The organism is Thiothrix sp. UBA5583 (assembly GCA_002425225.1).
Taxonomy (GTDB): domain Bacteria; phylum Pseudomonadota; class Gammaproteobacteria; order Thiotrichales; family Thiotrichaceae; genus Thiothrix; species Thiothrix moscowensis.
The window spans coordinates 1-57,231 of sequence record DILV01000007.1 but is presented as its reverse complement, the minus strand read 5'-3'; the positions used below and the strand labels follow the sequence as shown (position 1 = coordinate 57,231).

The 57,231-nt window shown below is 53.3% G+C and carries 54 protein-coding genes; 28 read left to right on the top strand and 26 right to left on the bottom strand.

Annotated elements, in window-relative coordinates; translation table 11 throughout:
* Nucleotides 1–64: 64 nt before the first annotated feature.
* From B2U47_RS01555 to B2U47_RS01520, 8 genes are all read left to right on the top strand, one after another.
* Nucleotides 65–751 (top strand): RDD family protein, encoded by a 687-nt coding sequence (locus tag B2U47_RS01555; protein ID WP_296677400.1) that lies wholly within the window; start codon nucleotides 65–67, stop codon nucleotides 749–751.
* Nucleotides 748–1,731: a stage II sporulation protein M gene (locus B2U47_RS01550; protein ID WP_296677403.1), complete on the top strand. Its 984-nt coding sequence runs from the start codon at nucleotides 748–750 to the stop codon at nucleotides 1,729–1,731. The genes B2U47_RS01555 and B2U47_RS01550 overlap by 4 nt, the downstream gene beginning before the upstream one ends.
* Complete coding sequence (locus B2U47_RS01545; RefSeq protein WP_296677406.1) at nucleotides 1,728–3,272, top strand: DUF4129 domain-containing protein; 1,545 nt, start codon at nucleotides 1,728–1,730, stop codon at nucleotides 3,270–3,272. The genes B2U47_RS01550 and B2U47_RS01545 overlap by 4 nt, the downstream gene beginning before the upstream one ends.
* A complete protein-coding gene (locus tag B2U47_RS01540; RefSeq protein WP_296677410.1) occupies nucleotides 3,269–4,294 on the top strand; it encodes a DUF4350 domain-containing protein in 1,026 nt (341 codons plus the stop codon). Before B2U47_RS01545 ends, B2U47_RS01540 begins: the two co-directional genes overlap by 4 nt.
* Nucleotides 4,281–5,255, top strand: coding sequence for an AAA family ATPase (locus B2U47_RS01535; protein WP_296677412.1), 975 nt, complete (start codon nucleotides 4,281–4,283; stop codon nucleotides 5,253–5,255). Before B2U47_RS01540 ends, B2U47_RS01535 begins: the two co-directional genes overlap by 14 nt.
* Complete coding sequence (locus tag B2U47_RS01530) at nucleotides 5,252–6,559, top strand: DUF58 domain-containing protein (protein ID WP_296677415.1); 1,308 nt, start codon at nucleotides 5,252–5,254, stop codon at nucleotides 6,557–6,559. The genes B2U47_RS01535 and B2U47_RS01530 overlap by 4 nt, the downstream gene beginning before the upstream one ends.
* A 184-nt stretch (nucleotides 6,560–6,743) precedes the next feature.
* Complete coding sequence (mscL, locus tag B2U47_RS01525; protein ID WP_296677418.1) at nucleotides 6,744–7,157, top strand: large-conductance mechanosensitive channel protein MscL; 414 nt, start codon at nucleotides 6,744–6,746, stop codon at nucleotides 7,155–7,157.
* A gap of 79 nt (nucleotides 7,158–7,236) precedes the next feature.
* The gene (locus B2U47_RS01520; RefSeq protein ID WP_296677420.1) at nucleotides 7,237–8,676 is read left to right on the top strand and encodes an FAD-binding oxidoreductase; all 1,440 of its coding nucleotides are present in this window, start codon (nucleotides 7,237–7,239) and stop codon (nucleotides 8,674–8,676) included.
* Here the strand turns inward: B2U47_RS01520 and radC are convergent.
* The gene (gene radC / locus B2U47_RS01515) at nucleotides 8,671–9,342 is read right to left on the bottom strand and encodes a RadC family protein (RefSeq protein WP_296677423.1); all 672 of its coding nucleotides are present in this window, start codon (nucleotides 9,340–9,342) and stop codon (nucleotides 8,671–8,673) included. The genes B2U47_RS01520 and radC overlap by 6 nt on opposite strands.
* A 42-nt stretch (nucleotides 9,343–9,384) precedes the next feature.
* Here radC and coaBC point away from each other — a divergent pair, with 42 nt between their 5' ends.
* From coaBC to argB, 4 genes are read left to right on the top strand one after another with little or no spacing between them, the layout of a single operon-like run.
* Nucleotides 9,385–10,599: a bifunctional phosphopantothenoylcysteine decarboxylase/phosphopantothenate--cysteine ligase CoaBC gene (gene coaBC / locus B2U47_RS01510; RefSeq protein WP_296677424.1), complete on the top strand. Its 1,215-nt coding sequence runs from the start codon at nucleotides 9,385–9,387 to the stop codon at nucleotides 10,597–10,599.
* Entirely contained in the window at nucleotides 10,596–11,051 is a 456-nt protein-coding gene (dut, locus tag B2U47_RS01505) for a dUTP diphosphatase (RefSeq protein WP_349675732.1), read from the top strand. Before coaBC ends, dut begins: the two co-directional genes overlap by 4 nt.
* Nucleotides 10,993–11,379, top strand: a complete 387-nt coding sequence (locus tag B2U47_RS01500) for a DUF3144 domain-containing protein (RefSeq protein ID WP_296688211.1) — start codon at nucleotides 10,993–10,995, stop codon at nucleotides 11,377–11,379. Before dut ends, B2U47_RS01500 begins: the two co-directional genes overlap by 59 nt.
* A complete protein-coding gene (argB, locus tag B2U47_RS01495) occupies nucleotides 11,357–12,244 on the top strand; it encodes an acetylglutamate kinase (protein WP_296677430.1) in 888 nt (295 codons plus the stop codon). The genes B2U47_RS01500 and argB overlap by 23 nt, the downstream gene beginning before the upstream one ends.
* Here argB and B2U47_RS01490 read toward each other — a convergent pair.
* From B2U47_RS01490 to B2U47_RS01425, 14 genes are all read right to left on the bottom strand, one after another.
* Nucleotides 12,165–12,818 (bottom strand): DUF4124 domain-containing protein, encoded by a 654-nt coding sequence (locus B2U47_RS01490; protein WP_296677432.1) that lies wholly within the window; start codon nucleotides 12,816–12,818, stop codon nucleotides 12,165–12,167. The genes argB and B2U47_RS01490 overlap by 80 nt on opposite strands.
* A 182-nt stretch (nucleotides 12,819–13,000) precedes the next feature.
* Nucleotides 13,001–13,576 carry an SPOR domain-containing protein gene (locus B2U47_RS01485; protein WP_296677437.1) on the bottom strand — a complete coding sequence of 192 codons (576 nt, stop codon included), beginning with the start codon at nucleotides 13,574–13,576 and terminating at the stop codon, nucleotides 13,001–13,003.
* A gap of 71 nt (nucleotides 13,577–13,647) precedes the next feature.
* Nucleotides 13,648–14,598, bottom strand: a complete 951-nt coding sequence (gene thiL / locus B2U47_RS01480; protein WP_296677439.1) for a thiamine-phosphate kinase — start codon at nucleotides 14,596–14,598, stop codon at nucleotides 13,648–13,650.
* A 9-nt stretch (nucleotides 14,599–14,607) separates the two neighbouring features.
* Nucleotides 14,608–14,766 (bottom strand): hypothetical protein, encoded by a 159-nt coding sequence (locus B2U47_RS01475; protein WP_296677442.1) that lies wholly within the window; start codon nucleotides 14,764–14,766, stop codon nucleotides 14,608–14,610.
* 113 nt (nucleotides 14,767–14,879) lie between these two features.
* Nucleotides 14,880–15,359, bottom strand: coding sequence for a transcription antitermination factor NusB (gene nusB / locus B2U47_RS01470; protein WP_296677445.1), 480 nt, complete (start codon nucleotides 15,357–15,359; stop codon nucleotides 14,880–14,882).
* On the bottom strand, nucleotides 15,359–15,838 hold the full coding sequence (gene ribE / locus B2U47_RS01465) for a 6,7-dimethyl-8-ribityllumazine synthase (RefSeq protein ID WP_296677447.1): 480 nt from the start codon (nucleotides 15,836–15,838) through the stop codon (nucleotides 15,359–15,361). Before ribE ends, nusB begins: the two co-directional genes overlap by 1 nt.
* A gap of 12 nt (nucleotides 15,839–15,850) precedes the next feature.
* Nucleotides 15,851–16,957 (bottom strand): bifunctional 3,4-dihydroxy-2-butanone-4-phosphate synthase/GTP cyclohydrolase II, encoded by a 1,107-nt coding sequence (ribBA, locus tag B2U47_RS01460; RefSeq protein WP_296677450.1) that lies wholly within the window; start codon nucleotides 16,955–16,957, stop codon nucleotides 15,851–15,853.
* A gap of 5 nt (nucleotides 16,958–16,962) precedes the next feature.
* Complete coding sequence (locus tag B2U47_RS01455) at nucleotides 16,963–17,625, bottom strand: riboflavin synthase (RefSeq protein WP_296677453.1); 663 nt, start codon at nucleotides 17,623–17,625, stop codon at nucleotides 16,963–16,965.
* Nucleotides 17,626–17,639: 14 nt separating this feature from the next.
* Nucleotides 17,640–18,746, bottom strand: a complete 1,107-nt coding sequence (gene ribD, locus B2U47_RS01450) for a bifunctional diaminohydroxyphosphoribosylaminopyrimidine deaminase/5-amino-6-(5-phosphoribosylamino)uracil reductase RibD (RefSeq protein WP_296677456.1) — start codon at nucleotides 18,744–18,746, stop codon at nucleotides 17,640–17,642.
* Nucleotides 18,743–19,255, bottom strand: a complete 513-nt coding sequence (nrdR, locus tag B2U47_RS01445; protein ID WP_296677459.1) for a transcriptional regulator NrdR — start codon at nucleotides 19,253–19,255, stop codon at nucleotides 18,743–18,745. Before nrdR ends, ribD begins: the two co-directional genes overlap by 4 nt.
* A 3-nt stretch (nucleotides 19,256–19,258) precedes the next feature.
* Complete coding sequence (gene glyA, locus B2U47_RS01440; RefSeq protein ID WP_296677462.1) at nucleotides 19,259–20,536, bottom strand: serine hydroxymethyltransferase; 1,278 nt, start codon at nucleotides 20,534–20,536, stop codon at nucleotides 19,259–19,261.
* 83 nt (nucleotides 20,537–20,619) lie between these two features.
* Nucleotides 20,620–21,300: an META domain-containing protein gene (locus B2U47_RS01435; RefSeq protein ID WP_296677465.1), complete on the bottom strand. Its 681-nt coding sequence runs from the start codon at nucleotides 21,298–21,300 to the stop codon at nucleotides 20,620–20,622.
* Nucleotides 21,301–21,481: 181 nt separating this feature from the next.
* Nucleotides 21,482–22,063 (bottom strand): 1,6-anhydro-N-acetylmuramyl-L-alanine amidase AmpD, encoded by a 582-nt coding sequence (gene ampD, locus B2U47_RS01430; protein ID WP_296677468.1) that lies wholly within the window; start codon nucleotides 22,061–22,063, stop codon nucleotides 21,482–21,484.
* Entirely contained in the window at nucleotides 22,060–22,413 is a 354-nt protein-coding gene (locus tag B2U47_RS01425) for a thioredoxin family protein (protein WP_296677471.1), read from the bottom strand. Before B2U47_RS01425 ends, ampD begins: the two co-directional genes overlap by 4 nt.
* A 73-nt stretch (nucleotides 22,414–22,486) precedes the next feature.
* Between B2U47_RS01425 and B2U47_RS01420 the strand changes: the two genes are divergently transcribed.
* From B2U47_RS01420 to rep, 3 genes are read left to right on the top strand one after another with little or no spacing between them, the layout of a single operon-like run.
* The gene (locus B2U47_RS01420) at nucleotides 22,487–23,434 is read left to right on the top strand and encodes an AAA family ATPase (protein WP_296677480.1); all 948 of its coding nucleotides are present in this window, start codon (nucleotides 22,487–22,489) and stop codon (nucleotides 23,432–23,434) included.
* Nucleotides 23,434–24,114, top strand: a complete 681-nt coding sequence (locus B2U47_RS01415) for a DUF3226 domain-containing protein (protein WP_296677482.1) — start codon at nucleotides 23,434–23,436, stop codon at nucleotides 24,112–24,114. Before B2U47_RS01420 ends, B2U47_RS01415 begins: the two co-directional genes overlap by 1 nt.
* 1 nt (nucleotide 24,115) lies before the next feature.
* Nucleotides 24,116–26,113, top strand: a complete 1,998-nt coding sequence (gene rep / locus B2U47_RS01410) for a DNA helicase Rep (RefSeq protein ID WP_296677581.1) — start codon at nucleotides 24,116–24,118, stop codon at nucleotides 26,111–26,113.
* Nucleotides 26,114–26,120: 7 nt separating this feature from the next.
* Here the strand turns inward: rep and lptE are convergent, their stop codons facing one another.
* The 3 genes from lptE to B2U47_RS01395 all read right to left on the bottom strand — a co-directional run bounded on the left by lptE (nucleotide 26,121) and on the right by B2U47_RS01395 (nucleotide 31,714).
* The gene (gene lptE / locus B2U47_RS01405; RefSeq protein ID WP_296677485.1) at nucleotides 26,121–26,615 is read right to left on the bottom strand and encodes an LPS assembly lipoprotein LptE; all 495 of its coding nucleotides are present in this window, start codon (nucleotides 26,613–26,615) and stop codon (nucleotides 26,121–26,123) included.
* On the bottom strand, nucleotides 26,615–29,218 hold the full coding sequence (gene leuS / locus B2U47_RS01400) for a leucine--tRNA ligase (RefSeq protein WP_296677488.1): 2,604 nt from the start codon (nucleotides 29,216–29,218) through the stop codon (nucleotides 26,615–26,617). Before leuS ends, lptE begins: the two co-directional genes overlap by 1 nt.
* A 144-nt stretch (nucleotides 29,219–29,362) precedes the next feature.
* Nucleotides 29,363–31,714, bottom strand: a complete 2,352-nt coding sequence (locus tag B2U47_RS01395; protein WP_296677492.1) for a Tex family protein — start codon at nucleotides 31,712–31,714, stop codon at nucleotides 29,363–29,365.
* A gap of 174 nt (nucleotides 31,715–31,888) precedes the next feature.
* On the opposite strand from B2U47_RS01395, the gene B2U47_RS01390 reads away from it, so the two are divergent.
* From B2U47_RS01390 to B2U47_RS01380, 3 genes are all read left to right on the top strand, one after another.
* Nucleotides 31,889–32,356, top strand: a complete 468-nt coding sequence (locus B2U47_RS01390) for a hypothetical protein (RefSeq protein WP_296677496.1) — start codon at nucleotides 31,889–31,891, stop codon at nucleotides 32,354–32,356.
* A 155-nt stretch (nucleotides 32,357–32,511) separates the two neighbouring features.
* The gene (locus tag B2U47_RS01385; RefSeq protein ID WP_296683328.1) at nucleotides 32,512–33,078 is read left to right on the top strand and encodes a DUF1877 family protein; all 567 of its coding nucleotides are present in this window, start codon (nucleotides 32,512–32,514) and stop codon (nucleotides 33,076–33,078) included.
* A 169-nt stretch (nucleotides 33,079–33,247) separates the two neighbouring features.
* Nucleotides 33,248–33,559, top strand: coding sequence for a TraR/DksA family transcriptional regulator (locus B2U47_RS01380; protein WP_296677502.1), 312 nt, complete (start codon nucleotides 33,248–33,250; stop codon nucleotides 33,557–33,559).
* Between the two features lie 12 nt (nucleotides 33,560–33,571).
* On the opposite strand, the gene B2U47_RS01375 is transcribed toward B2U47_RS01380, so the two are convergent.
* On the bottom strand, nucleotides 33,572–35,191 hold the full coding sequence (locus B2U47_RS01375; RefSeq protein ID WP_296677506.1) for a hypothetical protein: 1,620 nt from the start codon (nucleotides 35,189–35,191) through the stop codon (nucleotides 33,572–33,574).
* A 203-nt stretch (nucleotides 35,192–35,394) separates the two neighbouring features.
* Between B2U47_RS01375 and B2U47_RS01370 the strand changes: the two genes are divergently transcribed.
* The gene (locus tag B2U47_RS01370; RefSeq protein WP_296677510.1) at nucleotides 35,395–35,697 is read left to right on the top strand and encodes a DUF333 domain-containing protein; all 303 of its coding nucleotides are present in this window, start codon (nucleotides 35,395–35,397) and stop codon (nucleotides 35,695–35,697) included.
* Here B2U47_RS01370 and B2U47_RS01365 read toward each other — a convergent pair.
* Genes B2U47_RS01365 through B2U47_RS01355 form a run of 3 tightly spaced genes read right to left on the bottom strand, consistent with a single transcriptional unit; the run spans nucleotide 35,694 to nucleotide 40,450 of the window.
* Nucleotides 35,694–37,226 carry a SpoVR family protein gene (locus tag B2U47_RS01365; RefSeq protein WP_296677514.1) on the bottom strand — a complete coding sequence of 511 codons (1,533 nt, stop codon included), beginning with the start codon at nucleotides 37,224–37,226 and terminating at the stop codon, nucleotides 35,694–35,696. The two genes, B2U47_RS01370 and B2U47_RS01365, sit on opposite strands and share 4 nt — an antisense overlap.
* Complete coding sequence (locus B2U47_RS01360) at nucleotides 37,223–38,512, bottom strand: YeaH/YhbH family protein (RefSeq protein WP_296677520.1); 1,290 nt, start codon at nucleotides 38,510–38,512, stop codon at nucleotides 37,223–37,225. Before B2U47_RS01360 ends, B2U47_RS01365 begins: the two co-directional genes overlap by 4 nt.
* A 12-nt stretch (nucleotides 38,513–38,524) precedes the next feature.
* On the bottom strand, nucleotides 38,525–40,450 hold the full coding sequence (locus B2U47_RS01355; protein WP_296677524.1) for a PrkA family serine protein kinase: 1,926 nt from the start codon (nucleotides 40,448–40,450) through the stop codon (nucleotides 38,525–38,527).
* Nucleotides 40,451–40,615: 165 nt separating this feature from the next.
* Between B2U47_RS01355 and B2U47_RS01350 the strand changes: the two genes are divergently transcribed.
* Entirely contained in the window at nucleotides 40,616–42,427 is a 1,812-nt protein-coding gene (locus tag B2U47_RS01350; RefSeq protein WP_296677529.1) for an endonuclease, read from the top strand.
* Here B2U47_RS01350 and B2U47_RS01345 read toward each other — a convergent pair whose 3' ends face one another.
* Both B2U47_RS01345 and B2U47_RS01340 read right to left on the bottom strand, forming a co-directional pair.
* On the bottom strand, nucleotides 42,428–43,831 hold the full coding sequence (locus B2U47_RS01345) for a C1 family peptidase (protein ID WP_296677532.1): 1,404 nt from the start codon (nucleotides 43,829–43,831) through the stop codon (nucleotides 42,428–42,430).
* Between the two features lie 88 nt (nucleotides 43,832–43,919).
* Complete coding sequence (locus B2U47_RS01340; protein WP_296677538.1) at nucleotides 43,920–44,885, bottom strand: YbgA family protein; 966 nt, start codon at nucleotides 44,883–44,885, stop codon at nucleotides 43,920–43,922.
* A gap of 165 nt (nucleotides 44,886–45,050) precedes the next feature.
* Between B2U47_RS01340 and B2U47_RS01335 the strand changes: the two genes are divergently transcribed.
* The 7 genes from B2U47_RS01335 to B2U47_RS01305 all read left to right on the top strand — a co-directional run bounded on the left by B2U47_RS01335 (nucleotide 45,051) and on the right by B2U47_RS01305 (nucleotide 51,808).
* Nucleotides 45,051–46,229 (top strand): multidrug effflux MFS transporter, encoded by a 1,179-nt coding sequence (locus tag B2U47_RS01335; RefSeq protein WP_296683333.1) that lies wholly within the window; start codon nucleotides 45,051–45,053, stop codon nucleotides 46,227–46,229.
* Nucleotides 46,230–46,291: 62 nt separating this feature from the next.
* Nucleotides 46,292–46,630 (top strand): zinc ribbon domain-containing protein YjdM, encoded by a 339-nt coding sequence (locus tag B2U47_RS01330; protein ID WP_296677545.1) that lies wholly within the window; start codon nucleotides 46,292–46,294, stop codon nucleotides 46,628–46,630.
* A 67-nt stretch (nucleotides 46,631–46,697) separates the two neighbouring features.
* Nucleotides 46,698–47,453: a hypothetical protein gene (locus B2U47_RS01325; RefSeq protein ID WP_296677548.1), complete on the top strand. Its 756-nt coding sequence runs from the start codon at nucleotides 46,698–46,700 to the stop codon at nucleotides 47,451–47,453.
* Between the two features lie 54 nt (nucleotides 47,454–47,507).
* Nucleotides 47,508–47,657 carry a hypothetical protein gene (locus tag B2U47_RS01320; RefSeq protein ID WP_296677550.1) on the top strand — a complete coding sequence of 50 codons (150 nt, stop codon included), beginning with the start codon at nucleotides 47,508–47,510 and terminating at the stop codon, nucleotides 47,655–47,657.
* A gap of 40 nt (nucleotides 47,658–47,697) precedes the next feature.
* Nucleotides 47,698–49,593 carry a DNA topoisomerase IV subunit B gene (gene parE, locus B2U47_RS01315; RefSeq protein ID WP_296677554.1) on the top strand — a complete coding sequence of 632 codons (1,896 nt, stop codon included), beginning with the start codon at nucleotides 47,698–47,700 and terminating at the stop codon, nucleotides 49,591–49,593.
* Complete coding sequence (locus B2U47_RS01310) at nucleotides 49,590–50,045, top strand: MEKHLA domain-containing protein (protein ID WP_296677556.1); 456 nt, start codon at nucleotides 49,590–49,592, stop codon at nucleotides 50,043–50,045. The genes parE and B2U47_RS01310 overlap by 4 nt, the downstream gene beginning before the upstream one ends.
* 113 nt (nucleotides 50,046–50,158) lie before the next feature.
* Nucleotides 50,159–51,808, top strand: a complete 1,650-nt coding sequence (locus tag B2U47_RS01305) for a hypothetical protein (RefSeq protein WP_296677558.1) — start codon at nucleotides 50,159–50,161, stop codon at nucleotides 51,806–51,808.
* Here the strand turns inward: B2U47_RS01305 and tadA are convergent.
* Together tadA and B2U47_RS01295 are read right to left on the bottom strand one after the other, a co-directional pair.
* A complete protein-coding gene (tadA, locus tag B2U47_RS01300) occupies nucleotides 51,785–52,267 on the bottom strand; it encodes a tRNA adenosine(34) deaminase TadA (RefSeq protein WP_296677561.1) in 483 nt (160 codons plus the stop codon). The two genes, B2U47_RS01305 and tadA, sit on opposite strands and share 24 nt — an antisense overlap.
* Nucleotides 52,264–56,469, bottom strand: a complete 4,206-nt coding sequence (locus B2U47_RS01295; protein WP_296677563.1) for a hypothetical protein — start codon at nucleotides 56,467–56,469, stop codon at nucleotides 52,264–52,266. The genes tadA and B2U47_RS01295 overlap by 4 nt, the downstream gene beginning before the upstream one ends.
* Nucleotides 56,470–56,620: 151 nt before the next feature.
* On the opposite strand from B2U47_RS01295, the gene B2U47_RS01290 reads away from it, so the two are divergent.
* Nucleotides 56,621–57,208, top strand: a complete 588-nt coding sequence (locus B2U47_RS01290) for a hypothetical protein (RefSeq protein ID WP_296677566.1) — start codon at nucleotides 56,621–56,623, stop codon at nucleotides 57,206–57,208.
* The last annotated feature ends 23 nt before the right edge of the window (nucleotides 57,209–57,231 follow it).

The following is a 57,231-nucleotide window of genomic DNA, read 5'->3' as shown; positions in this document are numbered from 1 at the left end:
TCTGAATTGCATTCTGCATGGAAATAATGCGCAGATTATACATGCAAAAGGATACCCCGCGCGGATGCGACTGGATACCACCTACACTGTTAACACCCCTGAAGGCATTGCCTTGCAACTCTCCCCAGCAGGCCCCTTGCCACGTTTACTGGCATGGCTGGTTGATCTTGCCTTGCGTTCGCTGATCAGTCTTGCCCTGATCATTACCTTGTCTTTCATGGGCAAAATGGGCGTGGGTGTGGCAATGATCCTGATTTTCCTGCTGGAGTGGTTTTACCCGGTTTATTTTGAATTGCGCCAGCAAGGGCAAACACCCGGCAAGAAAATGCTGGATTTGTATGTAGCGCAAACCGATGCCAGCCCTGTCACGCCATCCGCCTCCATCGTGCGCAACCTGTTGCGGGTGGTGGATTTCCTGCCCTTTTTGTACGGTTTCGGGCTTGCCAGCATGATGCTAAACCGGCGTTTCCAACGGTTGGGCGACCTTGCCGCCAACACGGTTGTCCTGCACAAGAACAACCACAAACGCCGCCATACCCATGTGGAAGCCGAGCCAGTGCGCCCCCCCATGTCGCTGACCTTGCCGGAACAACAGGCCATCCTGTTGTTTGCCCAGCGCAGCCAAACCCTGACCTCTTCCCGTCAGGAGGAACTCGCCTGTATGACCGGCCCGCTGATTGAGGCGCAGGCACAACCCGCCCGCTGGTTGCACGGCATTGCCAACTGGCTGGGAGGAGGCCGCACCGCATGAAACAGGAGCAGTTCATCGAGCGTTACCAGCCGCTATGGAACGTATTCGAGGCATGGCTGGATTATCAGCAAACCGCCAAAAAAGAACGTGAACGGCAGGGCTTGCAGGAGCCGCAACTTGATTTTCCGGCGGCTTACCGCCAGCTTTGCCACCATCTGGCACTGGCACAATCACGCATGTACAGCCCTTTGCTGATTGAACAGCTCAACCAGTTGGTCATTCGCGGGCATAACCACCTGTATACCTCGCGCCTGCATTTCCTGCACCGGATTGCCGAATTCTACCTGCGTGACCTACCTCGGCTAGTCCGGCGGGAAATCAAACCCTTGTTATTGTCCTGCCTGCTGTTTTTTGGCAGTTTCTTTGCTGTCCTGATAGCCATTCAGCTTGAACCGGAGCTGGTGTATTCAGTGATTGATGGTGAGCAAGTAGCGGGCATGGAAGCCATGTATGATCCTGTAAACCGTGAGTCACGCCTGGGGCGCGAGCGGGAAGCGGACAGTGATGTGTTCATGTTTGGCTTTTACATCCGCAACAATACCGGCATCGGTTTTCAGGTCTTCGCCGGTGGCTTGCTATACGGCATAGGCAGCCTGTTTTTCCTGCTGTACAACGGGCTGGTGATTGGTGCAGTGGCTGGGCATCTGACCCAAATTGGTTATATCGAAACCTTCTGGGGATTCGTCGCCGGACACAGTGCGTTTGAGCTGACCGCCATTGTATTGTCCGGGGCTGCTGGTTTCAAACTGGCGCAGGCACTGGTGATGCCTGGGCGCAAAGCCCGTCTGCTGGCCTTGCTGGACAATAGCCAGGATGCCATCAAGATCGTTTACGGGGCGGCTACCCTGTTCATCATGGCGGCATTCGTTGAAGCCTTCTGGTCTTCGCAGACCTGGATTCCAGTCATGATCAAATACGCGGTGGGTATCAGCCTGTGGCTGGTCGTGCTTGCCTATTTCACGCTGGCGGGGCGCAAATGAAACTGGACAGCATTACCGCCCATATCCGTTTGCGTACCCCGTGGGAAGCTGCCGATCTGGGGTTTGCGCTAGTGCAGCACAATGCCCGCTGGATTTTTCCGGCATGGACTTTGTTGCTGTTCAGTCTGGTGTTGATCCTGTGGCTGCTGATACCTGCCGATTACCGCATGTATATCCCTTGGCTGGTCTGGTGGCTGAAACCCTTGTTTGACCGGGTACTGCTGCACATCCTCAGCCATCAGATGTTCGACCAGCGCCTATCCACCGCCGACATTTTCAGCGCCATACCGCGCCTGTTCCATACCACCGGCCTGCTGGGGGGCTTGATCTGGCGGCGCTTGTCGTTTTCGCGCGGTTTCAACCTTTCTATCTGGCAACTGGAACAATTGCGCGGCAAAGCCCGCAGTGACCGCCAACACCTGTTGCACGTGCAGGCACATTCCCATGCCGTATGGATCACACTGGGCTGTATCCTGCTGGAACTGGTGGTGCTATTCAGCCTGTATGCACTCATCCTACTACTTGACCCCACCGATGGCTCATGGGATTACATCAGCAGCGCCTTTGATGACATGGCTGAAACGGAAGAACGCCTGTGGGGAACCCTCATTTACGTTTGCCTGTATACGCTCAGCGTCTGGCTGATTGAACCCCTGTATGTTGCCGCCAGTTTCAGCCTGTACCTGAATCGCCGCACCCAACTGGAAGCGTGGGACATCGAACTGGCGTTCCGCAATCTGGGCGACCGTTTGCGCACACTGGCACAAACGCCGCTGGCAATGGTACTGGCAATCCTGTTGATCATCACGGCAAGCAGCCTGTCTACGCCCCCCGCATTGGCAGAAGACACCAGTGAATCCCTGGCAGAAACACGCCTACCCCCGGAAGAAGCGCAGACACAAATCGACGCCATCATGCAGCGAGAAGAATTCGCCCAAATGCGTACTGTAACCCGCTGGGAACGCATCAACAAGGAAGACGAGCTGGAGAAAAACAAGTCTTACAGCATCCCGGAAGCCTTGCAGGTGTTGTTTGCCAACCTGCTGAAAATCATGTTGTGGGTTGCCGTCATCGTGATGGTGGTATTGGCTTTTGTTTATCGCAGGCAATTGCTTGCCCTGCTCAAGCCTTTGCAGCGCAAGCCCGAGCAGAAACCAGCCCCCGACATCCTGTTTGGCATGGACATCCGCCCGGAATCCCTACCGGATGATATTGCAGCCGCCAGCCGCCGTTTATGGGAAGCAGGCCAGCAACGCGAAGCCCTGAGCCTGTTGTACCGGGGAGCATTGATGCGTCTGACCCGGCATGACCGGCTTCCAGTGCAGGACAGCCATACGGAAGGTGACATCTTACAACTGGCAGCAATGCATATTACCCCGCATCGGGCAACATGGTTGCGGGCTGTCACCCGTGCCTGGCAGGAAATTGCCTATGCACACCGCTCCCCGGCAACTGCACTGGTTGAACCCCTGTTCGATGGCTGGGCAGGTTTCATCCATGTCCCGCCCGCTGAATCAGTAACAGGAGGCAACCCGGCATGAACAAGTCACAACTTGTTCCCATCCTGCTGGCAATCGTGGTTGTCATCGTCAGTATTGGCTGGTTTGTACAGAATTTTGAGCTGCGCGAAGTGGATGAATACACCGGCTTCCGGGGAGAGGCTAAAACCAACCCGCTGTTCGCATCGCGCCTGCTACTCAAACGCATGGGCATACCGGCAGAAACCCCTGACACCCTCAGTACCCTGCCAGATACCAATACCGTGCTGGTGATTAATACCCCCCGCTATACCCTGTCTGCACAAAAGGTGGAAGAAATCCTTGCCTGGATCAAACGTGGCGGTCATCTCATCACCCGCGCCCGCACCAGTAACGCCATAACGCAGTACATGGATGATGACGAGGAAGAAGAAAGCGATTCTGCCATTGAACGCGATCCCTTGCAGACAGCGCTGGGTATCCGTATTGGCGAACACGTTATGCCCGAAGACGAGGATTTGCCGCTGGCAGCGGAACTTTCCGGCATGGAAGAAGCACTGGAGCTTGACCCTGGATTCTTTTATAGCCTGCACAGCGAAAATACCGATGCCAACACGCTGAGCTACAAGGAACATACCTGGCTGCTGGAACAACCCTGGGGCAACGGGCTTGTCACCGTGGTAGCCAATCTGGATTTCATTGAAAACGGCAGCATCCACCAGTACGAACATGCCACCTTTTTCTGGCACATGCTGCACAGCCTGCACACGGAGCCTGCCAATATCTGGCTGATCCATACTGATGACATGCCGCCCTTATCGCAACTCATCTGGGAACACGCTTGGGCACTGGTATTATCACTGGCAATGCTGATTCCACTGACCATCCTCGCGCATAGCCCGCGTTTTGGCCCATTGATTCCCAAGCCCCAACCGGAACGCCGCCGGATTCTGGAACACATCCATGCCAGCGGCCTGTTCATGTGGAAGCGGTACAGCAAGCACACTGATGCGCGTTACCAGGATTTTGCCCAAACCGTCGAACAACTTTACCCAAGCACAAGGAAACCCCATGACAACAAATAGCCTGACGCTTGAACAGGCCAGCGAACTGGCTGGACGTATCCGCCACGAAATCGGCAAGGCACTGATTGGCCAGAAACAGGTCGTGCGCGAAACCCTCATCGCCCTGCTGGCTGGCGGACATGTGCTGATCGAAGGTGTACCCGGCCTTGGCAAAACCCTGCTGGTACGGGTGCTGGCACATACCATTGCCGGGCAGTTTGCCCGCATTCAGTTCACGCCCGACCTGATGCCAGCCGACATCAGCGGGCACGTGCTGTTTGACATGCAGAATCAGCGTTTCAACGTGCGCAAGGGGCCGGTTTTCACCCACCTGTTGCTGGCAGATGAAATCAACCGTGCCCCCGCCAAAACCCAGTCCGCCCTGTTGGAAGTCATGCAGGAACAGCAAGTGACCATCGAAGGCAAAGCCTATCCCGTGCCGCTGCCTTTCATGACCCTGGCAACCCAGAATCCGTTGGAACAGGAAGGCACGTATCCATTGCCGGAAGCCCAGCTTGACCGTTTCCTGCTGAAAATCTTTATCGAATACCCGACTCTGGAAGAGGAAGCCGAGATGGTGACAGTCGTCACCGACCAGCAAATTGGCGACCGATTCAACCTTGCCAGCCTGCAAGCCGTGGTGACACCCGAACAGGTGCTCGCCATGCAAACCGTTGCTGCGAATATTGCGGTGGATACTGCGGTACTGGATTACGCCGTGCGTATTACCCGTGCGACCCGCCAGTGGCAAGGCTTGCGCTTCGGGGCTGGTCCGCGTGGCAGCATTGCACTGGTACGTGCCGCCCGCGCCAATGCCATGCTGGAAGGGCGTGATTTCGTCCACCCGGATGACATTAAGCAGATCTGCCTGCCGGTCTTGCGCCACCGCGTGTCACTTGCCCCGGAAATGGAGCTGGAAGGCTACAACAGCGACCACCTGCTGAAAGCTGTTCTGGAAAAAACCGAAGCACCCCGCAAATGATCCTGCCAGCCCGCCATACCTTTCTGCTGGTGGGGGGCAATGCTGCGGTTGCCCTGCTGGTCAGCATCGTGCCAAACCTGTTGCCGATGTGGTACGCCACGGTTGGCATCAGCCTGCTGGCATTACTGGTTGACTTGTTGCTGGCAGTGACAGAAGCGCCCCCGCAAGCCGAGCGCTTCGTTCCCCATTCCCTGCCACTCGGGGTCAAACGTAGCGTTCGCCTGCGTTTGCACAATGCAGGCAAACGCCCACTCAGCCTGCAAGTGTTTGATCATTTTCCGCTGGAAGTCAGCACGACTGGCTTTCCCATGAGCCTGCAACTGACGGTTGGGGCATTTGCCGAACCCCTCTACGAAGTTACTGCCAACGAACGTGGCAAACTGGTGTTTCCGTGTGTGCAGGTGCGGATACTCTCTCCGCTGCAACTGTGGTGGCATGACCTGAAACTGCCCGTTGTTTCCGAAGTGAAGGTTTACCCCAACTTTGCCGCCGTCGCCCAATACGCCCTGCTGGCAACTGACAACCATCTCAGTCATTTGGGAATCATGAAAAAGCGCCGCCGGGGTGAAGGCCAGGATTTTCATCAGTTGCGTGAATACCGTGAAGGTGACAGCCTGCGCCAGATCGACTGGAAAGCTACTTCCAGGGTCAACAAGGTCATTTCCCGCGAATACCAGGACGAACGCGACCAGGAAATCATCTTCATGCTGGATTGTGGACACCGCATGATGGCGAAAGACGATGCCCTTTCACATTTCGACCATACTCTGAATGCTATTTTGCTGCTGACCTATGTCGCCTTGCGACAGGGTGATGCCGTAGGTTTGGGCAGTTTTGCCGGAGCCAGCCGCTGGCTGCCTGCCCACAAAGGGCAACACAATGTCCAACACATGCTGAATGCACTGTACGACCTGCAACCGACCCCGCAAGCACCGGATTATGCGCAGGCAGCCACCGAACTGCTGGTCAGGCAGAAAAAACGCGCCCTGGTGGTGTTGCTCACCAATTTGCGTGACGAAGATCTGGATGACCTGTTACCTGCCCTACACCTGCTACGCAAACGCCATCTGGTGTTGCTGGCAAGTATGCGCGAACAGGCACTCGACCAGGCAGCAATCGCCCCGGTCAACAACCGCGAAGATGCCTTGCGCACGGCGGCTGTCCAGCATTACCTGCAAAGGCGGGAGGCGACTCTGGAACGGGTACGGGCTGCCGGAATCCATTGTCTGGATGTTCCCCCACCTGAACTATCTGTTAATCTGGTCAACCACTATCTTGACATCAAGCGTAGCGGTTCACTGTAAACCAGATATTCACAGATTTTTGCCTGACAAAAGAACTACGACCACGTTTATCCCCAAAACAATAGAGCTTGTCAGGCTGGTCTTATTCGCCTCTGTTACTTTCCAGTCAAAATGAAAAACATAGACTAAAATTATCTGTGTTCCATGGAACGCAAAGGATTTCCCATTAAAAACTGGAGGTATTATGAGCTTGATCAGTGAGTTCAAAGAATTTGCCATGAAAGGCAATGTGGTTGATCTGGCAGTCGGTGTCATCATCGGGGCAGCTTTCGGCAAAATTGTCTCTGCCTTTGTCGATGGTATTGTCATGCCAGTGTTGGGGCTGCTGGTCGGCGGGGTTGATTTCAGCAAACTGGGGATTGTCCTGAAAGCAGGCAATCCTGCCGCTACACCACCTATACCTGATCTGGTACTAGCCTACGGTGCTTTCATCCAGACCGTTTTTGATTTCGTCATTGTTGCTTTCGCCATTTTCATCGCCATCAAGGCCATGAACAAGCTCAAGCGTAAGGAAGAAGCGGCTCCTGAAGCGCCCGCAGTACCTTCCAATCAGGAAGTTTTGCTGGGTGAAATCCGCGACTTGCTGAAACAAAAATAATTATCACAAAGCTCCCTGGAAGGGGTCAGGGTTAACCTGATTCCTTCTATAATCAGACAAACAAACAGGGAGTACCACCATGACCAACGAACCCATTAATCCTGAACGCCGCCAGTTCCTGTTGGATACACTGGTTGCGGCTGCCAGCATCCCCGCATTCTATTTCCCGCTGACAGCCCAAGCCGATGGTGTCAGCCCCGTTGCCAGCAACAACGTGCGCTTCCTGCAACGCAGTGACAGCGATTACCTCAAGCATCGGCAAATTTTCAACAAGCGCATTACCGCCATGCCCAAATACATCGCGGTTTGCGCCAATGAAAAAGGTGTTCAGGAAGCCGTCCACTTTGCCCGTACCGCCAAATTGCCAGTGGCTGTCAAAAGCGGCGGGCACAGTTTTGAAGGCTTTTCCACCAACGATGGCGGTCTGATGATTGACTTGTCAGGTATGAATGTCCCCAAATACAACTCAAGTAGCAAAACCCTGTTGATCCAGCCAGGTAGCAAATTGGGCGGTGTCTATAGTTACTTGAACCAGTTCGGGCGGCTGATTCCGGCAGGTTCGTGTGCGGGAGTGGGGGTCGCTGGCTTGACCTTGGGTGGTGGCTATGGCTTTTTTGCTCGTCAACTCGGCCTGACTTGTGACAGTCTGCTGCGGGTACGCATGGTGGATGGCAAAGGCCAGATTCATGATTCCCAAAACAACCCAGACTTGTTGTGGGCTTGCAAAGGTGGCGGTAATGGCAATTTCGGCATTATTACCGAACTGGAATTCAAGACCCACCCTGCACCGACCCATTTCAACAGCTACCGTTACAAATACCGCAACCTGACCCCGGAAACTGCCACCAAACTGGCGGAACGCTGGTTTGAACTGATGAAGACCTTGCCCAACACGGCTTATTCCTCGTGGGTGCTGAATGGCAAACACCTGACCGTGCTACTGACAGATACCGCATCCACTCCCGGCACGACCCTCAAGGCGATTGATACCAAACTCAAAACAGGAGCTACCGAAGTCATGACACCACGCAAGGATACCTTCCTGACCGGTATCCAGCGTTACCGAGGTACGACCGACCCCATTTACTTCAAGAACGTTTCTGCCGGTTATTACAATAGTTTCACTGACCTGAAAACCATGCTGCCCAGCATCTGCAAGAAAATTGCTAGCGCCAAAATGACCACCATCCTGCAAATCAACACCATGGGTGGGGCAATCAATAACCCAGCGTTGGAAAGCACTGCCGCCTACCCACACCGCAAATTCGCTTTCATGGGCGAGTTGCAGACCTACTACGACAAGGCCAGCCAGACCAAGGATGCAGAACAGATTGTACGGGACATTCAGGGGCAACTGACGGCAGGCGGTATCACGGCGCACTACCGCAACTACCCAGATGTGGAAATCAAGGGTTGGGAAACAGCTTACTACGGCACAAACTACCCGCGTTTGCAGGAAATGAAGCGCAAATTTGACCCGGACAACGTTATCCGTCATCCGCAAAGCGTGCGTTTATAACATCCCGCGTTCAGCAAACGACACCACCGAGTCACCAATGACAAAGTGGTCGAGAACCCGGACATCAATCAGATGGAGCGCATCTTTCAATTTCTGGGTGATGCGTTCATCGGCCTGACTGGGTTCCGCCACCCCGGAAGGATGGTTATGGGCAAAAATCACCGCAGCCGCATTGTGTTGCAAGGCACGCCGCACCACCTCACGCGGGTGCACTGACGCGCCGTCAATCGTGCCGTGAAACATTTCTTCGTACTGAATTACCCGGTGACGGTTATCCAGAAACAGGCAGGCAAATACCTCGGAACGGTAATCACGTAATTTCGAGGTCAGGTAAAAGCGCACGGCATCCGGGTCATTGAGTGGATCGCCCCTGCGCATTTTTTCCGCCAGATAACGGCGTGACATTTCCAGCACCGCCTGCAATTGCACATACTTGGCTTCACCCATACCTTGCACTGCACAAAATTTTTGTGCATCCGCATCAAACAATTGGCGTAAACTACCAAACCCGTGCAACAACTCGCGTGCCAGATCAACGGCTGTTTTGCCCCTGATGCCAACACGCAGGAAAATTGCCAGCAACTCGGCGTCAGACAAGGCTTGAGCACCCCGAGTCAACAGTTTCTCGCGTGGACGTTCATCGACAGGCCAGTCGGTAATTGCCATAGTATTTCACTTTGTTATTGATTGGGTTAGGTCACACATTTTATGTCATTCCTCACTGACAAAAACATTCTTTTAGGGATAAGTGGCGGCATTGCAGCCTACAAATCCGCCGAACTGGTACGTCTGCTGCGCAAGCAGGGAGCCAATGTGCGCATATGCATGACGGCTTCCGCGCAACATTTCATCACACCCCTGACCCTGCAAGCGTTGTCGGGGAATGCGGTACATACCGAGTTGCTCGACCCTGCGGCAGAACTGGGCATGGGGCATATCGAGCTGGCGCGGTGGGCGGATTTCATCCTGATTGCCCCAGCGACGGCAAATGTGCTGGCAAAACTGACCTGGGGGCTGGCGGATGATTTGCTGACGACGGTGTGTCTGGCATCGAAAGCGCCGTTGCTGGTAGCTCCAGCCATGAATCAGCAGATGTGGAAAAATCCTGCCACCCAACACAATACCCGCACCCTGGGCGAACGCGGTGTACGTGTTTTCGGCCCAGCAGCAGGCGAGCAAGCCTGTGGTGATACAGGGCCTGGGCGGATGCTGGAACCGTATCAGCTAGTGGATGCACTGGAAGAATGTTGTGCTACCAGTCAGTTGCTCAAAGGTCAGCGTGTGCTGCTAACAGCAGGGCCAACCCGTGAAGCCATCGACCCTGTACGTTTCCTAACCAATCGCAGTTCCGGCAAAATGGGTTACGCGGTGGCACAAGCAGCCGCACAAATGGGTGCGGAAGTGATGCTGGTATCTGGTCACGTAGCACTGGAATGCCCACCCGGTGTGCAACGCATTATCACCGAATCGGCTGCTGACATGCTCCAAGCCACTTGCGAACAGGCCAAGCAGGCTGACTTATTCATCGCCACTGCGGCGGTCGCTGATTACACCCCTGTGGAAGTGGCAGGGCACAAGATCAAGAAAAATGCCGAAACCCTGTCATTGGGCATGAAACGCACCACCGACATTCTGGCAACCATCAAACGCGAGTATCCACACCTGTTTACCGTCGGTTTTGCCGCAGAAACCCATGACCTGATGAATTACGCCCGTGACAAGCTGGAACGCAAGGGTCTGGACATGATTGCTGCCAACTCCGTCGCCAATGGCAAGGCATTCGACCAATCCACCAATGCGCTGGAAGTCGTGTGGAGGGACGGGCATACTTCCCTGCCGGAGATGGACAAACATGTGCTTGCCCATGAACTCCTGAAAATCATCGCCACGCAATATCACGCACGGAAGTTAGCTACATCATGACGACCATTGAATACAAAATCCTCGACCCGCGCATCGGTACGGAATTTCCGCTGCCTGCTTATGCGACCAGTGGTTCCGCCGGAATGGATTTACGCGCTTGCCTGGAAACTACCCTCACCCTGAATCCAGGTGAAACCAGCCTGATCCCGACCGGCCTTGCCATCCACATTGGCGACCCTGGTCTGGCTGCCGTCATCCTGCCACGCTCCGGTTTGGGTCACAAACACGGCATCGTGCTGGGCAATCTGGTCGGGCTGATCGACTCCGATTATCAGGGGCAACTGCTGATTTCCTGCTGGAATCGGGGACAAGACAGTTTCATCATCCAGCCAGGTGAACGCATTGCACAACTGGTATTTGTACCGGTAGTTCAGGTAGCCTTGCAGGCAGTGAATGATTTTGACCAATCACATCGGGGCACTGGCGGCTTCGGGCATTCAGGGACACATTGAACGCATGAGCAAGAAAAAAACAGCTAGCGAGCACGACAACGACCAGCAATTCTGGGATTTGGCAGAACAGTTCATCGAACTGGCAAACCAGTCGCTTGAAAACACTGATCCGGGTAAAATTGGCGCAGCCATGCTGTTTGCCGCCACCCGTTTCAATGCGTTTGTGGTGGCCTCATCCTCGGTTGACCGCAAGGAATACATCGCTGACATGGACGAGACCATGGACTACCTCAGTAAGCAGTTCCGCCACATGCTGGGCGACAACCTGCGTGACTTCAAGGAAAACTACAAGGTTTACATCAAACATGACGACGAACAGCCCGAATAACACTGCTGCCATCCTGATGGAGGCATTGCCCTACATCCAAAAATACGCAGGCAAAACCATCGTGGTCAAATACGGCGGCAATGCCATGACCGACCCGGAACTGCAAAAAAGTTTCGCCCGCGACATCGTGCTGTTGAAACAGGTTGGTATCAACCCGGTCGTGGTGCATGGCGGCGGCCCACAAATCGGCAACCTACTCAAGCAAATCGGCAAGGAAAGCTATTTCGTCGATGGAATGCGTGTCACCGATGCCGAAACTATGGATGTGGTGCAAATGGTACTGGGTGGTCTGGTCAACAAACAGATCGTCAACATGATCAATCAGGCAGGTGGACGCGCCATCGGTCTGACTGGCAAAGATGGCAACATGATCATTGCCAAAAAGATGGTACTGGAACGCAAGGCTGCCGAAAACCAGCCTTCCGAAATCATCGACCTCGGTCACGTTGGCGAAGTCACTGACATCGACGCCAGCGTGGTGCGGATGCTGGAAGAAGACCGTTTCATCCCGGTGATTGCCCCAGTCGGCGTAGGCCGGGATGGAACCAGTTACAATATCAATGCCGACATCGTTGCAGGCAAAATGGCGGAAGTGTTGAATGCCGAACGCCTGCTGCTGCTCACCAATACGCCCGGCGTACTGGACAAGGCAGGCAAGCTACTGGAAGTACTCAGCCAGCAAGACATCCAGGATCTGATTGCTGACGGTACGATTCAGGGCGGCATGTTGCCTAAACTGGCCTGTGCGATGGATGCCATCTCCGGCGGTGCAGCTAATGCCAGCATCATTGATGGTCGAGTGCCGCACGCAGTGTTGCTGGAACTGTTGACCGATCAGGGCGTGGGGACGATGGTGACGCGCTGAGCAGTTTGCTTAGCCGCTCACGATCCTTTTCATAACGCTGGCGTAAACGATCCTGCTCTGTCTGGTTTTCCTGCAAGGCATAATCGTAACTCGCCAGCGTTTGCTCTGCATCGTGGATAAAGGGAGCCAGTTCTTTGCGTTTGGCGGGATCAGACATATGCGCTATCCGCAGTTTTAATGCATCCAGACGTTCAGCAAGGCTGCTACGTCTTTCCTGCATGTTGCTTGTATTACGCTCCAACAGCACCAGCTTGCTGTGGAAAACCGCATCCAGCTCAGTGACATCGTTGTAATTTGCCAGCAAATAATCGTCGTGCGCTTTTTGATTACCATCAATGACATCACGCAATTTTGCCAGTGTTTCACTGCGCTTTTTTTCTGCCAGTTCTGCGGGTGTCAGCGCCGCAGGCCAGCTTCCCACCAGCATTCCCTGCTCATCCAACTGACTATGCCCTTGGCGAACGGCATGGGGAGGCACAACATCTGCATAATGTACTTTGCCGCTTTCATCCACCCAACGGTACATGCCTGCATCGGCTTGTAAGCAGAGCAACAGTAAAGCAGAAGTTGTCAAAAATCTGGGTAATCTTGTCATGACGCCAGTTTCACTTATTGAGTCAATATGTGATTTTTATAATGAAATGGTCTGAGAGACACGCATCTATCGGAAGAACGGAGCAGATTACATTACCAGCGTGACAGGAAACAGGCAGGATTCAGGGCATGGTAGCAACTCCATGCCCTGAATGATCGCAATTAACGGGTAGTATAGAAAGCGTCAGGCACGGAAGAACGGATACTGTTCAGGCTAGCCTTGGCTTCGCTGGCACTGGTGTAAGGCACACGAACCTTGTAATAACCACCAACTTGATCAATCACCGCCGTATAGCCCATGGATCTCATCTGACTAGCCATGGCTTCGGCAGTACTGCGGTTCGGGCTGGCTACAACCTGGACAGCATGGGAACCACTGGCAGACCCTTTGGAACCACCACTACCACCACCGTAGCTGGAAGAACCAGACGAGCTGTAATCATAATAGCTGGAAGAACCGCCTGTATTTGAGCCACCAGTTGAGGAACTGCCCCCCGCATAATAGCTGTCATAACTAGAAGAATAAGCACCTCCGGCATTATTGTTGCCATCAGTTGCTACACCGGCATCGTAATAGGAACCGCTGGTATTTGCATCATAGCTGGTGGTTGTGCCATAACTGCCACCGGCAGGCACAGTACCTGCTTGTGGGTCAGCCGTATTTGCCATCGGTGCACAGCCAGAAATGAATGTTGCCAGAGTAAGGGTAGCTACCCCCAGTTTGATTTTGTTTTGCATAATATAAAGCCCCAAGTGGATTGTTGTTCTAATAGACAATCTTATATTTCAAAAGGTTCCCAAACAAGAATTCAATTCGCAGAAAAATGATCGTAGCCACGTTTTTGGTTGAGCAGCTCATAATCAAGCCGCAAGTCGGTCAAATTTTCATCTATTTCGCCAATAGCTGTCAGCAAAATGCCTCGCTGCGCCGCTGCCTCTTTTACCTGCCCGAAAGATTCAGGTGTCAGGGTAAACAACAACTCATAGTCATCTCCACCCGTCAGGGCAAACAACAGGCGTTGTTCCAGTGGGAGTTGCAACAGAGCCGCCGACAAAGGTACTGCCTGGTGATAAAGTTTTGCCCCAACGCCCGATGCCTTGAGAATATGCCCCAAATCTGCCAGCAAACCGTCTGAAACATCCATGCAGGCATGGGCGTGACCACGCAGAATCTCCACTAAAGCATTACGGGATGTTGGGTAATTCAACCGACCGATGCAATGCGTGGCTGCCTCTGTTAGCATGACCAGTCGCTGCTGCACAATCGCCAGTCCGGCAGCCGCATCCCCCAGCGTACCGGATACACATACCAAGTCACCATGTCTTGCACCGCTACGCAATAATGCCTGCCCACGGACGAAACCCATAACCTGTATCGTAATACTGAGCGCACCACGGGTCGTATCCCCACCTACCAGAAAAATACCGTGTTGCTGCGCCAGTTCCTGTATTCCTCTGACAAATTCGGCAATCCACTCGCGATTGGCTTCCGGTAGGGAAACCGCCAAGGTAAACCACGCAGGTTCGGCTCCCATTGCTGCCAAATCACTGAGATTGACCGCCAGTGCTTTGTAACCTACCGCGTGGGGTGGTGTTTCTGGCGGGAAGTGGATGCCTGCATTGAAAGTATCCACCGATACAGCCAAGTCGCACCCGGCAGGCACACGCAGAATGGCTGCATCATCCCCAACCCCAAGCCCTACCGAAGAAGGCGGGTTTGACCATTGGAAATAATCACGGATCAGATCAAATTCGGACATCAGGTATGGCTAGTACGCCTGGCGGGCAAACAGCTTTTCCATGCGGCTATGCCAACACTGCATCCGTTCTACCCGGTGGGTTTGCGGGACAGGTGCAACCACAGGACGCACCCGTATTCCCTGCCTCAACAGCAGGGGAAATTTGTTATCGTGTTTCAATTGTTCCATGACGGGGTTCATGTTGCGCCACACTCCACTTGTCATTGTTGCTATATGACTGACAAGCATAACGCCCGTATGTGCAGAAAGCGTGCAGAGCCGATGGAAGGTTTATGCAGCCATTATTTGCGCTCGGCTGCAACTTCCAGTGGACGGATGTCGGTTGCTACCTTGTCGAGTACGCCGTTGACGAATTTATGTGCCTGTTCTGCACCATACTTTTTCGCCAGATTGACATACTCATTCACCACCACCTTGTAAGGGGTTTCGACATGATTGAGCAGTTCACACGTTGCCACCCGCAACACGGCGTGCTCAATCGGGTCAACCTGTGAGAGTTTGCGGTCAAGATGGGGGGAAATGTACTTTTCCAGCTCTTCGCCACCTTCAATCGCACAACGCAGCAACTTGTGGAAGAAAGCCGCATCCGACTTGCGAAAATCTTCTGCCAGTTCACGGTCTTCTTGAAAATACAGGTAAATTTCCTGAAACCCGTTGCCGGTAATCAGCCATTGGTAAGCGCCCTGCATCGCCAGCCGCCGTGCAACACGGCGACGCGCAATCAATTGCTGGGATTCGCTAAGGGGTTTGTGTCCGGCCATTATGCCTTCCTGATTTTGCGCAACAGGGAGACCATTTCAATCGCCGACAAAGCTGCTTCCGCACCCTTGTTGCCTGCTTTGGTTCCAGCACGCTCAACCGCCTGTTCGATGGTGTCGGTAGTCAGCACGCCGAAAATGACCGGCAGTTCGTGAGCCAGACCTACATGAGCCAGACCTTTGGAGGCTTCCCCCGCTACATAATCGAAATGCGGGGTGCTACCACGAATCACTGCCCCAAGTGCAATAATGGCATCGTAGTCACCATTGGCTGCCATCGCTTGTGCCGCCAGTGGCAGCTCGTATGCCCCCGGCACGCGCACTACGTCAATGTCTTCCTCCTTCACACCGCCGTGACGCTTGAGCGCATCCACAGCGCCGGACAGCAGACTTTCGACGATGAAGCTGTTGAAACGCCCAACAACAATGCCGTACTTGGCTTCTTGTGATGAAAAATCACCTTCGATGACATTAAAACCCATTGAACAACAACCTTAATCCTGTATGTAACCGACAATTTCCAGACCGAAGCCTGCAATCCCGTGAAGACGCCGTGGGGCACTCATGACTTGCATCCGGCGCACGCCCAAATCAGCAAGGATTTGTGCACCAATGCCGTAAGTTTTGAGTTCCGCCGGGGAAGAGGGGGCATTTTCCCGCACAACGGGGCGGGATTCAAACCCTTTCAACTGTTTAAGCAGGTTTTGTGACTGGGAAGGCTCCCGCAAAATCACAATTACCCCTTTGCCCGCCTCATTAATGCGCTGCATGACACTGCGTAGCGGCCAGCCGCAACCCGGTTCACGCAGAGCCAGCAAATCGCACAATTCGTTTTCCAGATGCACACGCACCATCACGGTATCATCCGGGGTAAGCTCGCCTTTAACCAGCGCCAGATGAACATCGTGCTTGGCCTGCTCCTGATAAGCTACCAGATGGAATTGGCCGCTCTCGGTTTGCACATCTTTCTCGAAAATGCGCTCGATGTTCTTTTCGTTCTGTACCCGGTAGCGGATCAGATCCTCGATCGTACCGATCTTAAGGCCGTGTTTCTGGGCAAAAATTTCCAGATCGGGGCGGCGAGCCATCGTGCCATCTTCGTTGAGGATTTCCACGATAGTTGCCGCAGGCTCGAAACCGGCCAGTCGTGCATAATCGCACCCGGCTTCGGTATGGCCTGCGCGGGTCAGTACCCCTCCCGGCTGAGCCATTAGCGGGAAAATGTGACCCGGCTGCTCAATGTCAGAGGGTTGTGCATTGGGAGCAACAGCAGTACGAATGGTATGCGCCCGGTCATAAGCCGAAATGCCGGTGGTGACACCTTCCGCCGCTTCGATCGAGATGGTGAAATTGGTACGGTGCTCTTCATCCGTGGCAGAAATCATCAGCGGCAGATTCAACTGCTTGCAGCGTTCACGGGTCAGGGTCAGGCACACCAGCCCACGCCCTTCCTTGACCATGAAATTGATGTCTTCCGGGCGGGTCAGGGAGGCAACCATCAACAGGTCGCCTTCGTTTTCGCGGTCTTCGTCATCCACGATGATGACCATCTTGCCCTGAGCAAGATCTTCAAGAATTTCTTCTGTGGTATTGAATGCCATGGTGCTCACTTTATAAAGCCGTGTTCGGCAAGGAATGCTTCGGTAAGTCCGCTACTGGTAGTCGTTTGCGCCGCTTGCTCGCCCAGCAGCAGGCGTTCAAGGTAGCGGGCAATCACATCCACCTCCAGATTGACCATTGCACCGCTGCGGTAATCGGCAATGATGGTTTCCTGCAAGGTATGCGGAACAATATTGAGTTCAAAAGTGCTGCCATCCACCTTGTTGACGGTCAGACTGGTACCATCGACCGTGATGGAACCTTTGGCAGCAATGTATTTGGCAAGATTGTTCGGGGCGCGGATGCTGAATCGCACCGAACGGGCATCATCGTGGCGGCTGATGACTTCGCCCAGCCCATCGACATGCCCACTGACCAGATGCCCGCCCAGACGTGTTTGCAGAGTCAGGGCTTTTTCCAGATTGACACTGGAACCACGGTTGAGATTGCCAAGACTGGTCAGCGACAAGGTTTCGCGTGACACGTCAGCACTGAAACTGCTGCTGTCGAAAGCAATCGCGGTCAAACACACACCGTTGACAGCAATACTGTCACCCAGTGCCACATCACGCATATCCAGTTTGCTAGTATGGATGGTCAGGCGCAGGTCGCCGCCCTTGGGCTGCATGTCGCGCACCATACCGATGGCTTCGATGATTCCGGTAAACATTGGGGTGATCTCGTTCAGGTCAGGCTGGCAATAATACGCCAATCCCCCCCCACTGCGCGAATATCCCGAATGGTCAAAGCCATCCGCTCCTGCATCCGGGCAATATGTGGCAAGTCGAACAAGGGACGAGCACCGGAACCCATCAAATGGGGAGCCATATAAATTACCAGTTCGTCAGCAAACCCTTGTTCCAGCAAAGCACCTGACAGGGTTGCCCCGGCTTCAACATGAACTTCGGTAATACCATCAGCCACCAATGCAGCCATGACCTCTGGCAAATACAGCTTTGCACCACTGAACTGGCGAATGTTCACACCTGCTTGTTGCAGTTGGGCGATCTTTTGCCTGTCGGCACTACAGGTGTAAATGAGGGCATGACCAGGCAGGGACAATAATTTTGCACCCAGCGGAAAGCGCAACGCCGTATCCAGCACTACTCTGAGCGGCTGGCGCACATCATCCGCAATGCCCAGCTCTGTCGGAGTTAGCCGCACATTGAGTGAAGGATCATCCGTCAGCACCGTGCCAATACCCGTGAGGACAGCACCCGCTTGCGCTCGCAGGAATTGCACATCACGCCGCGCTGCCTCACCGGTAATCCAGACACTTTCGCCGGAAGCCATCGCGGTACGTCCATCCAGACTCATCGCCATTTTCACCCGCACAAACGGACGGTTGCGTTCCATGCGGGTAATGAAACCAGGGTTCAGGGCGCGGGCTTCACTTTCCAGCAAGCCGGAAGCGGTAGCGATGCCAGCCTGCTCCAGTAAGCGTAGCCCATTGCCAGCAACCAGCGGATTGGGATCAACCATCGCGGCGACAACACGCCCTACACCTGCTTGCATCAGTGCATTGGCACAGGGAGGTGTCCGCCCGAAATGGGAGCAGGGTTCCAAAGTGACATACACATCCGCTCCACGTGCCGCTTCAACCGCCATACGCAGTGCATGGATTTCGGCGTGTGGCTCTCCTGCCCGTTTATGCCAGCCTTCACCGACAATCTGCCCGTCACGCACAATCACGCAGCCAACACGGGGATTGGGGTGGGTGGTATACAAGCCAAACCGCGCCAGTTGCAGCGCTCGTGCCATGAAACGGTGGTCGTCAGCAGAAAAGCTCATGCTTTGGGAGAGCGACGCGGCAGTAAATCAATCTGGCGGCTTCTTTGCTCTGGGGATGGATCACTTTCCAGCCGCTCAATCATGTTGCGGAATTCGTCAATATCATCGAAGCGGCGATAGACTGAAGCAAAACGCACGTAGGCAACTTCATCCAGCCCACGCAACTCGTCCATGACCAGTTCACCAATCATGGACGAAGGCACTTCACGTTCACCGCTGATAAGGATTTTTTTGCGGATATGGCTAAGCGCGGCTTCGATTTCTTCAATCGTCACCGGGCGTTTTTCCAGCGCACGCATGATACCGCCCCGCAACTTGTCGTCGTTGAACGGCTCACGCGCATCGTTAGACTTGATGACGCGCGGCATAGTCAATTCTGCCACTTCGTAAGTGGTGAAACGTTCATCACAAGCCACGCAACGCCGACGACGGCGCACTTGATCACCGTCATTAGCCAGACGGGAATCGACTACCCGCGTGTCATCTGCTCCGCAAAAAGGGCATCGCATCGCTTAGGCCGGGTGGTCGCCAAACGACGTACTAGCATATACCGGGAAGCGTGCACAAATGTCTAGAACCTGCCCCTTGACGCGCTCGATAGTAGAAGCATCTTCGATATTGTCCAGCACATCCGCCATCCAGTTGGCCAGTTGCGCACACTCTGCTTCCTTGAATCCACGGGTGGTAATGGCTGGCGTACCCACGCGGATACCGCTGGTCACAAACGGTGATTGCGGGTCATTCGGTACAGAGTTCTTGTTGACAGTGATATTGGCAGCACCCAAGGCTGCATCCGCTGCTTTGCCTGTAATGCCTTTGGCAATCAGGTCAACCAGCATCAGGTGGTTGTCGGTTCCGCCCGAAACAATCTTATAGCCACGGGCAATCAGGGTTTCTGCCATCACCTTGGCATTGTTGGCAACCTGTTGCTGGTAAGCCTTGAATTCAGGTTCCAACGCTTCCTTGAAAGCCACTGCCTTGGCTGCAATCACATGCATTAGCGGGCCGCCCTGGATACCGGGGAATACCAGCGAGTTGAATTTCTTTTCCAGATCCGGGTTGGACTTGGCGAGGATGATGCCACCACGCGGGCCGCGCAGGGTTTTGTGGGTAGTGGAAGTGGTCACATCAGCAATCTGTACCGGGCTTGGGTAGACACCAGCGGCAACCAGACCGGCTACGTGTGCCATATCAACCATCAGGTATGCCCCTACCTTGTCGGCAATTTCACGGAACTTGTTCCAATCAATCACACGGGAATAGGCAGAGAAACCGGCAACAATCATTTTCGGCTGGTGTTCAACCGCCAGACGCTCAACTTCAGCGTAGTCGATGTAGCCATCATCTGTAATGCCGTATTGCACCGCATTGTAAATCTTGCCGGAGAAATTGACTTTCGCACCGTGGGTCAAATGACCGCCATGTGCCAGACTCATACCCAGTACGGTATCGCCCGGATTCAGCAGCGCCATGTATACAGCTGCGTTCGCTTGGGAACCGGAATGCGGTTGCACATTGGCATAATCCGCACCAAACAGTTGTTTTACACGGTCAATGGCAAGCTGCTCAGCCTTGTCGACGTATTCGCAGCCACCGTAGTAACGCTTGGCAGGGTAGCCTTCCGCATACTTGTTGGTCAGCACTGAACCTTGTGCTTCCATCACGCGCGGGCTGGCGTAGTTTTCGGAGGCAATCAGTTCAATATGCTCTTCCTGACGGCGCACTTCGGACTGGATTGCGCCCCACAGCTCATCATCATACCCTGCGATTTTCATCTGGCTGGAAAACATGCCGCTTTTCTCCTGCACGTTGGAAACTAAAAAAGCGTTGCATTATAGCACCCTTTTTTGGCCCAACCTATGGTGCTGCACCGCTATTCTTTGCCAGAAAGAAACTTGCTCAGCGTACCGAGCAAAGAGCCGGAATCTCCCTCCACCGCCGCAGGCGCTGCAACGACACCAGCTTCTGGTTTGTCCGCAGCAGGAACTGCACTGCCTGAACCACTATCGCTGATACCAGCATCGCCGTATTTCTTGGCAAAGATTACCGATTTTTCACCACTCAGGTTGTAAAATTGCAGGATCGGGCCTTCTTGCTGAACACTGCCTGCCCGCCCCAGCGTGCGCAGGTAGCTGCCTTCCCAATCACCAACATTGATGGTCGGCATCCCTTCCCCGGTAGAAATGATCGGGCATCCTTCCCGTCCCTTGTCAATTTTGACCATTTTAAAACCGGTATGCCCTACCCGCTTGAAATTGGCCGTGTACTGGTTACAACCGGCAAAACCTTTCAGGGAGTCTTCCCCTACCTCCATGGTAATTTCCAGCTCTGGAGGAACCTGATTGCCATAAACGCTTGCCAAACGCCAGCGAGTTCCCAGCAAGGAAGGGCCACCACTGTTCAGGGGGCAGGCTCCAGGCGGCAAAACAGGTGTGGAAGCAGTAGTGACCGAACTTTCAGCAGCCAAGCGTGTTGCCACGAAGGCCAGCGGGAGTAGCAGCAAACTCCGGCGGGTTTGCATGAATGATCTGGAGTGTGGATCGCGTTTGTTCATAGAAACATTCCCTCGTCTTTGTTCACCGTGCGACATAGCTTTGAACGCTTGACAGGCTGATTTGGGTGACACCCTTCCCCAGACAACTGTCTTTTTTTAGCAACACCGTAAAGTATAGGACAGGATAAAAAGTTTGCAGGAGAGAATCTTTACTCTGATATTTGTGGTTTCTATACAACAATTATTCTGGAGAGCAAGCATTGGCGGGCAGACATACACCCAAGGCCGCACCCAAACGCTCCCAGTCAAAGAATGGCCCTGGATCCGTTTTACGCCCCGGTGCAATATGCTCATGCCCAGTGATGTGTTCAAGGCTCAGAGCCGGATAAGCTCTGACCAATGCCAAAATCAACTTATCCATTTGAAAATATTGCTCTTCTGTAAATACTTCAAAATCCGTTCCCTCGATCTCGATACCGATGGAAAAGTCATTGCAACGTTCCCTGCCCCGATAAGTTGAAACGCCAGCATGAAAGGCACGCCGATGAAATGGCACATACTGGACAATTTCCCCATCACGACGAATAAGCAAATGACTAGCAACCCGCAGGTGGCAGATTTCGGCAAAAAACGGATGAACGGTAGGATCAAGCTGATTGGTAAAGAGGCGATCTATCCACTCCCCACCAAATTCGTAAGGTGGCAAACTGATGTTGTGCAGCACAATCAAGTCAGGCATACAGCCCTCTGGGCGCTCATCATGGTTGGGTGATGGGCACTGGCGGGCAACATCCAGCAGACCGGTGGCAACATCAATTTTCATGGTTCCTCTTCGGCTGGCAGAAGCAGCGCAGACTGGATGGTACTGTGGATGCGAGCAGGTAACGGCTCACATTTCAATTCGCGGTGGTAATGCCCATCCACATACAGAAACAGGGCTGGCAAGTGAAAAATCTCCAGTGCGTTGACCATACCACCGTTATGGACTGCATCAACTTCAAATACCGGCAATGGGGGATATTCCTGAAGAAAACGCTCCAATGCCCGCTTGAGGTTGCGGCACGCGCCGCAGTTGGGTGCGGTGAAAAACACCAGTGTTGCGCCAAGCGTTTCCGCCAGCACATGATGGAAATTGAGGTCGTCAAGTCTTGCGATTTCTGTCATGGTGGGCATTATACACGCACCCGTTACCGCCCTTGCACGAAACTGCTATAGTTTGGGGACTTATGGACGAAGGACAAGAAACATGCTCGACAGCCTGCACATCAAGAATTTCCGCTGCTTTGAAGATTTAACTATCCCCTCGCTGGGAAGGGTGAATCTGATTGTAGGGAAGAATAATAGTGGGAAGAGCACGTTGCTGGAAGCTGTAATAGCATTTGCCCAACATGGCAGAGAAGCTGCTTTACTGGATATTCTAAACAAACGGAATGAGTCTTACAGTAACCAACTAAAATTAGAAAGCATTTATTTTAATGGTTCCATATCACCTGAAGGAATTTTCGTAGGAAACAAAACACAAACATTAGGATTCCATTTCAGTGAGAAACGGCATCATGTTTTTGATGACTCATTGCAACTTCCCGATAACTTCCCGCAAGCGTTTCAGAACAGAATTAATAGCCACAATTACCCTTTCTCTAGCATCGACACATGCATAAAACCAGACAAAGATATGGCAGAGATATGGGATGATATTAGAATTCACAAACAAGACAATCTTGCATCTGAAGCATTACAATTAGTTGACTCCAAAGTTGAGAATGTTTTCTACACAACAAACCGAATTACAATGGTTTCTCTTGCAAAAGAACGTAAAGCACGCCCTATAAAAAGCATGGGGGAAGGTATGAGCCGCTTGCTACAACTTTTTCTTCATGCCTTTCAAGCCCGTGGCGGCTACTTGATGATCGACGAATTCGAGAATGGCTTACACTACTCGATTCAGGAAGAAGTATGGGAAAAGCTTTTCAAGCTAGCAAAAGAGCTTGATATTCAGATATTTGCAACAACACATAGCCGAGATACATTAGAAGCATTTGCTAAAGTTGCTGTTGCAAACAAAGAGGTAGAAGGCAAGCTCATCACATTAGGCAAAAATGCCGGAAAAACAAATCGGGGAAGAATCATTTCACATGTATATAACGAAGAAGAACTGGAGTGGATCGTCAACACGCGGACGGAGATTCGCTAATGTCGGCTGAACAACGAATTTTGTTGGTTGAGGGCCAAGATGACCGGGATTTTTTCCAGAAAGTCATTTGCCAACTTAAACTATCTGTCAATATTGAACCAGAAACACCAAAAGATTTCTGTCAAACAGAAAGTGACGGCATTGATGTACTCAGAACACGTGCATTACCTATTGCCCTAAAACGTATACAAGAAGAAGGAAGAATCACCCGGATTGCGGTAATAGCTGATGCAGACGCTCAAGAACAAGGTTATGGTTTTGCCAAACGCAGGGAGCAGATCACTAGCGTGTTACGTGACTATGGCTATGACATCCCTCAACTTCCAGAGAAGATAGTAAAGGGGGAGATTTTCACTCACCCAGATGAATATACGCCTGTCGGCTTATGGATAATGCCAACCCACCGTGATGATGGAATGCTGGAAGATTTATTGCTCGGCAATTTAAACAATACCACGCAACAATCACTACTGGCTAAAGCCGACGAAGCCATTAGTGGATTAGGCGAACTGCGTACCTTCAAAGACACACACCTTTCCAAAGCCCGCCTTTCCACCCTGCTGGCATGGCAAAAGAAACCCGGTACATCCGCAGGCAAAGCCTACCAAGCCGGTGTTTTCGCCAATGAATCTGCTGCACTTTCCGCCTTCACCCACTGGCTCCAACAAGTCTTCCAATAACATGCAAGGACTCAACCCCCAACAACAAGAGGCGGTCACCCACCTCGGCACGCCCCTATTGGTACTAGCAGGCGCTGGCAGCGGCAAAACCCGCGTTATCACCCAGAAAATTGCCTGGATGATCCGCAAGGGCGTGCATTCCGCTGACCAGATTGCTGCGATCACCTTCACCAACAAGGCCGCCCGCGAAATGCGTGAACGTGCCAGCAAACTGTTGAGCAAGGAAGAGGCCAAAGGTCTGACAGTTTCCACCTTCCACACGCTAGGCTTGAACATCATCAAGCGCGAAGCCAAACGGCTGGGCTACAAGAGCAATTTCAGCATCCTCGACGCGCAAGACAGCGGCGCAATCCTGAAAGAGTTGGCACACAAGGAGGACGTGGAGGAAGCTGACAACCTGCGCTGGATCATTTCGCGCTGGAAAAACGACTTCATTTCCGTCGAGCAAGCCGCCCTGCAAGCCAATACGCCGGACGAAAAACTCGCCGCCATTTTGTACGAAAAATATCAACGGCAGATCAAAGCCTATAATGCGGTCGATTTCGACGACCTGATCGTGCTGCCGGTACAATTGTTCGAGCAACACCCCGACGCCCTGCAACACTGGCAAAACAAGCTGCGCTACCTGCTGGTGGACGAATATCAGGATACCAACGCCTGCCAGTACAAACTGATCCGCCTGTTGTCAGGAATGCGCGGCGCACTCACCGCAGTAGGCGACGACGACCAGTCGATCTACGCCTGGCGCGGTGCACGCCCGGAAAACATCATCCAGCTCCAGCGTGATTATCCGATGCTCAAGGTGGTGATGCTGGAACAGAACTACCGTTCCACCAGCCGCATCCTCAACAGTGCCAACAAGCTGATTGGCAACAACCCACACCTGTTCAGCAAGAACCTGTGGAGCACGCTCGGCGAAGGCGACCCGATCCGCGTCATGCCTTGCCGCACCCCGGACAATGAAGCCGAGAAAGTCGTCGGTGAAATCCTCAAAAAACGTTTCCGCGACCGCGCCGCCTGCAAGGATTTCGCCATCCTCTACCGCAGCAATCACCAGAGCCGCTTGTTTGAAAAAGCCCTGCGCGAAAACAACATCCCCTACAAACTGACCGGCGGAACCTCGTTTTTCGAGCGCTCTGAAGTCAAGGACATCCTCGCCTACCTGCGCCTGATCGCCAATCCTGACGATGACGCCGCCTTCCTGCGCATCATCAACACCCCCAAACGCGAAATTGGCACCTCCACGCTGGAAAAGCTCGGCGAATACGCCTTTGAGCGCCACAGCAGCCTGTTCGCCGCTGCGCAGGAACTCGGTTTCGCCCAGCGTGTTTCCGCCAAAGCCCAGCAGCGGGTAGAAACCTTCAGCTTCTGGCTGCATGAAATGGTGCGTTCTACCGAAGGCGCTGACCCGACCAAAATCGTCCGCCAGGTCATCACCGACATTGCTTACGAAGACTGGCTGAAAAATACCTGCAATACCCCCAAACAGGCCGAAGCGCGGATGAAGAATGTGTGGGAAATCGTCGAATGGGTACGCAAACTGCACGACGACGGCGCTGGCAAGGAAACCCTGAGCGACATTATCGCCCACATGAGCCTGGTTGACATGCTGGAGCGCAACAGCGAAGAGCAGGAACAGGATGCCGTCACCCTGATGACCCTGCACGCCGCCAAAGGGCTGGAATTCCCCAACGTGTTTTTGGTCGGCATGGAAGAGGAGCTGCTACCCCACGCCAACAGCCTCGATGATCACGGCATCCAAGAAGAACGGCGGCTAGCTTACGTCGGCATTACTCGTGCGCAGAAACATCTCACCATCAGCTACGCCAAGGTACGTTCACGCTACGGGGAGTCATCCACGGTTGAACCCAGCCGTTTCCTTGATGAACTACCGCCGGAACATCTGGAATGGGAAAACAAGAAAGTGGTATCAGATGAGGAACGGCAAGCGACTGCACAGGCTTACATCGCCAACCTCAAGGATTTACTAGGCGATTAACCGGCGATTATTTGACTGCTTGCAGGCGTAACAGGATCAACCGCGCCGCTTCCTGACGCAGTTCTTCCCGGATGGCAACTTCCTCGTCCGCTGTACCCAGCACGTACTCGCCGTCATAAACCTGCGAGCGCTCAGCCCGCACGCCATGTTCTACCGCTTCTGGCAAAGCAGGGGTTTTGACCCGAAAACCGACCTCTACCGTATGGATAAACTCCCGCACCTGACGAGTAGAGGAATAACCAGAAACAGTACGTTTTTCATCCAGACGTGTAACCGTCAGGACAGTCGCGGCAAACTGGGGTTGCTGGGTGACTTTGGCTCCGGCATCTTCCAGCACGTCACGCAACGCCAGACCGAAACCACTGTAAATATCGACCCCTTGCAGGTAAATACCTTGCTGAACAGCATCAGGCAGCGCTGCCTTGCCACGCAAATGGAACGGCTCACCACTGCACCCGGCAAGGGCAAACAACCAAGCAATAACAATAAACAGTTGTTTCATCAGTTTGCCACGATATTAACCAGACGCCCTTTGACAACAATAACCTTTTGTACAGTTACGCCCTCAAGAAACTTCTGTACGTTGTCATTGACCAAGGCAGTAGCCTTGATCTCGTCTTCGCTGGCACTGGCACTGACTTGTACCTTGCCGCGTACTTTGCCATTGACTTGCACAATCAGCTCCAAGGTACTTTGAACCAGAGCTGCCTCGTCTACCTCAGGCCAGACAGCATCAACCACAGCATCCGTATGCCCCAATGCTTGCCACAAGGCATGGCAGATATGAGGTGTAATGGGTGCAAGCATCAGTACCACCATTTCCAGCGCTTCCTGCTGCACAGTACGCCCGGCAGGGCTGGTGTCAGTGAAACGTGCAATATCGTTCAGCAGTTCCATGTTGGCAGCCACTGCGGTATTGAAAGTGTGGCGACGAGCCATGTCATCCCCTACTTTTTGCAGCGTCTGATGAACCTTGCGGCGTAATGCCTGACGGGCGTCGGTAGAACCTTCTTCACCACTGGCTGCATTGCTAGCAGATACGTGGTCAAATACCTGTTTCCACAAACGGCGCAGGAAACGCTGTGCGCCTTCCACCCCGGAATCTGACCACTCCATACTCTGGTCAGGAGGTGCCGCAAACATCGAGAACAGGCGCAAGGTATCAGCGCCATAACGCTCAATCATTTCCTGAGGATCAACCCCGTTGTTTTTGGATTTGGACATTTTGGTGACACCACCCGGAATCACCGCTTGTCCATCAGCCAGCAAGGTAGCACCTACTGCACGCCCCCGGTCGTCACGTTCCACACTGACCGCACTGGGTGGAAACCATTCCTGACCACCACCGGCCTTTTCACGGTAGAAGGTATCAGCTAGCACCATACCCTGGGTCAACAGGTTGGTGAACGGTTCATCCGATTCTACCAGACCACTGTCACGCATCAGCTTGTGGAAAAAGCGTGAGTACAGCAAATGCAAAATGGCATGTTCAATACCACCGATATACTGGTCTACCGGCAGCCAGTAATTGGCAGCCTGAGGATCAAGCATCCCGTCCGCATAAGTCGGGCAGGCATAACGGGCGTAATACCAGGATGATTCAAAGAACGTATCAAAGGTATCAGTTTCACGGGTAGCCGGTTTGCCGCAGCATGGGCAGGTTGTCTGGTAAAACTCCGGCATCCGCTTGATCGGTGAACCACCCGTTTCGTCAAACGTGACATCCTCCGGCAGGACTACAGGCAAATCCTGTTCCGGCACAGGTACTGCGCCACAATCATCACAATAGATAATGGGAATCGGGCAACCCCAATAACGCTGACGGGAAACACCCCAATCACGCAAACGGAAATTGACCCGACGACGGCCTTTGCCACGCTCTGACAACCAGTTAGCAATGGCATCAAACGCTGCTTGTGAGCTTAAACCGGTAAATTCACCGGATGCCACCAGCACGCCCTTGTCAGTAAAGGCTGCCGCACCCAGATCAGTTTCACGCCCATCAACCGGCGCAATCACCTGTTTTACAGGCAGACCGTAAACCTGCGCAAACTCCCAGTCGCGCTGGTCATGTGCCGGAACCGCCATTACTGCCCCAGAACCATACGACATCAGCACAAAATTGGCGACCATGACAGGCACGGTCGCACCTGTAACCGGATGCACTGCTTGCAAACCGGTTGCCATCCCTTTCTTTTCCATGGTTGCCATGTCGGCTTCGGCAACCTTGACCTGTTTGCATTCTTCAATGAAAGCTGCCAACTCGGCGTTGGTTTCTGCCATTTTCAGGGCAAGTGGGTGCTGGGCAGCTACCGCCACATAGGTAACACCCATCAGGGTATCCGGGCGGGTGGTAAATACAGTCAGCTTATTTTGGTCGCTGAGTGGGCTAGCCAACAGGCCAAATTCCAATTCCACCCCTTCAGAGCGCCCGATCCAGTTTTCCTGCATGGTACGGACTTGCTGCGGCCAACCCGGCATCTGGCTGATTTCATCGAGCAATTCATCGGCATAGGCCGTAATCTTCAGAAACCACTGGTCAATTTCACGCTGTTCAATCAGCGCACCAGAACGCCAGCCTCGCCCGTCAATCACCTGTTCATTGGCAAGCACCGTCTGGTCAACCGGATCCCAGTTGACGGTGGATTTTTTACGGTATACCAGCCCTTTTTCATAAAGCTGGGTAAAGAACCACTGTTCCCAGCGGTAATACTCAGGTTTGCAGGTCGCAATTTCACGCGCCCAGTCGATCCCCAGCCCCATCGACTTGAGTTGCCCACGCATGTAGTCAATATTCTTGTATGTCCAGGCTGCTGGAGCGGTGTTGTTTTTGATGGCGGCATTTTCTGCTGGCAAACCAAAAGCATCCCAACCCATCGGTTGCAGCACGTTCTTGCCTTTCATCCGCTGAAAACGCGCAATCACGTCACCGATGGTGTAGTTGCGGACGTGCCCCATATGCAGAACACCACTGGGATAAGGAAACATCGAAAGGCAGTAATACTTTTCCTTGTCAGGGTCTTCCGTCACTTCAAAAGTACGGCTAGCCTCCCAGAATTGTTGGACTTCCGGTTCCAGTGTTTTGTGATTGTACTGTTCCTGCATGGCACTACTCGTGGACAAGGGGCATTGAAAAAAGGCTGTGTTGAAAATGCGCGAAGCATACAAAGCTTACCGGCAATTAGCCAGTAGCTTTGCTTGCAAATGGCGGATTATAGCTGACTATTTTGGGCAATTCTGCCCAAAACATTATTTGCGTGATCTGGCAAAAGCTGCCGCCAAGGCATCACCCATGGCTGAGTTGGCAGCCGCCGCTACTTCCCTGGCCGGTTTTTTGTTGCCCTGCACCCGGCCTGCTTGCTGCTGCCCGGCATGACCGGCCTGTTTGCGTTCATCACGCTCACGGGCTACCGGCTTTGGTGACGCCTTTTGCTCAGCCGGATTATCCAGGCGCATGGTCAGGGAAATACGTTTGCGTTGCACATCCACCTCTTCCACCCGTACCTTGACCACATCGCCGGTACGTACCACTTCGCGTGGATCCTTGATGAACTTGCTGGTCAGTTGCGAGATATGCACCAAGCCATCCTGATGCACACCGATGTCGACGAAAGCACCAAAGTTCGCCACATTGGTGACAACACCTTCGAGGATCATGCCCGGTTGCAGGTCAGCAAGTTCGTTTACACCTTCACGGAAAATTGCCGTGACAAATTCAGGGCGCGGATCACGCCCCGGCTTTTCCAGTTCAGCAAGGATGTCGCGGATGGTCGGTAAACCAAACTGTTCGGTAACATAATCCGTCGGCTTCAACTGCCTGACAAACTCACCATTACCTACCATCTCAGCCAACGGTTTACGGTTAACCGCTGCAATCTGTTCCACCAGAGTATAGGTTTCCGGGTGAACTGCTGAAGCATCCAGCGGGTGTTCACCGTCTCGAATCCGCAGGAAGCCCGCCGCCTGTTCAAAGGTTTTTGCCCCAAGGCGCGATACTTTTTTCAACTGGTTACGGTTACGGAATGCACCGTTGTCATTGCGGAAGGCCACAATGTTTTCGGCAATGCCCTGATTCAGACCTGCAACCCGTGCCAGCAAGGCCGCAGAAGCAATATTCACATCCACACCCACGGCATTTACGCAGTCTTCCACCACCGCATCGAGGGAACGCGCCAATTCCGGCTGGTTTACATCGTGCTGGTATTGGCCTACCCCGATGGATTTAGGCTCAATCTTGACCAGTTCTGCCAAGGGGTCTTGCAAGCGGCGGGCGATGGAGACAGCCCCGCGCAGGGATACATCCAGTAACGGGAATTCTTTGGCTGCCAGCTCGGAAGCCGAATACACCGATGCACCGGCTTCGGATACCACGATTTTCGACAGTTTCAGTTCCGGGTGACGTTTGATCAGGTCTGCTGCCAACTGGTCGGTTTCACGGGAGGCCGTACCATTGCCAATACTGACCAGTTCCACATCATGTTTAGCACACAATTCAGCCAGCACAGCGAGGGATTGATCCCATTGTTTCTTGGGAACATGCGGGTAAATAGTGGCCGTATCCAGCAACTTGCCGGTAGCATCGACCACGGCAACCTTCACGCCGGTACGCAAACCGGGATCCAGCCCTAACGTTGCCCGGGAACCCGCCGGAGCTGCCAGTAGCAAATCCTTGAGGTTGGCGGCAAACACACGGATGGCCTCCGCTTCAGCCTGTTCACGCAAACGCAGGTTCAGGTCAACACTCAAACGGCTATGCAGCTTGACCTTCCACGCCCAACGTACCGTATCCAGCAGCCAGCGGTCTGCTGCCCGACCCTGATCACGGATATTGAAAGCCGCTGCAATCCTGACTTCGCAAGGGTGGCTTGAACTCTCAGCGACAGGTACATCCAGCTTGAGATCAAGAATGCCTTCATTGCGCCCCCGGAACAACGCCAGCGCACGATGGGACGGGATTTTGCCGATAGCTTCCGCATAGGCAAAATAGTCGGAGAATTTCTGCCCTTCCTGTTCTTTACCTGAGATGACGCTGGCTTCAAAACTGCCCTGTTCCCACAGGTATTCGCGCAATTGCCCGCTGAGTTCGGCATTTTCAGCAAAATCTTCCATCAGGATCTGGCGAGCACCATCCAGTACTGCCTTGGTATCAGCAAATTCCATCGACGAGTTTAGGTATTTGACTGCTTCGCTTTCAGGATCAAGACCAGGGTTGGCAAGCAGTGCCTCAGCCAGCGGCTGAATTCCAGCTTCGCGGGCAATCATCGCTTTGGTACGGCGCTTGGGCTTGTAAGGCAGGTAAATGTCTTCGAGTTCGGTACGGGTCGATGCCTGCAAGACCTGCTGTTCCAGTTCAGCGGTCAGTTTTCCCTGCTCGCGGATGGAATTGAGGACGGTTTCACGCCGTTTTTCCAGTTCACGCAGGCTGCCAAGGCGGGTTTCCAAATAACGTAGCTGGGTATCATCCAGCCCCCCGGTTTTTTCCTTGCGGTAGCGAGCAATAAACGGGACAGTGGAACCTTCGTCAAGCAGCTCAACGGCAGCAACGACCTGGGTCTCCCTGACTGCCAATTCGGTAGCGATGCGGGAAAGGATACTTTGCATACAAAACTCATTGTTGTGATGAATGGAGCGCATGATAACAAAGCCATCAAACAGGGCAAATCATCCAGTCCGCAAAAATGGACGGATCGTCGGCACAGGCTGGCGGGGGCTTCCGGCAATTAGCATACTTTTATGTAGAGACTGCCCCATCCAAACATCCCAGAAACTTTGCCCATGAATGAAATTTATGACATCCGTCTGCGCCAAAAGCATTGGCTGTTCGGCAAACGCGAGCTGGTGCTGCGTGACAATGACACGCTTACCATCCGTGAACAATCGCTGTTCCGCCGAGATGAAACCACTATACCGCTGGATGTTATCCAGCCAAACCCGACTCACGCCTCTACCTTTTCCATGAAGTGGTTGCTAAACAGTTTGTTCATTGGCAGCATCACCGCTTTGCTGCTGACTTGGGCGATACAATATGCCTCTGTTCCCCTGTATGGTTTGTCAGCCATTTTTGCTGGCACAACCTTGGTGCTTTTGTATCGCTTCACGATGTATACGGCTAATCTGGTCATCTACAGGCACTTGCAGAGCAATGAAAATTTTATTTATCTATGGAAAGAAAATCCTAATGAAAAGGATTTTTGGCAATTCACCAATGAGCTTAGTCGCCGGATAGCGCTAAGAAATAATTAAACAAAGACATAATATAAAAAAATTTAATTATATTAATTATGGTTTTTTTTTAATCTCATGAGATAATGTCGTCAGGCGTGTTTTTAATCTACACGTTTCGATGAGTAGTCTCTGTCAACTTGGTTTTTTGAAAAGGTCTTCACATGGGCGTGTGTTTGGACATTTCTACTATTGGCGATGCCAATACGGGTATTTTACTGCAATATCCCAGACTGGTTTGGGATATTGTTTTTCCTCAATATTCCAATCTGTTAACAACACGAAACGAATATTCGCCAGAAGAAAATATGGGTTCAGGCTTGCTTCATCGCAACAGTTTTGAACCCGAACCAGTAACTTTCAAAGAAAGTCTGGGTGAATACTGGCATGGTCTCCATTATTTGATGTGTCAGGAAGTATGGTGCGGCAGCTTGCCAGATGCCTTCCTGATTGATGGAGGAGAATTCGTCGGTGATGTGGATGTAGGCTATGGTCCCGCCAGAGTCTTTACAGCCAAAGAGGTTGAAGGCATTGCCCGGTCTGTCTTGCGCAAAACCCGGCGAGATCTGACCACCAGTTTTGATGCCAGCAAAATGCTGGATTTCGATATATACCCACAAATATGGGACAATGAAAACGCGCTGGCAACTTGCCTGGAGCGATTCAGTTCCTTGCAGGCATTCCTGAAAAATGCCGTGGATAATCAACTGGGCATGGTACTCTATCTGTCGCGCCGGGACTGAACGAGAATCCCTGACCTGCTCCTCGCAGAATCAGGGATTTCGTCAGATTGAACCCGCTTATGATAACGGGTTCAGTCAGCATAGACCATCCATTCTTGCCTTTCGTCATGGCGGATAATAAGCAATGCGCTATTATCAACACTTGATCTACCGCAATGAGAACAGTGTAATGCATGAAGAAAAGCACAACTACCTGATGGAACTGGAGAAAACTCTGATTTCCCGTTTGGCGGGTATTACCCGCGACCTGACCAGCGAACATAGCGCTGATTCAGCCGAACAGGTAACAGAACGTGAAAACGAGGACGTACTGCGCAACCTTCAGGAAGAAACTCGTATAGAACTGCAACAGGTACGCTCTGCCCTCAAGCGTATTGAAGCCGGTGACTATGGTGCTTGCACCAATTGCGGCGAAGAAATCAGCCCGGAACGGCTGAATGCCCTGCCTTACGCAACCTTCTGTATTCGCTGCGCCAAATAGGCTTGGCGAGCATCAGTCAACCGTGACAACGAAAGTGTTTGCCCCGACTTGGGCAACCTTTCGCGGGCTTGGCGTCTTCTCGGCGACTCCCCCTACGACAACAAAGGTAGTCGGATTTACGGGAACGACTTTACGGGTGGAAACATAGGTAACAGCCGCAGGCACTTGTGTTTGTGCAACTACATTTGCTGCTGGTGGAACGGGTGGCTGATACGCGACTACTGGAGTTGGCTGAACTGGCTGCCAAGTAACAGGCGATGGTAGCGGCTGGGGTGGTTGTCGAGCTGCCACTTCGCGTTTTTGTTCTTTTTTGTCCGCTGGCTCTGACCGACTCTGAACAATTCTTGTTGGCTGGTTACTGGGTTCGCTCGCCGTATTCTCTTCGTTCTTTTTGCTGGAATCCGTGCTACTTAACAAAGCACGCTCTACGGCTTCCCCGTTATCCATTGGTCGAGGTTGATCTGCTGGTGTATCTGCTGCTTGCTGGACAGAAACTGTCAAGGATTTCTCAGCACCCACATTGCTGACAGCCTGCCCACTGGCTTCCTTCGGCATCACAGGCAGCGTCAATGCCGCCACACCCACCGGCTTTTCAACGATTGACACCTCTTGCTGGGTCTCTATCCGTGCTACTGTCTCAATATTTGTCTCCTGATAAACATGGTAAAAACCATAGCTTAACAGCAAACCAACACCAGTCATGACCATGGCTCGGGGCAAAACGCCACTTTTTCCTGCTTTTTTGGGTAACTGCTCAACAGGTGACTCATCCTCATCAAACACACCGCCAGCAATGCCCTGCAACAAGTCGTAAGGCAGCATTTGCCGCTTGACCCGCTGGAATGCCAGACTTTGCTGAACAACCTTCCAGCCAGCCCCTCCAAGTACCGCCAAAGGAACAGGAGCTAACCGTTGAACTTCTGCCTGAAGGCTACTGGCATCCGCAAATGGTCTGCGCCCTCCCAATAAATGGTAAGCAATAGCAGCCAGGGAAAAAGTGTCATCCGGGACAACAGGCAACAAGCCGTTCGCCACTTCAGGACTAATATAAGCAGACTCAAGCTGTAGGGATACTCGTTGTTGTGTCGACACACCAGTCAGGACGCGCAAAACGACAGCCAGCGGGGCATTCAGCAGCTTGCAAGCATTACCTGTACACAAAATCGCCCCTGGCTCCAGAAACCCGTAACCATCACGTGAAATAAAATGCTTGGCTGCACGGAAAATATTGAACAGGATGGCTTGCGCTTCTGTGGTAGAGAAAGTCTTGCCATCGTGTTCGTGTTGCCGAATGATTTCAGAAATGGTGTGACCGGCACTTTCGTTATAAATGAGCCAGCAGGTATCTGCATCCTGATAAGCACCTGCAACACTCAACGGTGACGTCGGTTTATCAAACTCTTCCAGCACCCGTTGCAAGGTGTTCTCAAAACCAAGATAAGCAACCAAGGTAGGCACTACCGCAGCAAGGATCACCCGGCTTTCTGTACCATCAACTTCCAGTGTCATCCGATCCCGTGCACGGAAAAATGTTGCCAGCGCTGTCTCGGCAATCAGTGATTCCAGCACATATTGACCAGCTACGACTCGATTCTCTACGGTCGAATCAATAGAAACATGTATTTCATCCATTGATAACACCACTACACACATTCATGACAAATACCCTGCGGCTGTCCATTATGCATATATTTTAGTGAAAGTCGAAGAATTAGTTATTAAAAACAATTTATATTCAAGCGGTCACGGCTTATGAGCCGTGCTATTTTCAAGCAGGAAATACACATTGTCTTGCAGTAGAATAAGCTGCTCTTTTGAACTGGGGGATTAATCACATGAAACCATTAATGACCATCACCATGCTCGGATGTGCGCTTGTCCTGACTGCATGTACGGCAGTTGCACCAGCACCAAAGCCTGCATCCATTCCAACCGACCCGGCATCAGCACGTGCCGCCAACCCTGCATCCATGAACTGTATCCAGCAGAACGGCAAATTGCAGATCGAACGCACGGCACAAGGCGAAGTTGCTTACTGCATACTGTCCGATGGCAAGCGTTGCGAGGAATGGGACATGTTCCGGGGTAACTGCCCCACCCGCACCGTCAATGTTGGCCTGAAAAAATTCGGTTTTTAGGCATTCACCATCTCACCCACCAGATGATAACTACGCACGACCCGTCCATCGGCTTCCACGGAATGCAGATGGACGTCGTAACCCCATAAACGGTGGACATGCCGCAACATTTCATTCACATCATTGTTCAGGGGACGCCGGTTGGTCAACACATGCTGCAAGGACAAGGAACGGTCGCCCCGCAAATTGACCCGCGCCACCTGAATGTCCGGCTCCTGATGGCTCAGGTTGTATTGCTGTGACAAGGTTTCACGCAAACGCCGGTAGCCTTCATCGTTATGGATGGCCGTTACATCAATGGTGTTTTTACGATCATCATCTTCCAGGGCAAACAAGTGGAAATCCCGCATGATTTTCGGCGACATGAATTGCAGGATGAAACTTTCATCCCGGTAGTTGCGCATCACATGATCCAGAGTTGTTACCCAATCTGAACCGGCAATGTCCGGGAACCAATATTTGTCTTCCTCCGTCGGCTTTTCACAAATACGGCGGATGTCAGTCATCATGGCAAAACCTAGCGCATACGGATTGATGCCATTGTAATAGGGGCTGTCGAATCCCGGCTGCATCACCACATTGGTGTGGGAAGTGAGGAACTCCATCATGAAACCTTCATTCACCAGCCCTTCGTCGTACATTTCATTGAGGATAGTGTAATGCCAGAAGGTTGCCCAACCCTCGTTCATCACCTGGGTCTGGCGCTGTGGGTAAAAATACTGCGCGACCTTACGCACGATACGGATAATTTCACGCTGCCAAGTATCCAGTGACGGTGAATTTTTTTCGATGAAATACAGGATGTTTTCCTGTGGCTCTTCAGGGAAATTGCGTACCGCCTTTTCCTCGTCACGTTCACGCCCACGGTGTGGCAGAGTCCGCCACAAATCATTCAGATGCTGCTGGATGTAGCGTTCGCGCTCTTGCTGGCGTTGCTGCTCCTCGGCAGCAGAGATCGGTGAAGGCCGTTTGTAACGGTCAACCCCGTAATTCATCAAGGCATGGCAAGAATCCAGCAACAGCTCCACCTGTTCGACTCCGTAGCGCTCTTCGCACTGCGTGATGTATTTCTTGGCAAACATCAGGTAGTCGATGATGGCTTCCGCATCTGTCCATGTACGGAACAGGTAGTTGCCCTTGAAAAACGAATTGTGCCCGTAGCAAGCGTGTGCAATCACCAGCGCCTGCATGGTCAGGGTATTTTCTTCCATCAAATAGGCAATGCAGGGGTTGGAATTGATGACGATTTCATACGCCAGCCCCATGCGCCCACGGCTGTAGTTTTGCTCGACATTGACGAAATGCTTGCCGTAAGACCAGTGATTGTAGAAAACAGGCATCCCAATGGCTGCATACGCATCCATCATCTGGTCGGAACGGATGATTTCAATCTGGTTGGGATAGGTATCCAGCCGGAATTTGTCTTTGGCGATACGCCCAATTTCACGGGTATAGGCTTCGATGGTCTCAAATGTCCATTCAGAACTGGTCGAAATGTAATGTTTGCCGTTAGCTGTTTGGACCGTCATGTTATCTCCTCACCCGTATGTTTCTTGAACAACTCGCGAAATACCGGATAAATCTCGGCATTGTTGCGCACCCGCTGGATGGCAAAACGATCCATGAAATCGCGTTGCAGATGCTCGTACAAATACCACAAGCCCTGCGGGTCACGGTCGCCAATTTCGATATAGGTGTAGTACTGCACAAATGGCAGGATGTTACTGATCAGGGCATCATGGCAACGCTGGTTGTCTTCATGCCAGTTGTCACCATCGGATGCCTGCGCCACGTAGATATTCCACGCATCCGGCGAATAGCGTTCCTTGATGATGTCACCTGTCAGATTGAGGGCACTGGAAACCACTGTACCGCCAGTCTCGCGGGCATAGAAGAAGGTTTCCTCATCCACCTCCTGCGCCTGGGTATGGTGACGGATGAACACTACCTCAATCTTCTCGTAATTCTTTTTCAGAAACAGATACAGCAGGAAAAAGAAACGCTTGGCAACATCCTTGATGTCTTGCGTCATGGAGCCTGACACATCCATCACACAAAACATCACAGCTTTGGGGGATGGGCGGGGTACTTTCACCTTGAGGTTGTACTTGAGGTCAAAATCATCCAGCCAGGGAATGGCATGAACCCGTACATTCAGGTGTTCCAGCTCGGCTTGCAGCAGCAAACGCTGTTCTTCCACTTCGTCACAGGTGTCACACTGCGCAAGTGCCGCCAATTCTGCCAGCACTTCTTTGCGACGGCGGCGATCTTTGCCACGCAGGGCAATACGGCGAGCATGGGCACTGCGCATGGAACGCACAATATTGATCTGAGCCGGATTGCCCACTTCACTGACACCGGCACGGTGATAATCGAAGGAATCCATACTCAGCAACTGGCGTTTGACCATGTTGGGTAAAGCCAAGTCTTCAAACAGGTACTCCAGAAACTCCTTTTGCGAAATCTGGAAAACAAAATCATCCATGCCGTCGCCATCTGCCGACGCCTGCCCGGAACCACTGCCACCGCCGCCCCCACCGGGCGGACGCTGGATACGGTCGCCTTGCACGAATTCCTTGTTGCCTGGATGTACAATGTCACGCTTGCCACCCTGCCCGTGCCGGAACACGGGTTCGGAAATGTCGCGCTTGGGGATGGTGATACTTTCCCCCTGTTCCATGTCCGTGATGTTGCGGCGGCTGACTGCATCCGACACGGCGCGGCGAATCTGCTTCTGGTAACGCTTGAGGAAACGTTCCCGATTCACCAAACTCTTGTTTTTACTGTTCAGCCGACGGTCGACGATGTAGGCCATACGGCACTCCTTTTACTGCGACTTGCGCACCCGCAGATACCATTCAGCCAACAGACGCACCTGCTTCTCGGTGTAACCGCGCTTCATCATGCGCTCGACGAAATTGTCGTGCTTGCGCTGTTCATCCGCCGACGATTTGGCACCGTAGGAAATGACCGGCAGCAAGTCTTCCGTACTGGAGAACATTTTCATCTCGATCACACGCCGCAGCTTTTCATAGCTAGTCCAGGCCGGGTTGCGCCCATTGTTGTTGGCACGCGCCCGCAGCACAAAGTTGACGATTTCATTACGGAAATCTTTTGGATTACTGATACCTGCCGGTTTCTCGATTTTTTCCAGATCGGCATTGAGTGCTGCACGGTCAAGAAATTCGCCGGTTTCAGGATCACGGAATTCCTGATCCTGAATCCAGAAGTCGGCATAAGTCACGTAACGGTCGAACAGGTTCTGACCGTATTCGGAATAGGATTCAAGGTAAGCGGTCTGGATTTCCTTGCCAATGAAGTCGACATAGCGCGGTGCTAGATACTCCTTGATGAAACGGATGTAACGTGCCTGGATTTCTGCCTGGAATTGCTCTTTCTCGATCTGGCGTTCCAACACATACATCAGGTGCACAGGGTCAGCCGCTACTTCGGTGGCATCGTAGTTGAACACCTTGGACAAAATCTTGAAAGCGAAGCGGGTGGAAAGCCCACTCATGCCCTCATCCACACCAGCCGCATCCTGATATTCCTGGATAGTCTTAGCCTTGGGGTCGATGTCCTTGAGGTTTTCACCGTCGTAAATACGCATCTTGGAAAACAGGCTGGAATTTTCCGGTTCCTTCAGACGTGACAATATGCTGAATTGCGCCAGCATCTTGAGCGTATCCGGCGCACAAGGTGCTTGTGACAGGGAACTGTTGATCAACAGTTTTTCGTAAATCTTCACTTCTTCGGTCACACGCAGGCAGTAAGGCACCTTGACGATGGAAACCCGGTCAATGAAGGCTTCGTTGTTGCGGTTGTTTTTGAAGGTCTGCCATTCGGATTCATTGGAATGCGCCAGAATGATCCCGGAAAACGGAATCGCACCAATACTTTCCGTGCCATTGAAGTTACCTTCCTGGGTTGCGGTCAGCAGTGGGTGCAGCACCTTGATCGGCGCTTTGAACATTTCCACGAATTCCATCAAACCCTGATTGGACAGGCACAACCCACCGGAATAACTGTAAGCGTCGGTGTCATTCTGTGGATAATCTTCCAGCTTGCGAATGTCGACCTTGCCGACCAGCGAAGAAATGTCCTGATTGTTTTCATCACCCGGTTCGGTTTTGGAAACCGCAATCTGGTTGAGGCGTGACGGGTAACGCTTAACCACTCGGAAGCGGGTAATATCACCACCGTATTCATGCATACGTTTGACCGCCCACGGCGACATGATGGTTTTCAGGTAACGGCGCGGAATGCCGTAATCTTCTTCCAGAATCGCACCATCTTCCTCAACATTGAACAAACCCAACGGAGATTCATTGATGGGGGAACCCTTGATGCAGTAGATCGGCGCTTTTTCTATCAGGGCTTTCAGACGCTCAGCCAGTGAAGACTTGCCGCCGCCGACCGGCCCCAGCAGGTACAACACTTGCTTGCTTTCTTCCAGACCCTGCGCGGCATGACGGAAAAAGGACACAATCTGCTCAATGCAGTCTTCCATCCCGTAAAACTCAGAGAACGCGGGGTAACGGCGGATGATTTTGTTGGCGAAAATTCGGCTTAAACGTGGATCACGGGAAGTGTCCACCAGTTCTGCTTCACCGATGGCGAACAACATCCGTTCAGAAGCGGTAGCGTAAGCCATCGGATCTTGCTTGCAGATGTCGAGGTATTCCTGTAACGAGTATTCTTCTTGTTGTAAGGTTTCGTAGCGGGACTGGTAATGGCGAAAGATATTGCTCATGTCGTTTCCCTTGGATAATAACGTGAAACTCTTGCCTGTTAGTCTATCTTAAACGTTAGACTACAGAATGACGAAAAGTGTAGTTTTATTGCTGTTTTTTGTGATGACTACACTAAACCAGATCGTAATGGATGCCCAATAAATAACAGATGAACGGGAACTGCCATGAAATTTGCCACCTTCAACCTGTACCAGTTCGTTGCCAGCGACAGCTATTGGTACGCACGTGACCCACACAACACTTACACCGCTACCGAATGGGCACAGAAAACCGCCTGGATCAGCCAGCGCCTGTATGAAATGGATGCCGATGTGGTTGGTTTTCAAGAAGTTTTCAGCATACCGGCACTGCGTGAACTGTGTATTGCCGCAGGCTACCCGCATTTCGTCACGGTGGATGAACCAGGCAGTAAGCCGGAAGATCCAGCCGTCTATTTCCGCTCTGTGGTTGCATTGGCATCTCGTTTTCCGGTTGTACGTACCCATTCGCTGGAAATTCCAGCCGATATTCGGCAGGATTTACCCATTACTGACAGCTTCCGCTTCAGCCGCCGCCCGGTGTGTGCGGAGCTTGATACCCCGGAACTGGGCAAGTTGAGCGTTTATGTACTGCACCTCAAATCCAAACGCCCGGTCAGTCTTGACATGCATTACGATGACAAGCTGGAATGGAACCATCGGGTACGCGATACCTTGCGCCGCTTGTCACGCGGCACGATTGCTTCCCTGTTCCAGCGCGGCATGGAAGCCACCTTGGTCTACCACCATATCAGCCAGCAACTGGAACAGGATGCCAACCACCCGATTGTGGTACTGGGCGACCTCAACGACAGCCAGGATTCGATCCCACTGGATGCCCTCACCATGCAGGAACGTGTCCACAGCATCGGTGGGCTGGATGAAGACAACTGGCCGCAAGGCATTACCCAACACCTGCACGAATACCGTTTAACCGATACCTTCCGGCTGGCACCCAACATGCGCCACCGGGTGCGCCCGTTTACCCATATCCGGCGTGGCGATGGCGGTGTGCTGGATTACGTGCTGGTTTCCAATGTACTCAACAGCAAAAACCCACAAGCCAAGGCAGAAGTTGCCGCTTATGAAGTCTGGAATCAGCATCTGGACAGGGATGGTATCGACGACCGCCTGCAATCCGACCATGGGCAAGTTTGTGTGGAACTACGCCCGTGTGATGCCTTGCCTGAGCATGTGGAAGGTATCCGGCAGAAACCGGCGCATCTGGTCACGTCCCTCGCTGACATCATTACCCGGCAGGATTTTGTCGAATACGCAGGTGGTGTGTATCAGTCCTACCAGCACTTCCGCCAGTGGGACAGCCGCGACAAGTGGAAAAATTTCTGGTCGTTTTTCTTTGATACCGAATACGGCTGGGTGACAGCACTTTATGGTACGTTGCCGGTTTCCGAGCTTTACCAGAAACAGCGCCACAGCATCGAGCACATCATTCCGCGTGATTTTCTTGACCGTTATCTGGCACGCAAGGGCGCACCCCGCCATGTGCGCTACGGTGCAACCGTCAATCCTTTCAACCTTGCCCCGTCAGAACGCGGCTTGAATGCCAAACGCTCCAACTTCCGCTTTGATTTGGACGACGACCACATTGTGCGCCCTTACCAGATTGAGCTGCACCCGGAAAACTTTTCCGGGACAGGCTTCGATGCAGACCATGAGTGGGTCATCCCGTCCCGTAACCGAGGGGACATTGCCCGCTCCATCCTTTACATGCTGCTGGTGTATGAAATCGACGAGCTTTACAACCGCCATATCGACACCCTGATTCACTGGGCCAAGCTCGACAGCCCTAGTGCCTGGGAGATTGCCTACAACAACTGGGTTTACACCCGCCGGGGCATCCGCAACCCTTTCATTGATAGCCCGGAAAATGCCCTGATACTGCTGAACAATACGGAACTGCTGAAGTCGCTGGAGTTCAAGCCTGCGGCGACGCTATAGCTATTCCCAGTTGTAGCCACTTTCGTCTGCCAATTTTTCACACAAGGCTTCAAGCTCTTCCAGAAAAACATCCTCATCATTGGGGATGATTTCAAAGGTGGAAAACTCGATATAAGTCCCGTCATCGTCTGCATCTTCTGACCATTCAAAGCTGTAGTAGTCGCTTTCCGTGGTGTGCTTGGCACACAGTTTGTCAATCCGCTCAACAACCTTTTCGCCGCGTTCGGTATAGATGTAAAAACCGCTCAGAGTCAGAGCTTCAACCTCTTCGCCCCCCTCTTCTTCCGTTTCTTCCTCCCCGGATTCTTCGTAACCCTCTACGCTGAAATCATAGTTTTCATCTTCCGCCCACTCGTTACAAAGGTCATCCAATTCCTCCAAAAAACCTTCCGGGTCTTCCAGGGCAATATCAAAGTTGCTGATTTCAGCGTAAGTGACTCCTTCTTCTTCGGTTTCCTCATAATCGAAATAGAATTCCTCATCCGTGGCATATTCCTCACACAGTTGTTCCAGGGCAGTGGCAAAACCCTCCACATCATCAGTCGCAACATAGAAATCAAACAACTGGACGGAACCGTCTTCGGCAAAGTAGGAGCTATCATCTTCCGACTCGATTTCCTGAGCAAAATCCAGATCTTCGACCGACTTGATGATCCAGGTATCATGCCCATTCCAGTCACTGTGGATAACGTACTTGTAAGGTATGTAGCAATAACCCTTGTCACCCCATTCATTACCCCAGGAATTGCGCACGATGAACATCTTGTCCTTGTCCAGATAACCCACGCACAACATGGCGTGCCAGCCATGCTCTTCACGTTCCTGCTCGCTTGTTCTGGGCATGGGTACACGCCCACGGTTATCGGTGGCATGATCGAATGAGGTAAATGTATTCAGGCAAAAAGCAATCGGATAACCGTCAGCTAGGGTATGACGGTACAAATCCAGATCGGTTTCGACGTATTCTGCTTCCGCAATTTTGAAATAAGCGCCATGCTGATAGGCTTCTTCTGCGGGTTCAGCAATGATGCTGTCTTCATCATTCGGCCACAGGTCTTCACGGCAAGCTCCGTATTTTTTCAAACCCTCAATCGCGGATTGCATGGAAGTGCCTTCATCCTGTTCAACATCGTCATCTTCCAGACGGGCGTTGTAATAGATGAACAGGCGACTGACATCAGCAGCATCACCCAGGGTACGCTTGGCAAGGTATTCATACGCACCAGCACAGGCATTGGCTACACAACTATTACCAACCTGCTCTTCCACTGAAGTCAGGTAAGGGCGCAAGTCAACTTTGGGAGGCAAGGGCTTGGCAGCAGAACGTCCAACCTTGCGGCGTTTGGCGTCAGGTGGAACAGCACCGACACGGCAGCCGCCAATTTTGTTATTGCGTGGTTTCAAGCATCCTCCTTCGACTGTTGTACTATTAGCTCATCACTCACCAAGCCAATTAGTCTAAGCAAGTTTCAGGAAGTATAAAATATTTCGATTACAACTGGTTGCGCAGCATCAACTCCCCCGGATGCGGTGTCAGGTAATACTGACGCTCGACATAAGGCTGAGGATGTCGCCGGAAATGGTGCTTGAGCAAGGTAATCGGCACAATCAGTGGCACATACCCCTGCCGATACTGGTGAATGGTTGCCAGCAGCTCCTGCCGGTCGCCTGCGTCAAGATGGGCTTTCAGATAGCCCATCAAGTGTTGCAAGACATTGGCATGTTGCCCGCGTGATACCCGTTTTGCCAGCGATTGCATGAGCAGTTGGATATAGGCATCAGCCAGTTGCTGGAAATTCTCTACTTTGCCGACTTGCGCCACCATTTGCCCCAATTCACGGGCTTGTTCCTGATCATGTGCCATCAGGATGTATTTGTGGTCAGCATGGAAATCAACCAGTGATGCTGGTGTCAGCCCGGTAGCTTCCAGACCGCGCCAGCGATGGTAGACAAATACCCGCCCGATGAAATTTTCACGCAATACCGGGTCGCACAAACGCCCTTCCTCCTCCACCGGCAGCAAGGGGAAACGTTGCCTGAGGGTTTGGGCAAAAATACCCGTACCATCGCGTTCAGGTGGCAGGTTGGAGCGTGAGAGGTTGTACACCTTGACCCGTTCCATGCCGCAACTGGGGGAATTCTTTTTGAGGATATAGCCACAGACCTGCGCCAGTTGTGCCGTCACTTTGTCAATATAACCGGCTAGCCGTTCGGTGTGGTCGATGCTGGCATCCTTGATGTCCACCGCATGGATGTCTGTACCCATTCGCACCAGATGCATGGTGGGGCGCGGCACACCCAGCCCCACACCGACTTCAGGGCATAGCGGCATAAAATCAAAGTATTGACCAAGCGTGTTGGTTATATAGGCATCACGTTTGTGCCCGCCATCGTAACGGACTTCATGCCCGATCAGGCAGGCGCTGATACCAATTTTTATGCGTTCGTACTCGTCCATCAAGGTAACTTCGCTTTGTTGTACATGAAAAGACCTTTTCAGGCTGACCAATGATAGGTATTGTCTCACTTTTGTAATGGTATGGGTGAATATACGTAGGCAAACAAGGGAAAACTGCTACACTTTCCGCTTTGCATTCACCTGTATACGCTCATGCAACCTACTATGCCCCGCTTTGGCGAATTCGTCACCCTGATTGCGATGCTCAGTTCCCTGACGGCTTTGTCCATTGATGCGATGCTGCCTGCCCTTGCCATTATTGGACAGGATCTGCACGTACAACATGCCAATGAACCACAATTGATCATTTCCACCCTGTTCGTCGGCATGGTATTCGGGCAAATCGTGGTCGGGCCATTGTCAGATGCTTACGGGCGCAAACCACTGATGTATGCGGGATTGATCATTTTCATGCTGGGTAGTCTGGTGGCGATGCTAGCACAGGATTTTTCCCAGATGCTGCTGGGGCGCTTCCTGCAAGGTCTGGGCACAGCAGCCCCCAGAATCCTGACCATGGCACTGGTGCGTGATTGCTACGCAGGGCGTGGCATGGCAAGAGTACTGTCGTTCACCATGAGCATTTTCGTGCTGGTTCCAATGATTGCACCGTCGTTGGGGCAAGCCATCCTGTTGCTGGCAAGCTGGCGCAGCATTTTCAGCGGCTTTCTGCTCTTGGCGGTCATTGTGGCTGGCTGGTTCTGGCTGCGGATGCCGGAAACCCTGCCAGCGGACAAACGCCGCCCCCTTAATAGCCAGACATTACAGCAAGCCTTGCGGGAAACCCTCACAACCCGTAGCAGCATGATGTACATGCTGACTGCCGGGCTGGTGTTTGGCGTATTCCTCAGCTACCTGAGTTCATCACAGCAGATTTTGCAAATCCAGTACAGGCTGGGGGAACAGTTTCCGCTGTATTTTGCAGTGCTGGCGTTCTCTGTTGGCGGGGCATCATTCCTGAATGCTCGACTAGTGATGCATTATGGAATGCGCTGGTTGTCGCACCGCGCCATCCTTGCCTTTACCCTGCTATCGGCAATCTTCTGGGTGATAACCTATCAGGCTGGCGGGCAGCCATCCCTCACCAGCCTGATGGTATACCTCAGTCTGGCCTTCGTGGCACTGGGGATCATGTTCGGCAACCTGAATGCATTGGCAATGGAACCACTGGGGCATATTGCCGGTATTGCTGCCTCTGTCATCGGCTCGTTGTCGACACTGACCGCCATTCCGCTGGGTATCCTGATCGGGCAAAGTTATGACGGTACGGTATTGCCACTGGTCACTGGTTTCTTTCTGCTGGGTTTAGCGGCAAGTGTACTGATGTTGAAAGCCGAGGCACACTGACGGTTTGCGCTAGCCTGCCACAATCGTTACCCTTGCAACCTTTTACCCGATCAGGAATACCCATGAGCGACCTGCCAGCCTGCCCACAATGCGGCTCTGAATACACTTACGCAGACAGTGCGATGTACGTTTGCCCGGAATGCGCCCACGAGTGGTCATCCACTGCCGCTACCGCCGCAGAAGAAACACGGGTCATCAAGGATGCCAACGGCAATGTCCTGCAAGACGGCGACACTGTTACCGTCATCAAGGATTTGAAAGTGAAAGGCTCATCATTGGTGGTCAAGGTCGGCACGAAAGTGAAAAACATCCGGCTGGTGGAAGGCGACCACGACATCGACTGCAAAATTGATGGCATTGGCGCGATGAGCCTGAAATCGGAGTTCGTCAGGAAGGTATAACCAGTCATCACAAAATCCCCTCAAGCCATCAAAGATGCACAGAAGCAAGTGGAGGTTAAATATAGCCATGAGTAAGCATGACAATGCCATCGAAAACATCAAAACCATTGTTGACAACATTCCAGCAGAGTTGCGGGATGCCTTGTTACAAGATATGCAAAACCACATGGGCACAATGGAAACACCAAGAATCATCGCTTACCAGAAAACCCGCGAAGAAAATCTTTTATTGAATGAAGAACTAACCAACTTGATTACAGATGAAGCATACTCGGGGGCAGCACAAAGGCTCGATTCATTCGATGAAGATGGAAACTTTGTCTACCATCAGGAAATCGAGATTGACTACCGACTGGATTTCATTCTCTTTGACTTTCGCTCCCGTGATGGCAAAACGTTGGTACAACAGCAACTTGAACAAACCGATATAAGCAATACCAGCAAACATACAACACTGACTATTTACAATGCTGCCAAAACCAGTCTATACGGTGTTGTTGCGGCTAACCGCCTTGAATACACCGTCACACTGCGTAATCTACTGAACAAAACCGAGCCATTAGTTACCGTTACCGATATGGGCTTAAGCCGTACTCTGAAACCGCACCACCATATCTTGTTCGCCCGGATTATGCGTTACCCTGATTTTAATGCCAATTCCGGGATTGCAATGGTATTCACCCAACGCAAATACGACAAGGTATACAAAGCCTTTGAAAAACGTTACAAAAAGCTACCTGGCAACCTAAGTTCAGCGGAAAAGCGTTTCATCGCATTTTTCCACGTTAACCGTGAATTCGGCGAACCCATTAAAACCCAGTAAATACGGACAAAAAGCACTTCCCGCCCCACATCTGACCTTGATCTGATCGCTTTTGTGCCAAACACGCAAACAAGCCAGGTCTATGCCGCCCGCGAAGCACTGGAGGAAAGCTCCCTGCTCTTCCGGGTCGATTTGCTGGAGTGGGATGAATTGCCCACCAGTTTCCAGCAGAACATTTTGCAGCACTACATCCCGCTGGGTTAAGCTGCACAACCTTGCATGATTTGACAAACCAAAACAAACAATGAGCAACAACACCTACGACGCCTCGGCGATTGAAGTCCTCACCGGCCTTGACCCGGTACGCAAACGCCCCGGCATGTACACCGACACCACCCGCCCCAACCATCTGGCGCAGGAAGTGATCGACAACAGCGTGGACGAAGCCCTCGCCGGACACGCCAACCAGATTGAAGTCACCCTGCACGCTGACGGTTCCATCGCTGTCAGCGACAACGGGCGCGGGATGCCCGTCGACCTTCACCCCGAGCAGGGCAAACCGGGGGTGGAAGTCATCCTCTGTACCCTGCACGCAGGCGGCAAATTTTCCGACCAGAACTACCAGTTCTCCGGTGGCTTGCACGGTGTGGGCGTATCGGTGGTCAACGCCCTGTCGCGTAAGCTGGAAGTCACCATCAAGCGCAACAGCCAGCTTTACCGCATGGGCTTTGCCGACGGCAACAAGGCCAGCGAACTGGCAGTGATCGGCAAGGCAGGCAAGCGCGAAACCGGCACGACGGTACATTTCTGGCCGGATGCAAAATACTTCGACACGGTGAAATTCAGCGTCCGCCACCTCAAACACAACCTGCGGGCAAAAGCGGTGCTGTGCCCCGGCTTGCGCATCCGCTTTACCGATGCTTCAGCGACTGAAGCGGAAGTCACCGAGTGGTATTACGAAAATGGCCTGCGGGACTACCTGCGCGATGCCGTCAACGAATTCATCACCCTGCCTGAGACCCCGTTCACCGGTTCGCTGTCTTCCCCGCGTGAAGCGCTTGACTGGGCGTTGCTATGGCTGCCGGAAGGTGGTGAAGCGGTGCAGGAAAGTTATGTCAACCTGATCCCCACCGTACAAGGTGGTACACACGTCAACGGCTTGCGCACCGGCGTGACCGATGCCTTGCGCGAATACTGCGAATTCCGCAACCTGCTGCCACGCGGGCTGAAACTGACCCCGGATGACGTGTGGGACAATATCGCCTTCGTCCTGTCGTTCAAGATGCAGGAGCCGCAATTCGCTGGGCAAACCAAGGAACGCCTGTCTTCCCGCGAAGCCGCCAGTTTCGTTAGTGGCGTCATCAAGGACGCTTTCAGCCTCTACCTCAACCAGAACACCGTGATCGGCGACCAGTTGGCGCAGTTCGCCATCAGCAACGCCGGGCGGCGGATGCGGGCCAGCAAGAAAGTCATCCGCAAGCGCGTCACCGCAGGCCCCGCCCTGCCCGGCAAACTGGCAGATTGTTCTTCGCAGGACACCAACCGCACCGAACTGTTCCTAGTGGAAGGTGACTCGGCGGGCGGCTCTGCCAAACAGGCGCGTGACCGTGAGTTCCAAGCCATCATGCCGTTGCGCGGTAAAATCCTTAACACCTGGGAAGTTGACCCGGAACAGGTGCTGGGTTCACAGGAAGTGCACGACATTTCCGTCGCCATCGGTGTGGAACCGGGGCATTGTGACCTCAGCCAGTTGCGCTACGGCAAGGTGTGCATCCTTGCCGATGCGGATTCGGATGGGGCGCACATCGCCACCCTGTTGTGTGCGCTGTTCGTGAAACACTTCCGCCCCTTGGTAGCTGCCGGGCATGTCTACGTCGCCATGCCGCCGCTGTACCGCATCGACATCGGCAAGGAAGTCTATTACGCACTGGATGAAGCCGAAAAACAGGCACGGCTCGACATCATTGCTGCCGAAAAGAAGCGTGGCACGATCACTGTCACCCGCTTCAAGGGTCTGGGCGAAATGAACCCGCTGCAATTGCGCGAAACCACCATTTCCCCCGACACCCGCCGTCTGGTCAAACTCAGCATCGACGACAGCGAAGCCGCCGATACCGTGATGGACATGCTGCTGGCAAAAAAACGTGCCGCTGACCGCAAGCAGTGGCTGGAAACCAAGGGGAACCTGGCCAGCGTATGATGGATATTGCCCAACTCACCGCTCACCTGCACCTGTTGCACCGCAGCTTCCGCCATTACGTCGGGCGTGACCTCGGCGGGCTGGTGTGGGAGGGTGAAAGCACCGCACGGGTGCTGGATGACGCCCCGTTCGTGCTGTTGTCACACAACACGGCTGCTGACCCGGTGTTCACCTACGGCAACCGGGCTGCCCTGCAACTGTTTGCGATGGACTGGGACACCCTGACCCACCTGCCATCTCGCTATTCCGCCGAACCGCTGGCACGCGAAGAACGCGAACACCTGTTGCAGACGGTATCACGGCAAGGCTACATCGACAATTACGCCGGAGTGCGGATTGCCAGCAACGGGCAACGTTTCCTGATCCAGAATGCCATTGTATGGAATTTGCACGATATTCAGGGAAACCACGCCGGACAAGCGGCTTTTTTCGACCAGTGGCACTACATTTGATCGGTTTTCATCGCTGCCTAATAAATCACAGCTATACTCACGGGGGTAAGTACATTTAAAAACCATAACCATCTGGTCGCGGGCTTCCTGACCCGACCAACAAGGAGTGTTTCATGTCTAATGATGTTGAAAAACGGATCAATGACGACTTGCAGGCGTTTTCCCAGGATACCGTTACCTTCATGCAACGTCGCCCACCGAAAACCGATGCGGCAGGCAACCCCACCACAGGTGCAACCCTGTTTTCACAGGAAGCCATTGACAGCAAAGCCTTCATTGCAGCACGTGACAGCCAGCGGATGCACATCCTGCAAGGTGAAGGCGGTGAAACCCGCGCAGCAATTGCTTCCAACGACCGTGCTGAAAATCTGGTGGATACCTTCAAATACAACAAGCTGGCAGACATTGAAAGCGCCGGTTTGATGCAGGCTACCCTAGCAGAGTCCCCTTGGTCAGATGACTACTGGGCCATTTACAAGGGCATTCTCGGCGCACGTTACGCTGACCCTTCCTTCCCGGCTTCTGCTGACTGGAAAGCCAACCACGATTACATCCGCAGCAATCCGGCATCCGCCATCCTTACCAGCGGCAGTGCCAGCCGCATCAACAAACTGTCCCCCGCAGAAAAATACGATGCGCTGGTTGGCGATGCCAATGAATCCCTAACCAAGGCAGGCTGGGCAGAAGGCAAAAGCTATTACGACATGCACGGCGAAGTTGAAAGCTGGATGGGTATCTGCCACGGCTGGGCTCCGGGAGCCTACATGCTGGGTCGCCCAACCAAGGCTATCACGGTGAAAACCCCTAACAACGTGCCCATTACTTTTTACCCTTCCGACATCAAGGCACTCGCATCCCTGCTGTGGGCGAATGTTGCGCCTGCTACCCGTTTCATCGGCGGGCGCTGCAATGACAAGGAACCTGCTACCGATTCATCCACCGGACGCACCACCTCCAGCCAGTGTTTCGACACCAACCCCGGTACCTGGCATCTGGCAGTCGTCAACCAGATTGGCGTCAGCAAACGCAGCATGGTGCTGGATGTTACCTACGACTACGAAGTCTGGAACCAGCCGACCTACGGTTACAGCTACCGCTACTTCGACCCACAGACACGCAAGTACAAGAGCAAGCTGGATGAAGCCATGATCAGCATGGCAAGTTTTACCGCTGACAAATTCCGTGCTTTCCGCAGCCCAAACACCAAATTTGTGGTAGGCATCCAGATGACGGTTTCCTATGTGGTGGAAACCAGACCTTCACACCGGGAAGAAGACAACCCCAGTCATGATGCCATCCAGCAAGCCACTTACTATTACGATCTGGAACTGGACGCGGACAAGAAAATCATCGGTGGGGAATGGTATCAGAACCTGCATCCCGACTTCCTGTGGACACCCGCCAAAAGCGCACGGGCGCAAACCAGTTACGACGCACAGGCAAGCGGAAGCTGGGCACAAGGCAGCCCATTGCCACAAGCCTGGCGGACTGCGGCACAATCTGCCTCCAAATCGCAAAGTGCACCACTGGCAGCCATTGTGGAACACCTGATCAAGTTCTCACGGGCGGGCACTACTCCGGTTCCGGCTCCAACCCCGACGCCAATACCTGTGCCAACTCCAACACCCACTCCGACACCTGTGCCAACGCCCACTCCGACACCAACACCTAGTCCTACACCCACGCCAGCTCCGACACCTGCACCCGCGCCGCGTCCGATGACCTGGTGGGAACGCTTGCTAGCCCGTCTGCTTGGTCGCTGATTGAGCCAGCCGCCGTGCGCGGAAGAATGCCCGCAAGGCTTCCGCGCACGCTTCCTCCAGCACGCCACCGGATACACTGATTCGGTGGTTGTGCCGTTCGTCGCCCAACAGCTTGAAAGCACTACCTGCCGCGCCGGTTTTGGGGTCAAAAGCACCAAACACCACCCGTTCCACCCGCGCATGGATCATCGCCCCCACGCACATCGGGCAGGGTTCCAGCGTCACATACAACACGGAACCCGGCAAACGGTAGTTGCCTGCGGCAATACCACCTGCGCGTAATGCCAACATTTCTGCGTGGGCCGAAGGGTCATGCAAGCTGATCGGCTGGTTCCAGCCCTCTCCCAGAATTTCACCATCACGGATCAGTACTGCCCCCACTGGCACTTCGCCCTGATCTGCCGCTTTTTGCGCCAACCCCAAGGCATGGCGCATCCAGTCTTCATCCCGATTACTCAAGCATCATTTCCTGTTGTGGCTGAGGAAACACTGGTTTGAGCCGCAACTGCCGGAGTTACCCTAGGCGGTTTCTGCCGCCACAAGCCATTCTGCACAAACGCCTGCCAGCCCCAGCGCAACCAGCCCAGTATGGCCATTGCCAGCCACAAGGCCCACGCCAGCATCAGCACACGGTAATACAACAGCGGCACACTGATCACCAACGGCTGTTCCAGTGAGTTGCCGGAACGATCCTGATACCACAACAGGTTTTGTGCCCACGAACCATTGCCATCAATCTGCATTTCCGGCAAACCCAGCAAACCTTTGGCAACCGCCCCAATCAGGGCAGACAGGGCAAATACCGTCAACATCACCAACCCGACCTGCAACAGATTGAATTGCCACCAAGGCCGTGCGTCCGGCGATGCCTTGCCGCGCCATGCCAGTGCCACCAGCCAGCCTGCCACCAGTACCATCAGGTAAGGGCTACTCTGGCTCAAGCCAATGCCCAACAGGAACCATTGCCAGCTTCGCAGCGGGGCAAGACCGGAACGCCCCAACGCCACCGACAGCACCAGCAATACCAGCAACATGCCCCAGAACAATACCGCAGGCCCCATCAGTGGCCCGTTTACCCACAAAACCCAACGGTCTTCCGGCAGTTGCAGGCGAAACTCGCTGTTGACACTGGGCAAGCCCAAATCCAGCAGCGGAAAACGGTAGCCAAGCGGCATTGCGCCCGTTTCCTGCCATTCCAGTACGGCTTCCTGTTTTTTGGGCAGTAATGGCAACACCAGCTTGTTGCCCTGTTGCTGGATAGCCTGTTTGGTTCCATCCACCGTCAGACTTTTTGGCTCCACACCCTCCGGCAAGGTCAGCGTATGTTGCGAACCCCGGCTGCTGTGCAGGTTAAGACGTAGGCTCACGTCACGGGCGCGTTTGCCAACCTCTACGGCAAGCTGGCTACCGAGAATGGTGACAGTCTGACCTTCTGTGCCTTGCGGACGGTTGATCGCTAGTGTGAGGGTTTCACCTGCCCACGGCTTCCATAGCAACAAACTCTGTTTGGCATCTTCCTCATAAGCATTGACTGGCAAACCAGTGGCCTCCACATGCCATACCGGGCTGGCAGCCACCTGCCATTCCTCCAGCCATGCACTGTTGTTGCTGGCGGTGAGCTGTAGCTTCTCTGCCTGAGGCAGGCGTGAAGTCCATTCCAGCGTATCCTGCTGTGGCTTGAGGTTGATCTGAATGGTTTTATCTTTGACGGTAAACTGCTCACTCAGCGGTTGCTCACCCTCCAGCAGCGGCACTGTCAAGGTAATGGGGGAAGCACTGTCAGACACGCGGGTAATGGTGGTCGTCACATACCAGTCCAGCCCCAGATCAAGCTGCCGCCTGATTTTGACGAAAGCAGGCAGGGTCGGCATGTCCTGCGAACTGGCATCCGCCACCGCTGCCGTGCGGTTAAGCTGCAACTGGTCTTCGGGCACGGCATTATCACGTAAGCCATCCACCTGCCAGCCCTCGCCCTGCCAGGTCACACGGTGCGGCTTAAGGAGCAAAGGTAAAGCCATGTTGCTGCGGGCAGACAATTCCCCCTGCAACAGCACGTCATGTTGCCCCTGATCCAGCGCCACCCACAACTGCTGCTCATCATCACGCCGCAGGGTCTGGCTGGCAGTACCGTCCACCAGTACAGTTTGCGGCAACCAAGTGCTTTGACTACCCGGCAAGGGCACAGCAACCTGGGTAGCCGCATGTACTCGCAAGCGCACGGTCAGGCTGCTGGCTTGCAACTGCATGTCCATCACGTCAATTTGGGCGCACTCCGGCAAGCAGTCTGGCGCACGTAACAGACGCTCCTGCAAGGCTTGCAGCATGTCAGTCGGTGGCGTGGGTGGCTCGGCAGCATCAGCAGGTATCGGTGAGCCTGTCAGCAACGGCAATGCCAGTAGCAGGGCGGCAGCTTGCCCACTACGCGCAGTGGGCAGAAAACGTTGCCACCAGCCGCCACCCAGACCAGACAACAGCGCCAGTCGCAGGGCAAACACCAGTAATATCAACACCCCTAGCAGTTTCAGCAAGGAATACGCCAGTGGTGGAATCAGCCACAAATCAGCCCGCTCTTCCGGGGTAATCACACCAGACCACTCCAGCACCACCGTGTCGCCTTGCCATTGTGGCAAACCAGGCCCGGTCTGGATCATGCTGTTGGGGTCGATAGTGCGCAGATTGGCTTCACGCTTGGCTCCCAACCCGGATTTGGCGTAAGACGATACGGAACCATAACCACTATCCTGATACTCGCCGGATGCTTGCACCTTGGGAACCGATATTTTGCGCTCAACCTGCTGGGCAGCTTGTTCTTCCATCACGTTTGTCACTGCATCGGCTGCCATTTCCAGCGGTGGGGCAGCCGCCGGAGCAGCAGGCATGGGAGCCGGTACAGGTGCAACAGCCGCCTTATCAGCCTGAAACGCCATACCAAATCCGCCCATATTGCTACTGGCCTGTTCCAGTTGCGGATACAAGGCAGTACGCACCGTACCGATAGCAAAGGGCAATACAATCAGCACCAGAATCAGCAGACTCAACCAGCGGTAACGTTCCAGCCAGTGGCGCAAGCCTGTATAAGCCGCAGGCAAGGCACGCAACAACGCCACCACTGCCAGCAAATTCAGCCAGATGTATTGCGGTGCATCTGGCAAATGCCAAGTCAGCGGCAAGGCAACCCCAGCAACAGCACCCCATTGCCAGCCATACAGATAGCCGCTTGCCACCACGATCAACAGCACCAGAAACAGATCCAGCAGGTTCCACTGCTGCAACCAAGTATGCGGCAGGTTATCCGTTCCCAAGGCTGCAAACAGCAGCCAACCAGCAGGCAAGTACAGGGTAGTGGTCACTTGTTGTAATTCCTGTTGCCAGCCGCTGACCGGCAACCCGCCAGCGGCTTCATAACGGCTGTCAGCTTCCAGGTTCAGGTTACGGCTACGTACTTCCACCCCATCCGCTTGCCCGTTGGTTTGGCGGGTTATCAGTTGCGGCTCGTCATCCAGACTGACGCGCCCCAGACGAATGTCGGGCAATACTTCCAGACGTGATTCCTGCGCCAGTGTGCCGTTTAGGCGGTCTTGTAGCGTGTAGCCACCACCATCGAAATCTAGCCACAACTGGCGCTGCAAACTGAGCTGTGCCGGGCTGGAAGCCATGCCGCGATGCTGTTCTGCCAATGTCATGTTGCCACCCGTAGTCATCAGGTAAGCAGGCAGACTTGCCCATTCCTCTGGCAAGCGCGTCTGGCTGGGGTCAATGCTGTTCACACCTTCCACCTGCACCTGACGCATAGCAGGGTCAGCGGCAAATACCCACACCTCTTCCGCAGGCCAGGGTGCGCTACTGGCAGGCAAAGCCAGAGCATTCAGGCTGGCGGTGGCACGCCCGGTCAGTTTGAGTGTCCATTCACCGGGACGCAATTGCACTTGCAGTTTGCCATCCTGCCCCATGCGGGTTGGCAGGGGGCTATCCAGATGCAGCGGGATGAAACCGTCCAGCAATACCGGGGCAAGTTCCGCCTGCCGCTGTTTGCCTGCAACCCGTAGCTGGATGCTGGTGGTCACTTGCAATGGGTGGGTATCTTCCACCTTGCGGAAGACTTGCACTTCAAGGTTGTCTTCACTGGCTTCCTGCGTGTTGCTGCTCAACCACAGGCTGCCTGCCTCGTTGAATTCCGGCGTGGCAATCGGGTTGCCATTCACGCTTAGCTTGACCAGACCCGTATCCGGGGCAACGAATAGCGCCTCGGGCAGTTTGTCCCAGAAAAATTGTCCGCTGAGGTCGTAGCTACCTGCCTGCAATTGCAAGACCGGGTAGCCTTCCTTTTCCGTGACGGCAAGCTGGGTATTCTCGCCATTGCGCACCTGCTGCGGCCAGTATTGCGCATTGCCGGGTAGCCGCACAGCGGTTTCACCGTACACTTGCCAATGTTGGGTAAAAGTACCGCCTGTGTCGGTCAGTTGCAGTTCCAGCGAACCTGGCCAGGCACACTGGCGTTGCTCGGCATTGTAGAGGTAGGGACAATTGCGGTCTTTGTGCCCATCCAGCACCCAGCCTACCCAAGGTTTGAGTGGGTCGGGGACTTGATCAGGCGGTAACGGGTTGGCATGTGCCGGGGACAACAAGAGGAAAAACAACAGCAGCGGAAAAATACGCAACATGGTGGTGTCCTATGAGTATTATTGTTAGGGCTATTATCACCCGTCGGGGGCATAGAGTATAGAGCAGGCAGCACGCAAGTGAACAATGCCCAACCCCGCATGGAAAGCTGCACTCAATCGCTTTATGATCCTGTTTTTGGAAACAACCGCAATGCCGCTACCCACTCCGACCACCAGCATTCCATTCCGTGATCTGACCAGTTTGCTCCCGCTGCGTGACCACCTTGCTTACGCCACGCAATTGCAGACGTTGGCGCAACAATTACCCTACCGCATCAACCGCTGGCCTGCTTTCGGTGAATACACCGAAGACTGGTTGACGGTGGAAATCAGCGAATTCAAGCAGCAGTTGTTTTACTGCGAACGTGGTGGATACACCCTGCAAGCCAGCAGCGAAAACCTGATTGACCTGAGCTATCAAATTTTCAGGGCGATTATTCCCGTCATGACCCCAACCGCGCAGCAAATCGCCGCCACCCTTGACCGTTTCAAAGACCAACGCCAGTTAATCTGGTTACGGATGAGTTCCGAAATCTACCGGATGTTCCAGATCAATCCACAGTTTGGAATACGCACCGCCTACGCAAACGTGGCGTGGATGTGCGAAGAACTGGTACGCGCCGGTACTTTCCCAACACCCCAAGCGGCATTCAACAGCCGGGAAGCCATCTTGCACGGCTTGACACTGAGCGGTTTGTCATACACTTATGCGGCAAACGTGTATGAGCAATTACAATAGCTTAGGGCAATCGCATTAAAAAT

What these genes read in the sequence shown, in the direction of transcription:
- B2U47_RS01305 (WP_296677558.1), top strand. Translation starts at nt 50,159, where the DNA reads ATGTCTAATGATGTTGAAAAACGGATCAATGACGACTTGCAGGCGTTT.
- B2U47_RS01340 (WP_296677538.1), bottom strand. Translation starts at nt 44,885, where the DNA reads ATGGACGAGTACGAACGCATAAAAATTGGTATCAGCGCCTGCCTGATC.
- rep (WP_296677581.1), top strand. Translation starts at nt 24,116, where the DNA reads ATGCAAGGACTCAACCCCCAACAACAAGAGGCGGTCACCCACCTCGGC.
- ribBA (WP_296677450.1), bottom strand. Translation starts at nt 16,957, where the DNA reads ATGGCATTCAATACCACAGAAGAAATTCTTGAAGATCTTGCTCAGGGC.
- B2U47_RS01485 (WP_296677437.1), bottom strand. Translation starts at nt 13,576, where the DNA reads ATGCAAAACAAAATCAAACTGGGGGTAGCTACCCTTACTCTGGCAACA.
- B2U47_RS01290 (WP_296677566.1), top strand. Translation starts at nt 56,621, where the DNA reads ATGCCGCTACCCACTCCGACCACCAGCATTCCATTCCGTGATCTGACC.
- argB (WP_296677430.1), top strand. Translation starts at nt 11,357, where the DNA reads ATGACGACGAACAGCCCGAATAACACTGCTGCCATCCTGATGGAGGCA.
- mscL (WP_296677418.1), top strand. Translation starts at nt 6,744, where the DNA reads ATGAGCTTGATCAGTGAGTTCAAAGAATTTGCCATGAAAGGCAATGTG.
- B2U47_RS01325 (WP_296677548.1), top strand. Translation starts at nt 46,698, where the DNA reads ATGAGTAAGCATGACAATGCCATCGAAAACATCAAAACCATTGTTGAC.
- B2U47_RS01455 (WP_296677453.1), bottom strand. Translation starts at nt 17,625, where the DNA reads ATGTTTACCGGAATCATCGAAGCCATCGGTATGGTGCGCGACATGCAG.
- B2U47_RS01390 (WP_296677496.1), top strand. Translation starts at nt 31,889, where the DNA reads ATGAATGAAATTTATGACATCCGTCTGCGCCAAAAGCATTGGCTGTTC.
- B2U47_RS01500 (WP_296688211.1), top strand. Translation starts at nt 10,993, where the DNA reads ATGATTTTGACCAATCACATCGGGGCACTGGCGGCTTCGGGCATTCAG.
- thiL (WP_296677439.1), bottom strand. Translation starts at nt 14,598, where the DNA reads ATGTCCGAATTTGATCTGATCCGTGATTATTTCCAATGGTCAAACCCG.
- B2U47_RS01425 (WP_296677471.1), bottom strand. Translation starts at nt 22,413, where the DNA reads ATGCCCACCATGACAGAAATCGCAAGACTTGACGACCTCAATTTCCAT.
- B2U47_RS01380 (WP_296677502.1), top strand. Translation starts at nt 33,248, where the DNA reads ATGCATGAAGAAAAGCACAACTACCTGATGGAACTGGAGAAAACTCTG.
- B2U47_RS01360 (WP_296677520.1), bottom strand. Translation starts at nt 38,512, where the DNA reads ATGGCCTACATCGTCGACCGTCGGCTGAACAGTAAAAACAAGAGTTTG.
- B2U47_RS01365 (WP_296677514.1), bottom strand. Translation starts at nt 37,226, where the DNA reads ATGACGGTCCAAACAGCTAACGGCAAACATTACATTTCGACCAGTTCT.
- B2U47_RS01545 (WP_296677406.1), top strand. Translation starts at nt 1,728, where the DNA reads ATGAAACTGGACAGCATTACCGCCCATATCCGTTTGCGTACCCCGTGG.
- glyA (WP_296677462.1), bottom strand. Translation starts at nt 20,536, where the DNA reads ATGTTTTCCAGCCAGATGAAAATCGCAGGGTATGATGATGAGCTGTGG.
- parE (WP_296677554.1), top strand. Translation starts at nt 47,698, where the DNA reads ATGAGCAACAACACCTACGACGCCTCGGCGATTGAAGTCCTCACCGGC.
- ribE (WP_296677447.1), bottom strand. Translation starts at nt 15,838, where the DNA reads ATGGGTTTTAATGTCATCGAAGGTGATTTTTCATCACAAGAAGCCAAG.
- B2U47_RS01335 (WP_296683333.1), top strand. Translation starts at nt 45,051, where the DNA reads ATGCCCCGCTTTGGCGAATTCGTCACCCTGATTGCGATGCTCAGTTCC.
- B2U47_RS01550 (WP_296677403.1), top strand. Translation starts at nt 748, where the DNA reads ATGAAACAGGAGCAGTTCATCGAGCGTTACCAGCCGCTATGGAACGTA.
- nusB (WP_296677445.1), bottom strand. Translation starts at nt 15,359, where the DNA reads ATGGCCGGACACAAACCCCTTAGCGAATCCCAGCAATTGATTGCGCGT.
- ribD (WP_296677456.1), bottom strand. Translation starts at nt 18,746, where the DNA reads ATGAGCTTTTCTGCTGACGACCACCGTTTCATGGCACGAGCGCTGCAA.
- B2U47_RS01330 (WP_296677545.1), top strand. Translation starts at nt 46,292, where the DNA reads ATGAGCGACCTGCCAGCCTGCCCACAATGCGGCTCTGAATACACTTAC.
- nrdR (WP_296677459.1), bottom strand. Translation starts at nt 19,255, where the DNA reads ATGCGATGCCCTTTTTGCGGAGCAGATGACACGCGGGTAGTCGATTCC.
- B2U47_RS01415 (WP_296677482.1), top strand. Translation starts at nt 23,434, where the DNA reads ATGTCGGCTGAACAACGAATTTTGTTGGTTGAGGGCCAAGATGACCGG.
- B2U47_RS01540 (WP_296677410.1), top strand. Translation starts at nt 3,269, where the DNA reads ATGAACAAGTCACAACTTGTTCCCATCCTGCTGGCAATCGTGGTTGTC.
- B2U47_RS01475 (WP_296677442.1), bottom strand. Translation starts at nt 14,766, where the DNA reads ATGGAACAATTGAAACACGATAACAAATTTCCCCTGCTGTTGAGGCAG.
- B2U47_RS01520 (WP_296677420.1), top strand. Translation starts at nt 7,237, where the DNA reads ATGACCAACGAACCCATTAATCCTGAACGCCGCCAGTTCCTGTTGGAT.
- B2U47_RS01350 (WP_296677529.1), top strand. Translation starts at nt 40,616, where the DNA reads ATGAAATTTGCCACCTTCAACCTGTACCAGTTCGTTGCCAGCGACAGC.
- B2U47_RS01310 (WP_296677556.1), top strand. Translation starts at nt 49,590, where the DNA reads ATGATGGATATTGCCCAACTCACCGCTCACCTGCACCTGTTGCACCGC.
- B2U47_RS01370 (WP_296677510.1), top strand. Translation starts at nt 35,395, where the DNA reads ATGAAACCATTAATGACCATCACCATGCTCGGATGTGCGCTTGTCCTG.
- B2U47_RS01555 (WP_296677400.1), top strand. Translation starts at nt 65, where the DNA reads ATGCGACTGGATACCACCTACACTGTTAACACCCCTGAAGGCATTGCC.
- dut (WP_349675732.1), top strand. Translation starts at nt 10,596, where the DNA reads ATGACGACCATTGAATACAAAATCCTCGACCCGCGCATCGGTACGGAA.
- radC (WP_296677423.1), bottom strand. Translation starts at nt 9,342, where the DNA reads ATGGCAATTACCGACTGGCCTGTCGATGAACGTCCACGCGAGAAACTG.
- leuS (WP_296677488.1), bottom strand. Translation starts at nt 29,218, where the DNA reads ATGCAGGAACAGTACAATCACAAAACACTGGAACCGGAAGTCCAACAA.
- lptE (WP_296677485.1), bottom strand. Translation starts at nt 26,615, where the DNA reads ATGAAACAACTGTTTATTGTTATTGCTTGGTTGTTTGCCCTTGCCGGG.
- B2U47_RS01535 (WP_296677412.1), top strand. Translation starts at nt 4,281, where the DNA reads ATGACAACAAATAGCCTGACGCTTGAACAGGCCAGCGAACTGGCTGGA.
- B2U47_RS01530 (WP_296677415.1), top strand. Translation starts at nt 5,252, where the DNA reads ATGATCCTGCCAGCCCGCCATACCTTTCTGCTGGTGGGGGGCAATGCT.
- B2U47_RS01435 (WP_296677465.1), bottom strand. Translation starts at nt 21,300, where the DNA reads ATGAACAAACGCGATCCACACTCCAGATCATTCATGCAAACCCGCCGG.
- B2U47_RS01295 (WP_296677563.1), bottom strand. Translation starts at nt 56,469, where the DNA reads ATGTTGCGTATTTTTCCGCTGCTGTTGTTTTTCCTCTTGTTGTCCCCG.
- B2U47_RS01420 (WP_296677480.1), top strand. Translation starts at nt 22,487, where the DNA reads ATGCTCGACAGCCTGCACATCAAGAATTTCCGCTGCTTTGAAGATTTA.
- B2U47_RS01395 (WP_296677492.1), bottom strand. Translation starts at nt 31,714, where the DNA reads ATGCAAAGTATCCTTTCCCGCATCGCTACCGAATTGGCAGTCAGGGAG.
- B2U47_RS01355 (WP_296677524.1), bottom strand. Translation starts at nt 40,450, where the DNA reads ATGAGCAATATCTTTCGCCATTACCAGTCCCGCTACGAAACCTTACAA.
- ampD (WP_296677468.1), bottom strand. Translation starts at nt 22,063, where the DNA reads ATGAAAATTGATGTTGCCACCGGTCTGCTGGATGTTGCCCGCCAGTGC.
- B2U47_RS01375 (WP_296677506.1), bottom strand. Translation starts at nt 35,191, where the DNA reads ATGGATGAAATACATGTTTCTATTGATTCGACCGTAGAGAATCGAGTC.
- coaBC (WP_296677424.1), top strand. Translation starts at nt 9,385, where the DNA reads ATGTCATTCCTCACTGACAAAAACATTCTTTTAGGGATAAGTGGCGGC.